Genomic DNA, 49,914 nt, shown 5'->3' with positions numbered 1-49,914 from the left:
AGTATTTAGAACATCATCGACATGATAAGAATGATAATTCTAATTTTATATTAGAATAGGCTTAGGGACTTTAGTCCCTAGTAAAACAAACCCCTGCACTTCCAGTGCAGGGTGGTTTAGTTGGTATTAGATGGTAACTTTTTACAGGTTCGTGACATGTACTAGTATAGTGAATGTTTTCACTATTTAATAGTAACTTAAAATTTTTAATACATGAACACACCTTATTTAAACCGTTATCGTAACGGAGAGTATTTACAGTACATGACAGATTTCCTAGAGTTGTTAAAGAAACAAGATGTAGAAGCGTTACAGCTTACAGAACCAAAGGCATTGTTAACTCCTATTGTAGATAACATAGATGCGGCTTTTAAGCAAAGTCAAAGAAGCGAATTGACACAAGAAGTAATAGCATTAGACGAACGTAGAGATCGTGCCATAGTGGGATTAAAAGCAGTTACAAGTAGCTATCAATACCATTATAATAAAAATGTGGTAGATGCTGCTACTGCTCTAAATGATAATATTGTATCGCATGGAGATACTATCCAACGATTAAGCTATCAGGAAGAAACGGCTGTTATTAATAGTATTGTAAAAGATTGGGAGACAGAAACAGTATTACAGGCTGCAGTCACGAAATTAAGTTTGGGTAATTGGTTATCAGAGCTTAAAGAGAGTAATGAACGGTTTTCTGCCAGGTATCTTGATCGGGTAGGGGAAACAGCAATAAGCCCATCGATAGATATCCATACCCTAAGAACCCAGGCAACCGAGGCTTACCGTATAGTAATAAGTCATATCCAGGCCCATGCTACACTTAGTGGTTTAGCAGCGTATACTACGATACTTAATCAGGTTGATATTCTTGCCAGACAGTATAATCAGGTAGTTGATAATCGTTCGAATACGAATAAAGAACTAAAAGAGACGGACTAAGTTTTGGGTAACCATTTTTATATCAGAAATGGTTGTTTGATTAGTTTTAAACAGAACTCTGTAGCATTACTGCTATAGAGTTCTGTTTTTATTAGTGAAACTCTGTTTTAAAAATTTGCGTAGCAATGCTTTAAAAATAGATAGTCAAACTCATCTTGCATTTTCTCTTAAGGACTGCCACTAAGCCTTGCTTAGTGTGTTACACAAAGTTATGCCAACTCCTTAAAAATACAACAAACCAATTTCAAAAAATGAAACTGGTTTGTTTTTTGTTTATTACCCTACCTGCCAATCTTTGATCCACGCCTTAGTGTGGCGGTAGCAATCACTCTAGCCGAAGGAGCTAGAATCGTTCGGTTTAACAATTAACTCGCCATAATCTAGGCCAAACAATAGTTTAGACATGGTAGTCTTAAAATTTCCACCTATATACATATTGTTTGTTATTTCAATATATATAAACATAACCCCTTCATTATTCATAAAAAGAATTATATTTCCATGATGGGCTAAACCAACTTGTACCACTTCTCCAATTAAAACTTTCCAATAATCATCTAAATCTGATTTAAGAGGCTTTTTTAAAAAAGTTACATTTGATTTTGCTTGTTCTTTACCTTCTCCAATTTCTCCAAATTCCTTACCTCCATATAGTTCTAACAATAAATCTGGTAACTCAACATTATTATAATCGATTAGATTTTTTACATTGAATCCTTTTTTCTTAAAAAGATTACACAACTTCCAACTATAGAAATCATCAATGTCTATGTAACTATTTAACAATTGCTTTATCTCAAAAAATTGTGACTCATCTTTATAATTATAGCTAAGTAAATCGATATATGAATCTCGACCTAATGAATTTTCTAAATTTGGTAATTTATAGATCTCTTTTTCTAAATCGATTAAATTATATTTATTATCAAGAAATCGATAAAAAACGATTTTCCAATCTGCAAACTCTTTACAAATCAAAAGTTGATTTTGTTTATTCATGGACTAAGTTATTTTAAAGTTGATATATATTCAATAACATCATTACAACCCTTACATATTTCTTTGGCTGAACCCGTTACTTTACCAAATTTACCTCCAACATTATATGCTTTGAAAGTACCCTGCGAAATTTGTTCCCATGAATAACCTGCTGCCCTAGCTTTCTGAATATTTGCAATTTCTCCACAAGCACCTAGCCAATCTACTCTATTATTTTTTCCTACACCCATTAATATTCCTAACATTTCATCTGACAATTTAGGTGCATTCGAACTAAGTGACACAAAAGTTTTTCCATTTGGTAAAATCAATTCTACTGCAGCCCCTCCTCTTTTTCCTGCTTTAAAAGCTTTAAAAGCTGCTCTATAACCTGAGTTAGTAGACTTTAAGAATGCAGCACCAACTAATCTTATTGACGCGAGCATAAACACAGGAGAATCTACTCCCATTTCATTTACATTTCCTCTAGCTAAAGGAACTTCGCCTCCATAATAATCGTACGCTTGAATTGCCCAACCTAACATGGCTGCTAAAACATCATCTGTAAACCCATACTTATGAAGTGACTCTATAGAAGCTTGCCCTTGGCCAATTTTTCTTATCTGAGTTCTAAAGAGCTCAAAATATATTTCTTGGTCATACCAACCAGCTTTAGATCCATTAACACCTCCTGCATGATAATACTGTTTTCTGGTTTTAGACTTGACAACATGTCTTCCTCTATCTTCTAATGCATGTTTTGATTCTCCTTCTTGTGGACAGTCATCACAAAAACCACCGTTACCATCAGAATTCCAAACCGTAGTTCCGCTCCCTGATTTATTAAAAGCTTCCATTATAGAACTTACTGTAGTAGTTCCTGAAGGGTCTGCAAAATACACTGGGTTATTATCAAAAGCAGTATAAGTAGACATATTAAAATGCGTAACGGGGTCGATTGTTGTCCATCTTGCAATTGAAGGATCATAATTCCTTGCTCCAAAATCCATCCACTCTAAACCAAGTTCACTTTGTTGCTCTTTTCCTCCATAACCAATTAGTTGAGCTGTACTATTACCATGAGAACTCACGATTTCATTATACCCTCTCATTTTTAACCCAAAGGGATAGTAGTTAGATTCCTCAATAATCTCAGATTGTTCTACAGTCCCGTTATTATCAGCATCTGTGTAGGATAGTCTAACGTTCCCTAAATGATCTTTGTACTGGTATACATATTTATATCTTGTATCTTCTGGCGTTACATAACCCTCAGGGGTCCTAATATACTGGAGTTGGTCATTTTTATAAACATACCCGCCTGCATATACTGTTGTTGTTAAAGAACTTCCCTCTGGAACTATCTTTTTTAATTTCGTTCCATTGGCATCGTAAATATAGTTAATATTTCCAGTTCCCTGAGTATTGTTGATAGTAACTGTTTTAGGTAAATTTAAATGATTATAGGTAATTTGATCAATGCCTTTGTTACGGTCTTTGACCATATTACCATTGGCATCATACTCAAAGTCATCGCCTGTTTTGTTACCATCTTTAAAACCAAAAGTATTAGTAGTATGATCGGTTACTGTTAGGAGTTTATTACTAACCTCATTATGACTATAGTTATACACCAGTTTGTCCATATCCCCAAAGGCACTGGCAGCATTATTAAGATGTCCCTTTCTGTCTAATGACAGGATATTTCCAGCTTTGTCATAAGTCACATTACTCAGGTTGTAGTTGCCATTGTTACTGGTAGCACTTAAAATCCGATTGAGAGCATCATACGAATATGCATAATGACGATTTACATGGTCATTAGCAGTTTGCCAAGAGGTTTTAGCGATATTTCCGTTGTATAGTGGGTTTTCTGTGGTATTGTAATGAATCTTAAAGGCAAAGAGGTTACTGCCCATAGTATTGGCATCATTAATTCCTGTTAACCACCCTCTAATGTTATAATCATAGTTTACGGTTTGTAGGCCCCCTCCGCCTACGGCACCTCCCCCAGAAGGGGAGGAACTACCTCCAACTCTTTTTTGATGTAATTGCCCAAGTCGATCATAGGTATTAGATACAATCAACTCTTCGTGATTTCCTATTTTCTGGGTTTGGGTCAATAACCTACCTATATGATCATAGGTAAATCTATCGATGGTTACTATCGCTGCATTGCTATCTTTGGTATGTGTGGTTGTGGTTTCTACCACTCTACCCGTAAAATCAAGTTGACTCTCTATAATATCTTTGGTGCCTAGATACTCATTTTTTATAACTCTATATATCGGTCTTGCTTTTTTATCGTAATAAGTTACCATTATAATCCAATCATTGGTACCTAATACGCGTACTTTGCCTCCGGTTTCCAGAGATTGGGTACGATTAGAGACTGACTCATTATATACAGTTATTGGGTTGGTATGTGTTGCATCTGGCGTAGCTCCTAAAAACCTGTAATCATCATAGTAATTAATTGTATAGATTTCTGATACTCCGGTAGGCAATGCATCATTGGTATAATACAGTTGTGTACCTGCTATGGTATTTACTGTAGTCGTTTTGGTTACCCATTGATCGGTTCTGCCATCTGCATAGCCCTGCATCGTGATTCTGTTAATCTCACTAGGGTGAATATGTACTCCTGTAAATGCAACCCTACCAAAAGCATCATATTTGGTAAATAGCCATTCTTTTTTGACTCTTTGATTGGCATCCTGTGTCATGATAGGTTGATCCAGTTTATTGTAGATAATAAACTCCCATCCTTTACCTGGGATTTTCTTTTCTACCAGACGGTTTCTATAATCATATTTGTATTGGTAACATAGTTCGACAAGCTCGGTGTTAGAAATCCCGTCTTCAGTATCTACTTTGGGTGGGATGACAAAAGTAAGATTACCATGATCATCATATACATAATACGTATCATGAGGTACTGATGTTGCTGAGCTTGTCGAAGCATAGGTACGTTTTAAAATAACCTGTCCTTGTTTATTTTTAAACTCTTCGGTACTGTGATCTTTACCATTGGTATGATTTTCGTCATAAGTAATGGCTTTATAGAGTTCTCCTACGTCATAAAAACCTGTACCTCCTGTAAGGGTTGGGTTTTCTGTATCCCCATCGGTAAAACTTACCTCAAATTGTCGTACTTCGTTTGCAATATTACTGGTATAGTCAAACTCGATTTCATGACCACTACCTAGTTTCCAATCTTTACCGGGTGCTGCTTGTTTCAATACTCTGTTAAGCGGCGAAGTCTCGTAATCACTTTCTGAGTAGGCATTGACTTGTGCAAGTTCTACTCCTGTAAAATCATCGGGATAGGTGTTTTTATAATAGGTATTAATGTCGTTATTGATATTTACCATTTTATAACTCCCTGGTGTTGTACTAGATTCGTAAGGAAGGTAGTTTTTGGCTTTTCGACCAAAATTATCATATACAATAGGGGTAACAATATCCTTTCTATAAGGAGAAGTTTTGATCCCTGTTTGTTGTATAGGTCTTCCTAGCCCATCAAAATAGGTGATGCTTTCCATCACCTCTTCATTATACCTGATTTGAGTGGGAGAGGTCATGGCTTTTTGATACGTTCTGGTAAAAACATAGTTTTTATTTGTAGACAAATTCAATTCATATGAACTTTTAGCACACCCTATATATGCATCGTACTGATTGGGACATTGATCAGTATTATCAGCCACATATCCTGTGGGTTGTGAACACGATTGTTTTTTATCATTAGGATCTCCAAAACCATCCTTATCCGCATCCTTATACCATGTAGTTATATAAATACTATAAGGAACCTCTCTGGCAGGGCTCCAGCATCCTGTGGTATTGTGTTGGGCTCTTAGATAGACCATACTACCATTGGTTTTGGTTATAGTTGCAGCAGCATTCGCTGCTGAAGTACTAATACCAGAAGCTTCATCCTGCCAATAAAGGGTAACATTACTGCCGGCAAGAGGGGCACTTTGAGTAATCACAGTCTCTCCGCATTGTTTAGTTATTGTAGGTTGTCCTGGTTTTTCCGGAAGTCCTAATGGCTTATAGTTTACCGCTCTTGCTGAGCTCCAGCATCCTGTGCGATTGTCCCTAGCCCTTAGGAATACTACACCCTCACCTGTTCTGGTGATCGTTGTAGCAGCATTTGCTGGTGCAGTATAAGTCGTCATAGGTACGTCTTGCCAGTACCAGGTTACATTACCAAACATAGGGGGGGGCGTACCCTTAGTAAGCATGGTTTTGTCACAAGTACTGGTGATACTTGTTGGTGCAAGTGGTGTCCAGGGAAGACTATTGATATTTACATATACAGAGGTTGGAGTACTCCACCTTCCTTGACTATCCCTGCTCCTAAGATAGTATCTTCCAGAACCTTCTCTTGCAGTATAATTACTCCCACTACCTTTGGTGGTACTGGTACCATCACTGTCTTTTCCTTGCCAAAACCATTTAGTCCCATTAGGTGGGCTACCTGTATAAGAAAGCCTAGCCGAACCGCAGTTTATCTGACTAATAACTTTCGGTGTGGGAGGAGTACTAGATCCCTGAGCATGTATGGTAACAGCAAGTTTTTTGTTTTGTCCACCACTCGAACCATAGGTGGTAACTTCTACGCTTCCGCTGCCAAGTGCAGTCCACTTAACTTTTACAGAGGTAGTGGTAGGGCCTGCTGGAGTGGTGATACTACCCCCAACAACTTTCCAGGAAATATAATCGGTACTTGCATTACCACTTACATTATAGGTATAGGTGCTGTATCGATCTACATTTCGGGAACCATATATCCCAATGCTCTGTGCGGTTGCGCTTTCTGTTATTAAAAAGATGAGGGCTGTTATCATATATAACAAGAACCTGTATCTATTTTCTATATTAACTTTTATATTTTTCATCACTGTTCTAGTTGTTTTTGTAGTGGTACTTGTTTTCTGATATCAGGTTTCCATCGGCATCTTTTACAAATTCTAATCGATTAAACCCGTCATATGTATAATACATGGTATAGCCTTTGGGATCCGTCATACTGGTTACTCCTACCAGTGGATCATAAGTATAGGTCGATACCATGGCATTTGGTAATGCCTCTCTTAGTGTTTGTAAAGCATTTCTTAAGATTTGTTCTTTACAACTTGACGTGTTACAATGGTCTGTATCAGCATTAGATTTGTTTTGTAGGTCACTGATATATCCAGAAACCTCACTATAGGTAGCATTTTCAATCTTGGCAATAGGCAATTCTTCTTGATATCCCCAGATATAAACAATTCTTGTACCATCTGCCCTGGAAACCTCTACAGGTTTTCCTGATGTGTTATAACGATGGTAGTGTACCCGATCCTCTAAAATATTGGTTGCAGTAATAGCCCCTTTAGCAGTTTGTATACTTTTTACCCGTGCACTATTCCCTTCTTGTTTATATAAAGTACGTTGTGTAGATAATAGGGCATTATCCCGATAACTTTCTGTTTGTATCGGCGTAGCAATACGATGTTGCTGTTCTAACACCCCATACATATTTTTATCGGTAGTACTTAAACCTGTCAACCCATTACGAGCATTTGGATAATACGTTTTTGTCTTAAAAACCCCTTTCTTACTGTCCTTTGCAGTACTTTCTGTTAAGAAATAATTAGGATGGTTATAGGTATAACTCTTTTCGGTAACTACTGGATTTTCTCCGTTAGTATCATAGGTGGTTTCTTTGGTCGAGGTTAGTAGTTTTTTACCAAAGGAGATAAAACCAGTATTATATATAAAAGAATTATTAGCAGTTTGGTATCCACATCTATTTGTAAAACTGGAAGGGGATACTTGAGGTGTTTGAGAACCAAAAGTAGCTTTAATATAATTGACCGGCATACGTGACTCATCCACACTTTGATATTTACTTTCAATGGTTTTGACTCGAATATATCTTCCATCTGAATGCCTTTTATAATGAGTCTGAGACTTTAGATTGCCACTAGCCCAGCTTTTTACATAGTAATTAGCAAAATTCCCATAGCTAAGTGTTCGTAAAAGCCTTATGTATGGTAATTCATTTTTAATAGTTAAGCCATCAAGGGTACACGGATAATAGTTAGGGTGTCTAAAAATATTAAAAACAGAACCACTTCCTGCTGTTGTGCTCATTATACGATCTGCGGGTGTAAGTTCATATTCGTATACTGTTTTCCCTAAATCGTTATTTTGATGATCGTGGTTATATTCTGTTACCTTTTTATACTCTACAGAAGGCCCTCCATTAACATTTAATGCGTAGCTAGGATGTGATGAGAATGTATTTAAACAGTCTGGCCAGTTAATTGTTTGATAATCTTGATCAACAATTGGAGATAATATTGTGGGAGAAGAATATTCAAATGTTTTTTTTGTTGCAAAAGAAGAATTAATCCCATCATAGTTAGTGATAGATTTAATACGTATTCCTCCTACTAAGTGTTCAACAACTTTATTAGTATATCCAGTAAACTCTTTCCAACTCACCTGAACAGTAACAAATGGACAACCAGCAGCTCCACTGGTTCCAATTCCTTTTTCAAATGCTTCTAGAATATAGGTAGTGTTTTTATTTAAAGTAATTTTCTCATTATAAGATGTAGAGGGATAGGGCAGGGTATTTGTAAAGGAGCGAACATAACGCTTACCATTAAAAGAGACATAAGATTCATACCCCCCATCTCCTCCTAAAGCGTTTGAAAAGGAGATATTTATCCTTGCGTCAATAGGATCATTGGTTGTAGTAAGTGATTTTGTTTTTTTTCCTGTCGCGGAACAATAAGTTATTCCCTCTCCACCTTTACCTTGAGAATATAAAGAACCACCGAAACTTTTATATGTAGGTACTTTTTCAATGGTAGTATATTTATTGGCTTCATATTCAAAATCTGTGTAACCTCCTGTTGGGTAGTATATACGAGTCAGTATTCCTGCTTGAGTTTTGTCCTCATCTGCACTTCTGTCTCCAGAACCAATCTCTGCAGTTAGTGTATAAGTACTATTAAACTTAGGAGATGTAACTGAAGGGTAGTATAAATTTGCAGTACGTTTATGAACAAAGCTATTCGAATTGTTATTCGCATATCCCCAGAAATCCTGACCAGAAGAATTTCTAGTTGGCAACTGGGTTTGATTATACTCGAATTTGTAGGTTTCTGGTGTATTATTATTAGAGAATATTTCTACCTCAAGAAGCTTTAACGATTTATTGTTTTGGTTAGGGTTGGATAAATAACTAGAATAGGTCTTTCCTCCAAGTCTGTTGTAATATGAATAATTGAGCTTAATTTTTTTAATCAAACTTTCAACTCCGTTATTTTTAGAGTAGATTTCAATATGATCTAATTTAGGAGAATCACTATCTTCTCTTCCAAAACTATATTGAAAGAGTACGTAACCGTTTTTAAAGTTTATCCGTTTTAGGTTTTTTTCGGTTACTACATAAGCGGATGAAACATTTGGAATTGCTTCAGGCGATGTCCAGTTATTTACATTTGTTAACTGACCACATACTGGCACGTAGTCTCCTGTAATTGTTTTACCTTTATTATAGGTATAAGTATCATAATCAAACGTTACATAATCGATTTGATTTGCAGAGGTTACTTTAGTTAGATAAGAAGAAGTTTTGAATTTTTTGTAGTGAGGAGCGGTTGTAGAATTACCATAGCCATCCATCGTTTCATATTCATCAAAATCTAGTTTTAATCCATTTTCTAAGATAGCTTTGAAATTGTAACCATTATATTCTCCATCCCCATTATCAATCGAAAATATCTTTATTGGTTTATAATCACTAAACATAAAATCAGATTTATTTTGATCATAATAAAACTTACCTGAAACACCAGAATAGTTAAAAAGATATTCATCTTGTGCAGTATCGGCAGTTCCTTTATGAACCCCTGTTAAATACATATCATATAATTATTATAGTTATAGTCCAGCGTTGTGCCTAACGTTGGAATATTTCCTATCCCTGGCTGACCTTTAACATTACGAACAATAGCCCCTCCGGCATTTAAGGTCCAACCCAATCCTACCCATGAAGCTTCTTCATTTACTCTTATCCCAGATGTGGCATTATAACTTAGACTTATAGGGATTTCAATATCTCCTTGTTTGATAGTATACAGAGGAATCGAAATATTAGTGGTTCCAAGGTTTTTATTCACAGGAAAAGTCCCGAATTTACCTAAGCTTGCTGCATTGGGTGAAACAGGAGCATAATCTTCTAATTCTGCCTGTCCAAACCCTATTCCTGTATATAACAGCAATAAATAAATGATATGTATTCTCATAAAAACAATTTTTGGTGTATTAATTTTGATTTTTTCATTACTTTTTTAGTTGTTTTTGTAGTGGTATTTGTTTTCTGAGATCAGGTTGCCATCGGCATCTTTTACAAATTGTAAGCGGTTAAACTCATCATATTCATAATACATAGTATACCCTTTGGCATCCGTCATACTGGTTACTCCAATTAATGGATCATAGGTATAAGTTGATACCATCGCATTTGGTAATGCCTCTCTTAGCGTTTGTAATGCATTTCTAAGAATTTGTTCTTTACAACTAGATGTTCTACAATGATCTGTATCGCCATTAGACTTGGTTTGCAGATCACCTATATACCCAGAAACCTCACTATAGGTAACATTTTCGATCTTGGCAATGGGTAATTGTTCGTTATACCCCCAGATATAGACGATATTGGTACCTTCTGCTCTTGACACCTCTACTGGTTTTCCTAATGCGTTATAACGGTGGTAGTGTACTCGATCCTCTAAAATATTGGTAGCGGTAATAGCTCCTTTAGCAGTTTGTATACTTTTTACCTGTGCACTATGTCCACCTTGCTTGTACAAAGTACGTTGTGTAGATAATAGGGTGTTATCCCGATAACTTTCTGTTTGTATAGGCGTAGCAATGCGATGTTGGTTTTCTAATATCTCGTACATATTTTTATCAGCAGTATTAATGCTTGTCAAACTATTTCGAGCATTAGGATAATACGTTTTTGTCTTAAAGACCCCTTTTTTACTGTCCTTTGCAGTACTTTCTGTTAAAAAATAATTAGGATGGTTATAGGTATAACTCTTTTCGGTTACTACAGGGTTTTCTCCCTTAGTATCATAGGTGGTTTCCTGGGTGGCAGTTAGCAATCTTTTGCCTAATGAGATATAACTTCTATTATAGATAAATTCATGATTATATTCTCCACAATTCTCTCTAGTAGATGCCCAATGAACTAATCCATTTGGATCCATTGAATGAAGCAGATTAAAAGGCAACGTAGACTCATCAAAAGTCGAATACGTATTATCTATTGTTTTAAGCAAGGTATATGTATTTCTGTCTTTTTTATACACTTTTTGCGTTTTTAATTTTCCTCCCGCCCAACTTCTCACTTTATAGTTTGCAAAATTACCGTACCCATTTTCTAATATGGTTTGATAATAAAGATCTTTTATCGGGATACGTGGAAAAGGGCTAGCTTCTGTACTGCAACTCTGGTGATCATATTCAGGGTGTTTATAAAATGTAAACGCTGAACCAGAACCGGGGGCGCCCGTATCCATTAAACGAAATACAGGGGTGCGCTCATAGGTAGATACTGTTTTTCCGTTGTTATCACCAGCATTGTCAATATCATATTCAGTAACTTCTGTATATTCTACAGAAGGCCCTCCATTTAGGTTAAGAGAATATGTGGGATATGAAGAAATAATATTGGAAATCGTTGTTGTACCACTTGTTTTGTGCAACAATCGATACCCTTGATTATCTATAGGGATCAATACTCTTGGGGTATTATAGCCATATTCCTTTTTTGATGAAAACGCACTATGAATACCGTCATAGTTGGTAATAGATTTAATACGAAGTCCTCCTACTAATCTTTCTTCTTCTATCGTCTGGTACCCATCTATATATTTCCATGATACAGTTACATTAATCCCGGTACAGGAATAGTTGGGAATAGAGTTTGCAAATTCTTCCAGTTCTAATTGATACGTCTTGTCGCTAAACTGGCTAATGGTTTCAGAATACCCATTGTTATAAGGCTCACTTAAAGGAATTAATGCCCTTTTATACGCTTTACCATTAACCTTGACAAAAGCTTTTCGTGCCTCTTCATTATTGAGACATGGGCGAAAGGAATACCGTAATGTTGGTGAAAGGGCTTCATTTGGGATAGAATAGCTAAATGTCTTTTTATTGGTACCACATCCAGTGTCAGGAGAATCTACAGAAAAGGATAAGGTTTTAGTTTTATATATAGGGACCGTTCCATTTGAAAGGTATTTATTAGCCTCATATTCAAATTCGGTATATCCTCCCGTAGGGTATATTATTTTGGTAAGAATCCCTGCTTTTGATTTTTCTTCGTTTGCACTTCTATCTCCGGTACCTGCCTCTGCAATATGAGGGTAGCCACCATGTTCTTCACCCAACAAGTAAAATATTGCATTGTGTTTATGCATATAACTCTCTGTGTTGTGATTGGCATATCCCCAAAAATCCTGACCCGATGATGTTCGTATAGGTAATGTAGTGTTATTATACTCAAAACGATATTTTTGTGGGTTAGGGGTATTACTATAAAGATGTATCTCGGTTAGTTTTAGAGATTTTCTATATCGATCTGTACTTAAATCACTTTGGTAGACTCTATGATATCCCCCACCACTACGATTGTAATAATCATACACAAAGGAAACCTGTTGTATCATGTTATCAATGCCACCACTAGTACTATAAACTTTAATATGATTTAATTTGGGGGATTGGCTATCGATACGATCCAGGCTATACTCAAAAACAACATAGCCTGTTTTAAAATCAATTCGTTTCAATGTTTTTTCATGACTCAGGTATGATACATCTGAACGAGTTACTTCAGGGGGAGCAGGAGTCCAATTAGGACTAAGAGCATTATGAGGAGAACCTAGGTCCATAGATATTCTATCTCCTGTTTTTTCTTTTCGTTTTGTAAAGGTATGATTGTCATAAGAAAAAGTAACCTGATCGACCTTATTAGAAGAAAGAACTTTGGTTAGATAATAAGTCGCGGTAAAATTTCTAAATACTGGGGCTGTATGATGATCTCTCCAGTTATCAACTCGTTCCTCTGCACCAAAACTTAATAGTGTACCATCTTCCAGAGTAGCATTAAAAGTATTGTTTTCTGAAGGATCACGTTCAACATGTATTGGTTTATAATCATGAAATATATAGTCGTTTTTAGCATGACCATATGTAAATGTTCCTGTATTACCAGTATAATTAAACAAATAGTCATCTGCATTAAGATCTGCTCTTTGTTGAGTAACATCTCTAAAAAAACTTGTAAAGGTATGGTTATACTGCACATTGTTGAAATCAAGGGAAGTACCACCCCCAGGTAAACCATTTATTTTTCTAATTATGGCTCCCCCGGCATTTAAGGTCCACCCCAATCCTACCCATGAAGCTTCTTCATTTACTCTTATTCCCGAAGTGGCATTATAACTTAGGCTTATAGGGATTTCAATATCTCCTTGTTTAATAGTATATAAAGGAATTGAAATATTTGTGGTTCCCAGATTCTTATTTACGGGAAAAGTCCCAAATTTACCTAAGCTTGCTGCATTGGGTGAAACAGGGGCATAACTTTGTAGGTCTTGCCCAAAACCTATTCCTGTAAACAATAGGAATAGATACATGATATATATTCTCATAAAAACAATGTTTAGTTTACTAATCTTGATTTTTTTTGGCCGCAAATGTAAGTCGCATTTATAGATAAATTGTCCTGATTATATAGGGAAAAAGCACCCTTTTTGTTCTAAGGCATTAAATCATCGGTAAACAACTCAAAATGTGACAGTTTTTGTTTAATACTATTTTTTCATAGAGCAAGATTACAAAAAGACAGTATCAAATTCTGACACTCTGATTTTTTTGTAAATAATCTTATCTCATCTTAGGTATTTATGTCACAACTTATTGAGATGTTACCTTTATTGATTATTTTTTTTGTTTTAGGTTCGAAGTCCGAAGCTCGAAGTCCGAAGCTCGAAGTCCGAAGCTCGAAGTCCGAGGTCGGAAGACGGAGGTTGTTCTCGGTATTAGAGGGGGTAGTAATGAAGAGGGTAAGGAGAAGTTTTTGATAAAAATTAAAAAAATAGGATGTAAAGAAGCGTTTAAATATCCTTTTGCAAATTAGCTCGAAGCCTTTTAATGGCTCGATACACTATAGTTCTAACAGTCTCGATAGTATTGTCTGTTAATAAAGCAATTTCTTCATAGCTTTTTTCCATATGATACCTGAAAAAAATAACTTCTCGCTGTTTTACAGGAAGATCATACAGTGCATTTTCTAGTCTAGATGAATACTCAGAAATGATTTCTTCTTTTATGATTACTTGTTCTACAGAGTCCTCTTTTTGTGGGATATTCATGGTGGATACCTCAGAAGATATTATTTTTAATTTTCCAAAATGAGGTTTACTTACTTTTCTTTTAAGTGATCTATACAAATAGTATTCGACATTGGTAACATCAGAAAGTGTTTTTCTGTATTTATAAATGTCTAAAAACAAATCGTGGATACAATCTTTTACACGGTCAGAATCTCGAGTATATTTCATTCCGTATGAATAAAGAGAGTTTATATATAGGTTATATAATTCGCTTAAAGCAACCAGATCATCTTTTCTTATTTGCTGCCATAAAAGAATCCCCTTCTCTGTATTGTTTTGCATAAAGTTAATCTGTGTTCTAAGAACTTAGTAAAAAGTACAATGTTTAAAGATAAAAACTTATTTAAAATACACAAATAATAGGAGTAATCATATATTACATTGTTATTTTTTGTAAGAATTCTTTTTTGAATTAGAAGTTGGTCAATAAAATCGAAATAGGATTCGTATTAAGAAATGTTTTTAGAAAAAAAATACAATTATAACTTCTTAATAATGAGTATTTTGTGTATTTTTTAACAAAAAAACCAAAAAAAATATTAAAAAAAGTGTCTATGCTTTCTCTTTTCTCGCCTTTAGTATAATGAGAACCGAAATAAAATTTAATTAAAAAACAAAGAATACTGTAAATGAATATTAAAAAAATTCATAGAATAAATGAGGATGAAAAAACTCGATTAAGAAATCGAATTCATCATTCTATCAAGAAACATGCTATAGAAAGCAAACGGAAAAGAAAAAAGAGAAGTATTTATTTTTCTGTGGCGGCTTCGGTTCTTTTTATTTTTGGAATTTCATTTTTTCATGAAATGAAGAAATCCAGAAGTTATATTGAACAATATGTGGAGGTAAACCAAACGACAGCTCCAATACATAATGGGGAGGTGAAAATAGTATTAAATAATCAAAAAATTATCAATTTAAAAGAAGAGGCTCCTTCTATAATATATACTAACAACGGAGAAACCATACGAGTAAATGATGAGAATATACAGTATAAAGACACGGTTTCTAAAAAGAAGGTTTTTAATTCGATCATTGTTCCTTATGGTAAACGATCTTTTATTACATTATCAGATGGATCAAAAGTATGGATGAATTCTGGTAGTAAACTTACCTATTTAGCAAATTTTGAAGAAGATAAAAGAGAGGTTTATCTAGAAGGAGAAGCCATTTTTGAAGTAACTCATAACAAAGAAAGACCTTTTTATGTGTATACCAGAGATAATCGTGTAGAAGTATTAGGTACCGTTTTTAACGTGAGTAATTATAGTGACGATGACTTTACAGAAACTACTTTAAAAAGTGGAAGTGTTGAAATTAAATACGCATCAAGCTCATTATTTGGCTCTTCTACTACGAGAATTACACCTGGTACGATGGCAACTTATAATAGAAATACAAAAGCAATTAGTCAGAAAATTGTAAACGTAGATGAGTATATGTCCTGGAGAGATGGAGTTTTTATATTTCATAGTGAGAGTCTGACCAACATACTACGAAAAGTTTCTAGATATTATAATGTTAAAATTACAGTCAACGAAACGGCATTAAAAGAACTTAAGTTCTCTGGTTCTTTAGATCTGAAAGGTAGCATTGAAGAAGTGATGCAACTGCTAAAGGAAAGTACAAAGTTTAACTATCAAAAAATAGACAATCAAATAATTATTAATTAATAAAAATTCATGAATGAGTAATAAATAGCGGAAAACAAAAAAGCCAGAAGATGCGGCAACATCTTCTGACTTATAATAAAGTAAACATTGTAGTAAACAACATTTATAAACAGACAACAAAAATATGAATAAAAAAAATACGAGGGTTCCTTTAATTTCAAAAAAAGGACTTGAAAAACTCATATGGAGTATGATTAAAACTTATGTTTTATGCTTGTGTTTTGGTTTAAGTAGTATTTATGCTAAAAATGCATATGGGCAGAAGAAAATTGATATAGATGTAAATGAGGTAAGTATTGAACGATTTTTTGAAGAAATTCAGAAAAAAAGCAATTTTATTTTCTTTTACAATGATGATGTAGTTGATGAACTCAAGAAAATATCCTTGAAGACCAATAAAGAATCCATAACATCAATACTAAAAAGAGTATTAAGTAATAATAATCTGGCTTTTAAAATTATTGATAGGCAAATTATTATCACCAAAGAAGAGAAGCCAAAAATAACGCAACAAATTGTTTCTGGAAAAATTACTGATAACAAGGGTACACCTCTCCTTGGAGTTACAATTCTTATAGAAGGAGAAAATAAAGGAGTTACAAGTGATTTTGATGGTAATTATGAGATTCCTGCAAACAAAGGCCAGGTGCTGGTTTTTAGTTATATAGGAATGAAAGAGAAAAAAGTACCTGTAGGAGATAGTACCGTAATAGATGTTACTTTAGAAGATGATGTTGAAGGATTAGAAGAAGTTGTTATTACTGGATATCAGAATATTAAGAAAGTATTTTTTACAGGAGCATCTCAGTCCTTAAAAGCGGCAGATATAAAGCTAGAAGGAGTTCCTGATGTATCACGATCTTTAGAGGGAAGAGCAGCAGGAGTATCCATTCAAAATGTTACAGGAACTTTTGGAGCTACCCCCAAGATTACAATTCGAGGATCTTCATCTATTTTGGGAGACACAAAACCGATTTGGATTATCGATGGGGCTATTCAAGAAGAAATTATTAACCTTTCTCTTAATGATTTGGTATCTGGAGATACTAATACACTACTAAGTTCTGCAGTAGCAGGGCTAAATGCAGCAGATATAGAGAATATAGAAATATTAAAGGATGCATCTGCAACCGCATTGTATGGTGCCAGAGCACTTAATGGAGTAGTAGTAATTACCACCAAATCTGGGAAAAGAAATGAAAAAACAACGGTAAACTACTCATCAGAATATGCAGTACGTGCCATCCCGAGATATAATCAGTTTAATTTATTAAATTCTCAGGAAACCGTTTCAATTTACAGAGAATTGGAGAGTAAAGGTTTTCTTAGTCTTCCTAATAGTTTACAAGGAAGATTTGGAGGGATTTACAACCTAATGTATAACAGAATAAATACATTCAACCCAGAAACTAATTCTTTTTTGCTAGCCAATACACCAGAAGCGAAAGCTCGTTTTTTGCAGCAGTATGAATTGGCCAATACAGATTGGTTTAAAACGCTTTTTCGTCCAACACCAACACAAACTCATTCGTTAAGTTTTTCTGGTGGTGGAGAAAACTCTGCGCAATACGCTTCTATAGGCTATTTTACAGATCCGGGATGGACTATTGCAGATAGAGTTAGACGACTTACAGGTAATTTGAGAAACACTTATTTTTTAGGAAAAAAACATAAAGTTACGGTCCTTATACAAGGATCTTATAGAGATCAAAATGCACCAGGTTCTTTTGACAGGCAAACCGATGTCGTTAATGGAAGTTTCAACAGGGATTTTGATATCAACCCTTTTAGTTATGCTTTAAATACAAGCCGTGCTATTCGTCCCAGGGATAATCAAGGTAATCTTGAATATACAAGGTATAATTGGGCGCCATTTAATATTTTAAATGAACTGAAAACCAATACAACAGAGTTGAAAGTTCTTGATCTGAAGTTTCAAGGTGAATTCGAAACCAAGTTAACTGAAAATTTAAAATATAATTTTCTTGGAACAGCACGCTATGCAAACTCAACTAATGAGCATAAAGTAAGGGAAGATTCGAATGTTGCTGGTGCATATCGATCTAATGAAACCACCATTGTAGAAGATGCGAATATCTTTTTGTTTTCAGACCCGGATGACCCTAATTCTAGGCCGCAAGTAGTATTACCATCGGGAGGGATTTATACCAGAAGAGAAAACAGAATTGTTACCTATAATTTTAGAAATACATTAGACTTTACTAAAGAACTAGGGGATAAAAGTGATTTAAGGGTATATCTGGGGCAAGAGTTTAGATTCGTTGATAGAGAACAAAGCTTTAACAGAGGTTTTGGATATCAGTTTTCTAGAGGAGGTGTACCATTTACCGATCCAGATATTATTAACAAACTTATTTTAGATGGTGGCAACTATTTTGGATTAACACAAAGTAGAGAAAGGGGAATGACATTTTTTACCACGGCTACCTATGCATTTGATAAAAAATATATTCTTAATGTTACCGGAAATTATGAAGGATCTAACAGAGCAGGAAAATCTTCTAGTACAAGATGGTTACCCACCTATAATATAGGAGCCAAATGGAATATTGATCAGGAACCATTTATTCAGGACGTAAGTTGGATATCTAAGTTAGCATTTCGTCCAAGTTATGGATTAGTAGGATTGTTAGCCGATAATGTAAGTAATAACCTTGCTGTGTTTAGAAATGTATTGACCGATAGATTTAATCCTAATACTAGGGAGAATGCTATTAATATTGATGAACTTCAGAATACAGAACTTACCTGGGAGAAAACGTTAGAATTGAACCTGGGATTAGAAGCAGGATTCTTAGATAATAGAATTTCGTTTGTTGCAGATGTATATTTCAGAAAAGGGAAAGACTTAATAGACCAGTTAAGAACCTCTGGAGTTGGTGGACAGGCTATAAAATTAGCAAATAATGCTAATATGACCACGAATGGTGTTGAACTTCAGCTGAATACTAACAATATTGTTACTCCGAACTTTACATGGAATACTACAATAAATTTCTCTTATTTTGATCAGGAAATTACAGAATTACAGCAAAGGCCTAATGTTTTTGATTTAGTATCTCAAACAGGAGGAAATGCGATAGGTTTTCCTAGGGGATCCTTGTTTTCTTTTCAATTTGATAAATTAGATGAAAGGGGAGTGCCAACCTTTGTGTTTAATGACGATAGAGACCCCATTACCGGTGTTGATTTTCAGGAAATAGAAAATATCCTGGATTATCTAAAGTATGAAGGCCCTATAGAGCCTAATTATTCGGGAGGTATTTCTAATAATTTTACATATAAAAATTGGGGGCTTAGCTTTTTTGCGACGTTCTCGGCAGGTAATAAGATACGATTAGATCCATATTATTCATCTAGGTATAGTGATCTTTCGGTATTCCCAAAAGAGTTTACAGACAGGTGGATTTCTCCTGGTGATGAAAATATTACCAACGTACCAGTTATTCCTTCAAGAAGACTTATTAATGAAGTCGGTACGAATGAAATAGCGAGGGCCTATAATGCCTATAATTTTTCTTCAGAAAGAATTGCAGACGGAAGTTTTATTAGAATGAAAAACATTTCATTATCTTATGCTTTCAATAAAGAAATGTTAGACGCGATAAAACTTTCTAGTGTAAGACTAACATTTCAGTCTACAAATCCATTCTTAATTTATTCTGATAAAAAATTAAAAGGACAGGATCCCGAGTTTTTTAGAACCGGTGGGGTTGCATACCCTATTGCTAAGCAATATACGCTTTCACTTAATGTAGGATTTTAAAAAATAAGATTATGAATAGTATAAAAAAGAACATACTAAGCTTATTAGTAGTAAGCACCGTGCTATTTTCTTGTGATAGCTTTTTGGATGAAGTCCCAGATGAAAGAACACAAATTGATAATGCAGAAAAAATAGGAGAGCTAATCACAAAAGCTTACCCAGAAGCAGGGTACACTCCGTTTTTAGAACCCAGAACCGATAATGCAGGAGATAAAGGAGCTTCGGCATCAGAGAATAGGTACAATACAGAAATGTTTTTCTGGCGGGATGTAGATGATATCGATGAAGATTTTCCTGTAAATTACTGGAACGAAGCGTATGAAGCCATTGCTCAGGCAAATCACGCATTACAGGCATTAGAAGAGTTAGGCGGGGGTAGTGAGTTTAGTCATTTAAAAGGAGAAGCGCTGTTGGCCAGGGGCTATGCACATTTTATGCTGGTAAATATTTGGGCAAAGACTTATGACCCGGCTACAGCTGGATCTGATTTAGGTATTCCGTATGTAGATGAACCAGAAAATGTAGTGATTAAAGAGTATAAGAGAAATACAGTAAAAGAGGTTTATGACAGGATAGAAGCTGATCTTTTAGAAGGGTTGCCTTTAATAACAAATGAATATGATGTTCCTAAATTTCATTTTAATGTTAAAGCGGCCAATGCATTTGCTTCGAGGTTTTATACCTTTAAAGGTGAGTGGCAAAAAGTAATTGATTATAGTTCTGAAGTATTAGATGCAGATCCTGCTACTTTAATTAGAGATTGGGCAGGACTTTACCGTACCTTAACTTATAGCGAAAATCTAGCCAGGCATACCTCTACAGATGATCCGGCAAATCTTTTGCTAGTATCTGGAAGTTCGTTGTTTGGTAGGTTTTATGGGTCGGCAAGATATCAGTTAACTTCTGATGTAAGAAATGAACTTTTTAATGCAAACTCTCACCCAATTCCAACGCCTCCAAACACTAATGTAAGAAGCTGGGCGTATAGAGTTTTTGGAGTTGATTTGGCTCTTAATCTACCAAAGTATGATGAGTATTTTAGATTTACTAATGCTTCTGCAGGTATTGGAATTCCTTTTATTACCTATGTGTTGTTTTCTACAGACGAGGTGTTATTAAATAGAGCAGAAGCCTATGCGATGCTTAACCAAACTGATAAGGCATTGACAGATATTAATTCTTTTTTATCTGTAAAAACAAATAATTATGATGCGACTACAGATATTCTTGCTTTGGATGCAATCACTTCGTTTTATGCTATAGATTCTGGAATATACACTCCTTTTTATGAGATAAGTGCAAATCAATTACCATTAATACATTGTGTAACAGAATTTAGAAAAAGAGAATTCTATAATGAAGGATTACGTTGGTTTGATATTAGACGATTTAACCTGGAAGTTGAGCATGAAGACTTTGTAGGTAATAAAACGGTATTGGAAAAAGAAGATAACAGGAAGCAACTACAATTGCCACCAGATGCTATTTCTTTTGGATTAGAACCAAATGCCAGATAATACATAATTAAGAGATGTTACAATGAAACGAGATGATACAAGCTTTTTGATGAACTTAAATGTTTGGTTAGCGAGTTGATATAACATCTAAAAACAATAGTATAAACACATGAAAAGAATAATTCATTTAATTACCGTACTTAGCTGTTTTTTGATAGTAGTGCTATCATGTAAAAGCGATGAAGGTGTTGGCCCTAGTCAAATTAATACAGATACTCCTCTGTTATCTGAGTTAGATATTTGGCTAAGAGAGAACTTTATTGAGCCTTATAATATAGAAATACAATATAAATGGAATGAGAACGAAGTTGACCTTAATAGATATTTATACCCTCCTACAGAAGCAAATGTAAAACCTTTGATGGAGGTAGTGCTTGCTGTTTGGGTAGAACCTTATATACAATTAGGAGGTGAAGATTTCATAAAAACAATTGCTCCCAGACAATTTACACTAGTAGGAGGATTCAATTTTAATCCGTCTGGTACCATAACCCTTGGATTAGCAGAGGCAGGGACCAAAATAACGCTTTTTAATGTAGATCAGTTAGATCTGACGGATCTGGCATTAACTAAGCAATATTTTCAAACGATTCAGCATGAATACGGTCATATTTTGAATCAAGCAAAACCTTATGACCCTGCTTATGGTGAAATTAATCCAGAAGATTATACAGCACAATGGTTTAATAGATCTGATGCTACCGCTAGAGAATTAGGATATATCACAGCATATGCCTCTAGTAGCGAATCTGAAGATTTTGTAGAGATGATTGCAACCATGCTAACCAATTCTAAAGCAGAATTTGATGCTATTGTGAATGGGATAACCAGTACTGAAGCTCAGGGTGTTATAAGACAAAAAGAACAAATAGTGGTCAGTTACTTTAGTACCGAATTTGGAATTGATCTATATGAACTTCAGGAAGTAGTAAATCAAAACACATTAAATGTCATTAATTAATAACAAAATATTATGAATACGAATATATTAACAAAAATATCATTTTACTTGTTAATGATACTTATGGTAGTATCATGTACTAATGACGATGATGAAACTATTTTTGATGAAACCCCAAGTAAGAGAATAGACTCAAGAATTTCTGAATTAAGAGAATTGTTATTGGGGTCACCAGAAGGGTTTAAGACGGTATATTTTCCGAACAATACAAAGTACGGTGGTTTTACATTTTTTATGAAGTTTAATGTAGATGGAACTGTAGAAATGAGATCTGATGTTGATGCAGAAACTGGAGTTACAACAGGTTCGTATGAAGTTGATTTAGGGAGTGCCGTAGAGCTTATATTTTCTACACGTAACCAAATTCATAAGCTTTCTGATAGTAATATTCCTGGCCTTATTGGTAGTGGGTATGAAGGAAACTCTAATTTTCAATACATCAGTAATGAAAATGGAAAAATAACCTTCAAGGAACCCAGGCATGATGCCATTTTGGTTTTTGAGCCTGTTGCCAATAATGCTGATTGGATGCAGGTAGATGAATCATTGGCGATGAGAGAAAACCTAGTTCCAACAGCAACAACTTCAGTTTTTCAGCAGTTTATTGTAAAAACTCCTTCTGGACAGCAGAATTATAATCTAAACTATGATGGGCTACGTTATTTTGCAGGGCCAAGAAATCAGGCTCTAAATGGTGTAGTGTCCGAAATTAATTTTGGAATAGCATATACTCCTGAAGGATTAATAGTTAATCCACCGATAGAGCTAGATGGAGTTACCCATGAAACATTTGTATATGATACTACTCAAAATGTTTTTGTATCAACAGTAGGAGACCACGAAGCAAGTATTGGATTTAATGAAGAACCAGCTTTTATTACCGATGATTATTTGGATTTAGGAAATGGTTTTGATGGTTTTGTTTATCGTATTTCAGAAGGAGTAAATGTATTGACCTCTGCTGGATTTGACGCTATAGTAGCAAATGTGGATAATAATCTTTCTGGATTTGGATTGACTGTTCAACTTTTTGCGATCCTTTTAACCCCAGATGACAGTAATCAGATTTCAGTTATTATAGATGTTGCAGATGCTACCGATAGTTTTAGATCTGCATTCACTTTTAAACAGGAAATTAAAGAAGAGAAAATGTTTTTGACGTATTTGGAACCAGGAAATGAAGCTGCTGCTTTTTTCGAAACTCAACTTCAGCCTCTAATTGATTTTTGTAATAGTACAGAAGGGCTTTATTTTGAGACCAAAGGTTCTTTTCAAACTTCAACCACAGCTTTTTCTAATACATCAGGAACTTTTACAAGTGCTCAAACTCCTTCTCAAAGAGTATATGGATGGTTATTCTAGTGAAAAATTGACTGACTTTATGGATAAATACTAAATTTCATTGAACAAAAAGTTTTGAATCCAATGGATATAGAAAATACCCTAAGCATTTTTGTTTAGGGTATTTTCATTTTTAAGGTGTAGGAATTGGATGATATTTATAACTAAAGTTTATGTGTTAAAAGTTAGGTTGTTTGGATAGAATTAATCGATAAATTAATAAAAATAATGAGAAGAATGGATAGAGTAAGAATTGATTGGAGAAGTATTTCCTACATAATAATTTTCGTTTCGAAGGTGATATGATGGCTTTTGTGTGTTAAATTATGTCATTCGTATATTTTTTTTCTAAAATGTACGTTAATACAGTATTTTAGACTGTTTTTTAACTAAAAGCATAACTCAAATCATTAATAATGATGCTACACAAACTCACTGCCATAAAAGGCTCATGGCTTTTTATAGAAAGGTCATGTTATCTATTTATGACCTTATTCCTTTTAGGAATTCAATCCTCTTTCTCAAAAACCAATATTGAAGATGCTTCTGATCCCGGTACTACAACCAATTATGTAAAAATAGAAGAGGATAGTGCCAGATTAAATGTTAACGATTTGATCAATGAAGAAATGTGGAATACCTTATTTCCATATAGATTTGGCGCAAAAGATACTGGCGGGGGCGTATGGGTGTTAGATCCAAAAGATGATTTTTATACGTTTACTTCTTTTGTAGAAGCGATAAATAGAATGAGTACAATAACAGCAACTTTCGAAAGAAGATGTGGTACCAATGCTTATAGAGTTACTCGAACAGACGAAATTACTGGTGTATCTAAAATAATTCGTACCGATGCAGATTTTGATGCGCCAAGAAATACTGATAAAGAAATTGTTTCAGAGGTAGTAGATTATGGTTCTTTTTTAGAAGAAGGCGACCTCGAAACCAGAAAAAGAGAGATTGCTGCATTTTTCGCGAATATTTCGCATGAAACAACAGGAGGGTGGGCAACCGCACCAGGAGGAAGATTTTCTTGGGGATTACATTTCAGAGAAGAACCAACAACATCGCTGTATGCTTCTCCAGATCCAAACTACCCTCCAACACCAGGAAAATCGTATAAAGGAAGAGGTCCTATGCAATTATCGTATAATTATAATTATGGGCCAGCTAGCGAATTTATATTTGGAGATAAAAAAATACTATTAGATAATCCCGAAAAGGTTATAGAAGATGCAGCATTAGCGTTTCAAACCGCTATTTGGTTCTGGATGACACCGCAATATCCTAAGCCTTCTGCACATGATGTTATGGTTCGTAACTGGACTCCAAGAGAACGAGATCTTGCAAAGAATAGATTGCAAGGCCTTGGAATGACGGTAAATATTATTAATGGAGGGGTAGAATGTGGTACAGGAACAGAAAAGCCACAAGTAGTAGATCGAATAGGATATTATGAAAGATTTGCAGGTATTTATGGTATAGGAACCGATATGGATGGAGTTCATGATCTTTCTGATTGTGGATGTAAAGATATGACACCTTATGGGGGAGATGCAACGGATCTTACAGATGAGCCTTGTGCCAATAAACCTAAGGTTACTTTTGCTAGTCCAAGAAATAATCAAATAATAGAACAAACTACGTTTTCTGCCGTACAAGTTAGTTTGTCTGTAGACAAAAAAAATACTGAATTATCAAGCATTACTACAACGATTGAGGGACAAAATTTTATAGGCGAATCGTTTACTTGGAAACCTACCAGATACGGAACGCATGAGTTAACTACCAATGTATCTTTTGTAAATGGGGCTACAGCATCATCTACCATTACAGTATTAATATGGGATGGAGGATTACTTAACTGCGGATTGGTTCAGGAATGGAGTGCTACGGTCATTTATAGAGATAAAGACAGTTATGTAAAATACAATAATAAAGTATATAAAAATAGATGGTATGCAGATAGTAGTAATATTCCTGGAAATGATGAGGTATGGACATTTGTAGCAGATTGTGGTACAGATTCTAATATTGCTCCAACAGTAAGTTGGGAGGCTCCGTCTGCAGGACAAACCATCGAACAGACACGGCTTTCTGCAATAGCACTTCGCGCCAGGGCTACCGATACAGATGGAAACGTTCAATCTTTTGTGTTTAAGCATAATAATGAAAATATTAATGCTGCAGCAAATGGGAGTACGTATACTGCTAATTTCACACCTTCTTCATTTGGAACGTATTCGCTCATTGCCGCAGCAACAGATGATAAAGGAGCTACTACAGAGAGAACAATTACTTTTATTGTTAAAGAGAAAACAGTAGTGATAAATACACCACCATCTATAAGTGATATCGATCCTCAAAATGCAAGTACTATCGAGCAAACAACCCTTACACCTATAACTTTAAAGGCAATTGTTACAGATGATAAAGCGGTAAACTCGGTAACCTTCACGGTGGACAATAGTACAATTTCTACTTCTAAAAATGGAAACCAATATACAGCAAGCTGGATTCCTGTAACATTTGGTTCTGTTGTATTTAAGGTAGTGGCAACCGATAATGAAAATTCTTCTTCAGAAACTTCGATAAATTTTACGATAAAAGAAAAAGTAATAGTAACAAATACACCACCAACCATAAGTGGTATTAATCCACAAAATACAGCTATTATAGAACAAGAAAATTTAACAACTATTGTATTGTCTGCACTAGTAACAGATGATAAAAGTGTGGATAACGTAACTTTTACGGTTAATAACACTACTGTTTCAGCTTCTAAAAACGGAAATCAATATTCGGCTAATTGGACTCCTACAGTATTCGGTGATGTCACTTTTAAAGTAATGGCAACCGATAATGAAAATGCTTCTTCAGAAACTTCTGTAACCTTTACTATAAAAGAAAAAGTAACAGGCGGAAATTGTGATGGTATTAATGGATGGAGTGCAGATCAAATATATACTACCAAAGGAACTAAGGTTAGCTATAACGGAAAAATATATGCAAACGAATGGTGGACACAAGGTGATATTCCAGGTACCAGTTCTGTATGGAAATTTGTATCAAATTGCGATGGAAACGTATCTACAGATTTTTGTGGATTTACTCCTTGGGCTTCGGCAATCGCATATGATGGAGGAGATCAGGTATATTATGAACAAAAAATATACAAAGCCAAGTGGTGGACACAAAATAATACACCAGGGACTTCTAATGTATGGGATTTTGTCTCAGACTGTACTTCAGATCTAAGTAGTAAATCAACAAAAGCTTATACACTATTTCCTACAGTAGCCCGTAATTATGTGAATTTTAAAATTCATAGTAATACAACTTCAGAAATTCAAGTGTTTTTATACAATTTTGCTGGTAAACAGGTGAGCTCTAAATCCTATAAAAGAAATCAAAAAGGGAATTCTTCTTTAAGAAGATACGATATATCCAACCTTAAACAAGGAGTATATATTTTCAAAATTATAGTTGACAGAAAACGATATATCGATAAAATAATAAAACAATAACTCTAAATACTCAATTATCACCTCATCAAAATAGGTGAGATGATAAAAAACTAAAATTAAAACACGTAATATACACAAACCATGAGAAATTTATATGCTTTTTTAGTGATGCTATTCTGTACGTTTATGATGCAGGCTCAGTATACCTTTCCAGATTGTTATGCAGATTGGGATGCCAATACGGCACCTTATGACAAAGGGGATGAGGTATCAGTTAATAGCAAAAACTACCGATGCAAATACAATACAAATAATCCACCACCATCAGATGGATGGGAACAGGTGTCATCGTGCGGTGATGGAGGATTAGGAGGCAACTATACAGGTAACCAGAGAATTATTGGATATTTACCGACTTGGGTAGAAGATTATGATATCAAGAATAATTTTAACCCAGAAATAGTTACGAATTTGAATATCGCATTCTTAACATTTAAGCAAAATAATAACAATTATAACAGCGCTAATTTTGCATCAATAGATTTTGAAGAAAAAACAGAAAGAGACGTAGATTCTGTTTTAGTTGATTTAGGAGTTTTACAAAAGGCAAAAGCCAAAAATGTAAAGGTGTCTATTGCAATTGGGGGTGCAGAAGATTATGCATTTTTATGGCTAATGACGAAGTATCATAATAATGATGCCAAATTGGACGAGATAGCAACATTAATTACAAATTATGTTCAAGCAAATAATTTAGATGGTGTTGATCTGGATATGGAATGTTGGTGGGCAGACCCATCTATAGAAGGAACTACAGAACAAGCAGGTCGTGTTCGTGGTGATAAATGGGGAGGACAAGATGTAGGACCTCATCCGGCAGCTGTAGGCTTAACGCTTTTGAGTAAAAAACTGAAAGAAAAAATGCCTAATAAGTTATTGTCAGGTGCCGTATTCGGGACTTCTTGGTTTGGAAATAATTATGATGATAGAATTGCAGAATATTGGGATTGGATTGGACTTATGTCTTATGATTTTACAGGATCATGGAATCAGTCTCCTACGGGACCACATTCATCTCTTTATAAAACACCTTTAAATACATATCCCGGACAATCTGTAAATACTCCTATTTATTCTGTACAAGATGCTTTAGAGTATTGGATGGGGATCGCTACTCCAGAATGGAATCACGATGGAGGTTTTAACGTTCCTAAATCTAAATTAACCTTTGGTGTACCCGTATATGGTTATAACTTTGCTAAAAGAAAGCCTAATAACGGAAATGGTTTCGAATTTGTACCTTATAGAAAGATTATAGAAGAATACCCAAATGCGGCTACTAGTTATGATCCTCTTGATTCTAGACAATTAAATGGATATATAGGCGAAGACGGAAAAAAATTATATTATGATACTCCTAAACAAGCAGGAGCAAAACTAAATTATTCTAGAGATAATGGACACCAGGGAGTTATTGTTTGGGAGCTTACTCAGGACACCAATTATAACAACCCAGCGAGTATATTAAAAGCTATTAACGAGGCAGCAGGAAATACAACTCCAATTAATACTGCGCCAGTTGTAACATGGACTTCCCCATCAAATAATCAAGTAATAGAGCAAGAAACACTTTCTGCTATCACTCTGCAGGCAACTGCAATAGATGCTGATGGATCTATTCAGTCATTTTCTTTTAAACATAATAATACAACTATTAATGCTACCAATAATGGTAGTACTTATACTGCGAGCTTTACTCCTTCGGCATTTGGAGAATATACCATCGTTGCATCTGCTGCAGATAATAAAGGAGCGACTTCTCAAAAAACAATTAAGTTTACAGTAAGAGAAAAGACAGTTGTGGTAAATACACCACCTGTAATTAGCAGTATAGCCCCTCAGAACGGGAGTACAATAGAACAAACATCGTTGTCTGCTATAGCCCTAAATACTACTGTTACCGATGATAAAGAAGTAAGTACAGTAACTTTTATGGTTAATAATACTGCTGTTACAGCTTCTAAAAATGGAAATCAATATACAGCAAATTGGACACCAACCACTTTTGGGGCTGTTACATTTAAGGTGACAGCAACAGATAATGAAAATGCATCATCAGATAGTTCTGTAACATTTACTGTAAAAGAAAAAGTGGTAGGAGAAAATAGACCACCTGAAATTAGTGGAGTAACGCCACAAAATGGAGCTACAATAGAACAAACATCTTTGTCTGCCATAGCGATAAGTGCAACTGTAACCGATGATAATGCTGTGAGTTCAGTAACTTTTATAGTAAATAATACTACGGTTACTGCATCTCAGAACGGAAACCAATATACAGCAAGTTGGATACCAACTGCTTTTGGATCAGTTACTTTTAAAGTAATGGCGACCGATAATGAAAATGAGTCTTCAGATACTACAGTAACCTTTACAGTAAAAGAAAAAGTAACTGGAGGTGATTGTAATGGAGTAGAAGCATGGGATGCAGGCAAAATATATCCTACTAAAGGAGTTAAGGTAAGTTATAATGGTAAAGTATATATCAATGAATGGTGGACACAAGGAGATAAGCCAGGAACTAGTTCTGTATGGAGATTTGATGCTAACTGTGATGGATCAGGAAATGATTTCTGTGGATTTGCAGAATGGGTAGCTGCAATTGCATATAACGGAGGAGATCAAGTGTACTATAACCAAAAAATTTATAGAGCACAATGGTGGACTCAAAATAATACTCCAGATACTAATAATGTATGGCAAGTTGTTTCTGACTGTGCACAAAAAGGAGGATTATCTTCTAACGGTGTTTCTTTTTCTACGTATGTAGAAAATAGTATTACCTATCAGATTACTTCTGTTAATAATGAACTGGTAAATGTAAAACTATATGATTTATCAGGTAAGTTACTTAGTTCAGAATCTATATTAGATAACAATGGAACTAAGGCATATACTAGAGATTTATCACATTTAAGATCAGGTATTTATATTTATACTATAAGTATAGGTCAGGACAGGTTTAGTCAAAAAATCATTAGAAATTAAAGAATGTTTTTAATCCCTCTATAACTAAATAGTTGTAGAGGGGTTAAATGTTAATGTAAACAGCCAAATTGAGGTTTTTATGTTCATCTGAATATTACCAAAACACACAAACTCAACTTAATTCAGGGATTAATTACCTCTTTTTGGCATATCAAAATAAACTACCCCTTAGGTTTATAATACGTAAATTAAATATTAGAATTTATGTGTCAATAATTTGGTTAGATAAACGTTAGTAAGTGCAACTATGAGTTCTCATACGGAATGTATGAAGAATATACTAAATATGTTTAACACAAAAACCACTATATTATGAAACAAACTTTTAACTTTTTTGGATTTTTTATTTTCTTGTTGTGTATGACTCAACAAGTATTCCCGCATGGGACCGTTATTTACCCCGCAAGTAGGGTTTATAATTGTTACACTAATTCTACTTCTATTTGCAAACCTTGTGGCGAAGCAATTTATAACTGGATGGGGGTCTTACAGCCCGATACTAATTATGGAAACCATCAAACTTTCGTTCCAGATGGTCAAATAGCCAGTGGTGGTAACGGTAGTGCAGTAGATTTTAGCTGCCTTGATGCTTTAACCACCGATTGGCCAACCACAAAGGTAAATCATGGGTATATTGATGTGAAATGGAAAAATACAGCACCTCATACTACAGAATATTATAAAGTATATCTCACTCCATTAAACTGGAATCCGACCAAACCTTTACGATGGAATGAATTGATAGAGATTGGACATAAGGGTAAAGGACCTGCAGAATCAACTACTACCATCAGATCTTTTATTCCAGATTCTTATGCCGGAAAAAGAGCTGCTTTAGTAAGTGTATGGCAAAGAGATTACAGACATAGCCATGAGGCATTTTATTCGGTAAGTGATATAATGGTCGAAGGTAACGGTGGTGGTGACTGTACTACCGGTGACATTGTTGGAGTTACTTTTGCCAATAATACAGATTGTAACTTACGATATTATCAGAATAATGCGTTACAAGGATCTGCTAATTCTGGAGGTACTTATGCCGCAAATACTACGATAGGTAGTCGATGGGAGACTCGAGATGCCTCTGGGAATCCAGTAGGTACTTTTACCATTGCTTGTGATCAAACCGTTTATACCTCTGCGGGTGTATGCAATGGAGGAGGAGATTGTAATGTAGGTGATCGAGTAAGTATTACTTTTACTAATGCTACCGATTGTACCTTGCAATATTATCAGAATAATGCGTTACAAGGATCTGCAAATGCTGGAGGGTTTTATGCTACCAGTACTACAGTAGGAAGTCAATGGTCAGCTCGAGAAGCTTCGGGTGAACAGGTAAGTAGTTTTACGATAGCTTGTGATCAGAATACCTACAACTCTACAGGAAACTGTAATGACAACGGTGGTGGAGGTTGCGATGGCTTAGCAGCTTGGTCTTCTAGTTCAATCTATGTAAATGGTGATAAAATCGAGTATAATGGTGTAAAATATCAAGCCAAATGGTGGACTAGAGGTAATAGCCCCGAAAAACATTCTGGCCCATGGGATATCTGGAAAAATATTGGATCGTGTACATCAAGTAAAGCAGGAGAAGCAGAAAAGTTAAACTTTATTGTTTATCCTAACCCTGCACAAGATATTATTACGTTGGCAATAAACAATCTTCAAACTTCATCTTCTCAGATTAGTATTAAGGATATGAATGGAAGAACTTTGGATACTATGACATTAAGTATTCCTAATGGGATAACTAAAGTTAACCAAACGATAAGATTGAACAATTTATCAACAGGTGTTTATTTTATGCATGTTGCTACAGGCAAAGAAACATTCACTCAAAAGTTTTTTGTACAATAATTAACCGATAGTAAAAAATAGATAAGTTAATGAAATGGCTGTCAAAATCTTGACAGCCATTTTTTACTTTAATTTTGCGAATGTCCAACATGGCAACCGCATCCTGCATGCATAAAGCCTTGGGAAGCTTCATGCCAGGGAAATGCATGATTAGACTTATTATTTTCCCACCAGAATTTGGTTCTTTTTTTAGGATTGTTACCAATTTCGTCCATGGTATCAGTATCATATAATCGGCCATTAACCATTACATATTTTACACTTTCAGTATTTCGAATGTTTTCTAATGGATTTTTGTCCAGAACAATTAAATCTGCCAGTTTTCCTTCTTTTAAAGAACCAATATCATTACCAGCGCCTATATACTTTGCACCATTAATGGTAGCTGCTTGTAATGTCTGTAAGTTGGTCATACCTCCTTGATGAAGCAACCATAACTCCCAATGAGTTCCCAGACCATTTAGTTGACCATGACCACCTAAATTAACTTGTACTCCAGCATTGGCCAATGAAGTTACGGTTTTAGAAACTAGTATATGACCATTTTCATACTCTTCATCGGGTGCCATGGTTCTATGTCTGGAGCGTGCATCCAAAATAGATCTAGGCGTATATTTAAGCAGCTTTTCATTTTCCCAAACATTATCCTTTTGATAGAAATAATATTCTCCTCCTAATCCTCCAAAATTTACAATAAGCGTAGGAGTATAACCGACTTCACTTGTTTTCCAAAGCTCATGAACATCTTTGTAAACAGGAGCAACAGGAATATTGTGTTCTATACCTGTGTGTCCATCCATAATCATTGTCATATTATGATGAAAGGTAGAACCTCCTTCAGGAACCACATTAATTCCTAATTCTCTAGCTGCTTGCATCACTTGCTGTCGTTGATCTCTTCTAGGCTGATTATAGCTTTTGACAGAAGTTGCACCAAAAGCTTTTGTTCTTCGTATTGCTGATCTGGCATCTTCAAGATTGTTAATTACGGCCTTAAAGTCTGAATCTCCGCCATATAATATAAAACCAGTAGAATAAACACGAGGTCCAACCATTTCACCGCTTTTAATCAACTCTGACATAGAGAAGATGGTTTCAGTATTCGCAGAAGGGTCATGAATGGTGGTCACACCAAATGCAAGATTTGCATACAACTGCCAATGTTTTTGGGTAGTTAAATTGTACCCTTGTGCATCAATATGCGCATGTACGTCTACAATACCGGGCATAATAGTTTTCTGACTTGCATCAATCACTTTGGTATTTATAGGTATTTTTATTTCTGAAGATTTACCAATTTTTTCAATGGTGTTTTTATGGATAATAATAGTACCATTTTCAATGACTTCATCTCCTTCCATGGTGATGATTCTGGTGTTGGTAAAAGCAATTCTACCAGAAGGAGTATCTGTAGAAACATCTAAACCAATTTGATTTCCTTTCGTAGTTATTTCAGTAGTATTCTTAGTAGATTCAGGAAGAAATGTGTACTTGTCTTTAATCTTATTAGAGAAATATTCATCTCCCAAAGTCCAAAATATTTCTTTACTGTCTTTTGACCAGTGCAGGTTGATACCAGCATCTTTGGTAATTTGAACTACAGGTACATGTTTAGAATTATTATCAAGATTTATTTCTTTACCACTTAGCTTTAAAGGCGCTATATAACCTTTATGCAAATTAGTAAAGGCAATCCATCTGTTATCTGGACTGGGGACTAAGCGGTTTGCATATTTTGATTTGATATGAGTTTTAACATCATTACCATTAAGATTTACAGATTTTAAGGTTTTGGTTAGGTTACCAAAATAAGTACCTCCTGTTTGGTAGAAAACACGTTTTCCGTCTACGGTAAACATAGGGTATGAGCCTTCTTCAGAAATCAATTTTACATCGGTCCCTGTTTTAGTCATGGTATAGATACCTGCATTTTTACTAAAACTTCTTCCCAAATTACTATTACCTCCCTCCTTTTTATAGGTAATCAAACTATTTGAAGGATTGTAAGAAGGTGTTCTGTATATTCCTTTTTCTGAAGTAAGTTTTACAGGAGTTCCTCCTGTAATTGGTATTTTATAGATAGCACCTAGATTTTCATCATTCCATGTAACATATATAATAGATTTGCCATCAGGAGAAAAACTAGGTTCTGACTCGAAGTTAGAAGATTGTGTTGTGAGTCGTTTAGGTTTTCCATTGGGTAGTTTTTTACTCCATAGATATCCCAAAGCACTAAAAACAAGTGTTTTTTTATCGGTAGAAGTTATCGCATGTCGAATTACTTTGGTGGTAAACTCCTTTGGGGCAACAGGAGTATTAAAATGAACAATTTCGGCAATCTTGATGTTAGCGTCAACAGTAAAAGGAATAGTAACTACTTTTTGATCATAGATATTAATTCTATGAATTTTTCCTGAAGACCAAAACACAATTTCTGAGTGATTAGGCATCCAGCTATAGTTAGGGTAGACTCCAAAAATTGCCCAGGCCTCTTGTTGATCTTTGTTTAGTTGGTCATAAATTGGCCATTCTTCTCCTGTTTCAAGGTCATGAATATATAAAACCGTTTTGGTACGAACTCTTTTTACAAATGCCATTTTTTTACCGTCTCTGGATACTTGCGGTCTTGCAGCACCTCCCGGTCCACCGGTAATTGTGCTAGTTTTACCAGTTTTGAAGTCATATCTTTTGATGACATAGATTTGTTTATTAGGATCTTTATTGTACTTAAAATAACCACCAGGATATACATCTTCACAATAATACAAATATCTTCCATCGGGCGATATCGAAGGCTCATTTACATCCTGTTGATTGTTTTTTCTTTTGGTAAGCTGTAATCCGGATCCACCAGTAATATGATATTGCCACATTTCTCCAGCTCCCAAAGAACGTCTTGAGGTAAAATGCTTTCTGGCAATAAGGTAATCTCCAGCTGGCACCCATATGGCATTATTAAGTAATCTAAATTTTTCTTTAGTGATCTGTTGTGGGTTACTACCATCAGCATTCATGATCCAGATGTTATCACCACCTCCTGCATCACTTGTAAATGATATTTTTGTTCCATCAGGACTAAAACGCGGTTGGATTTCGTAAGGTATTCCAGAGCGAAGTACGTTTGCTTTTCCTCCTTCTATAGGAATACTGTATATATCTCCTAAAAGATCAAAAACAATGGTTTTGCCATCAGGACTTATATCTAGGTTCATCCAAGTACCTTCGTTAGTAGTAAAAGAATGATTTTGATAATTAAATGCTCCCGTAGGATTAGAAACATCCCATTTTTCGTTTTTTTCTTTTTGAGCATAGGTATTAAAAAGAATAAAAAAACCAACAACCAAGGTGGTAAAATTATATGTATGCATAATGAGTAATTTACAAAAAACTCAAAATACTCATTTATTGCATAAACTATCTTAAAGTGATGTTAATGCAGAATAAATGGTTAACATGCCATTAAATAAGGTGTACAATAGATATGTTAAGAAAAATTACACAATTCCTATAGTTGTTATTTAACCAGAGGAATTGTGCAAAACTTATTGATTTTAATCTATGACACCATTTAAAATTTGATGCTTTACTTTTTTAATGTAATTTCTTCCCATTGGAATTAGTTTACCGTTAATTTCTAAGCTGTTTTTATCAATTGCCTTGATTTTGTTTAAAGCAATGGTGTAGGATCGGTGGATTCTTATAAATTGATAATCAGGAAGCAATTTGGTGATTGCCGTTAAATTGTAATGTGTAACATAATCTTTATAAGGTGTTTTGATAATTACATAATCTTTTAAACTCTCTATAAATAGAATGTCATCAAAAGGAATTTTAACCATTTTTTTGTCTACTTTGACAAATATGTGATCGTCAAACTCTAATGAGAGATTACCAGATAATTTACTAGAGAGTTGCAATATCCTGGATACTTTGTTCAAAGTTTTCATTAACCGTTGTAAAGAAACAGGCTTAAGAATGTAATCAACAACATCTAATTCAAATCCTTCTACCGCATAGCTATTATCAGAAGAAATGATTATAATTAAAGGAGGAGTATGTAAACTTTTGATAAAATCAATGCCATTAACCATTGGCATATTAATATCAACAAAAATAAGATCGACTTGATTTTGGTGAACAAATTCAAAAGCATCGACCGCATTATTACAGCTATAAATTATTTCAAAATTATCAAAGTACTCCAAGTTTTTTCTTAACACTTGAACAGATAGAGGATCATCTTCAAGTATTACGCATTTTGTTTTCATTAGCAAAGTTGTGTTTTGAGTTCATGTTTTAATGTTTTTGGAAGTACTATAAGAAACCGGTTTTATTGGCTTTTATTGTTTTTTTAAGTTTTTTATAACACTTAATTCCTTAGACACTTTTTAATGAAAAGGTTAGCAAATACCGGTAATTTTAAAAAAATTAACAATTTTCCTACAAATATGATAGAATAAGTTCATGTCAAGAATTGCATATTATTGCATTTTATACTCCGAAAATCTACATTTTTAAGTCATTCAGCTAATTAGTTTCATAGCACCCCAAGTAATTCATACTTTTCCATTGAAACTATAACGTTTTCGATAAATATTAATACACAAACGCTTTAATTTAGGTAAAGAACTATGAAAAATTTTAACAAAACTATTAAGGCTTGGTGTTTTCGAAAATCATCTTTGAAAACATTCTCGCTTTTAATTTTAATGTGTGTAACCGCTATTGGATATGCACAGGTAAACACAGGTGGAAGTGCGACAACCTCTAACCATCAAAAACAAGTAATTGGTTATATTACCAATTGGGACGCATGGAAAACAACGAGTGCCGGAGTACCTGGCCAAGGAGCATTAACACATCTTAATATTGATTATTCTAAGTATACAATTTTAAACTATTCATTTTTTGGAGTAGCCAAAGACGGTTCATTGCATAGTGGTGATCATAGAAACAAACAAATCTATGCTCAGGGATCTGTACAGGAACCAAATGATATTTTCTTTACAAATATCTACAGTAGTTGGGATATGCATATTCTTTTTGGAGAGATAGATCCTATTCAGTTTGTAAACGAAGATGCCAAAGCCAGGGCAGAGGCTCAGGGGTTTCAGGTAGAATTAAATGGAAATACCTGGACACATCCTACATGGGGATTAAGCGGTCCATTACCTATACCTCTTCATAAAGAAGGAGGAGCTCCTGGATTATTAGAATTAGCACACCAAAAAGGAGTAAAAGTAATGGCATCTCTAGGGGGATGGAGTATGTGTAAGCATTTTCCAGAAATGGCTGCAGATCCTGTGAAAAAAGCAAGATTCTTAGAAGATTGTAAAAAATTAATTGCTGTAGGATTTGATGGTATTGATTTAGATTGGGAATATCCTGGTCCATATGCCGGAATGAACTTCACTGGTTCTAATGCAGATTTTGCAAATTTTGCAACCTTGGTACAAGATATTAGAAATGCAATCGGTCCTGATAAATTAATTACTTCGGCAATGTCTGCAGATCCTAGAAAATTAGAAGGACATGACTGGTCTAGCTTATCTCAAAACATGGATTATTTTAATATGATGACTTATGACTATAATGGTGGATGGTCTAATAAAGCAAGCCATAACGCACCAGTATATCCTTATACAGATGCAGAGGTTTCTTTTTTTAGCTGGCAGTCTACTTTGGATAAGTTAGTAGAACTGAATGTTCCTAAAAATAAAATTTGTTTTGGAGCACCTTTCTATGGTAGAGGTGTTATTACAGATGGTACTGCAGATCTTAATGTAGCCACTGTAAAAAGAGCAGAGAATATCCAACCAGATGGTCCTATTCAAACTGCTGCAGATTATACCAATTGGAAAAAAGGAGTATATGATGGTACACCCAATCATTTCTTTATTAAGCAACAAACAAGTAATGGATGGACAAGAAAATGGGATGATGAAGCAAAAGTTCCTTATCTGGTAAAAGACAACTTTTTCTTGAGTTATGATGATGAGGAGTCTATAGGTATCAAAGCACAGTTTATTAACGATAATCAACTGGCAGGAACTATTATATGGACTGTATTTGGTGACTTAGAATTTGGAGGAACAGTAACTTCTTTTGGAGCAAAACTTAAAAGATGGTCGAATGTAAAATCACCTTTGATTAATAAAATGAATGAAGTTTTTGCTGGCGGAGGAACTGGAGGAAATCTAGCTCCTGTGGTAAGCATTACTTCACCTGCTAATAATTCTACATTTGCACAAGGAGATCCTATTACGATTACTGCAAATGCATCTGATCCTGATGGTTCTGTAACCAAAGTAGAATTTTATGATGGCAATACAAAACTAGGAGAAGATACTACCGCTCCTTACCAATATGTATTTCAAAATGCGGCTACCGGAAGCCATTCTTTTAAGGCAAAAGCAACTGATAATGAAGGGAAATCAGCAACTTCTGTTGCAGTTTCGATTACAGTTGAGGTAGATGATAATAATATTGCTCCAACGGTGAGTATTACTTCACCTGCAAATAATGCTACTTTTGATGAGGGAGCGTCTATTGTTGTAAATGCTAACGCATCTGATAGTGATGGAACAATAGCAAAAGTAGAGTTCTTTAATGGTACTACCAAGTTAGGAGAAGATACGACAAGCCCATATAGTTTTACGATTGCTAATGCAGCTGTAGGAACATATAGTTTAACAGCAACTGCAACCGATGATAAAGGAGCTAATACGGTTTCTTCTGCGGTTTCTGTTACTGTAAATGGTGATACGACTGGAGGTGAATGTGATGGTATTGCTGCATGGTCTGCTTCGACAACTTATTTTGGCGGAGATAATGTACAGTATAGTGGTGTACACTATAGAGCAAAGTGGTGGACACTTAATCAAACGCCTAATACGCATACCGGTGATGGTCAGCCATGGGAAAAAATAGCTGATTGTGGTGGTACCGGAGGTGGTAATACTGCACCAACAGTAAGTATTACATCTCCAAGTAATGGAACATCTGTTAATGAAGGAACTTCAATTGCAATCGCAGCAAGTGCTTCTGATTCAGATGGAACAGTAACCAAAGTAGAGTTTTTTAATGGTTCTACAAAGTTAGGAGAAGACACTACAAGTCCTTATAACTATACAATAGCAAATGCTGCTGCCGGAAGTTATACGCTTACAGCAAAAGCAACCGATGATAAAAATGCAAGTACTACTTCTGCTAGTGTAACGATTACGGTTACAGGTGATACAACCGGTGGTGGTTGTGACGGAATTGTACAGTATGTTGCAGGTACTTCTTATAGTCTAAATCAGGAAGTACAAAATGCAGGAGGAAAATATACTTGTAATATCCCAGGATGGTGTTCTTCTACTGCAGCTTGGGCATATGCGCCTGGTACAGGAGCACATTGGCAAACAGCTTGGTCTAAAACAGGAGATTGTTCAGCAGCTAAGAGCTCATTAACAGATGTAGTAAGAGTATTCCCTAATCCTGCTACCAGTGAGATAAATGTTAGTGTTAATGCAGCTAATACGAATTTTAGACTTCAGGTATATACTATTAGCGGAGCTAAAGTGTTAGATTTTAAAGATAGTCAACTAAATGGAAGTTTTAGAAAAACATTTGATATCAGTAATTTAAAATCAGGCCTTTATATGTATACTGTTTCTTTAGGAAACGAAAACGTACAAGGTAAACTGGTTGTAAATAACTAAATCAACTTATATAACTATAGAAAGAGGTTTCCCTCTTTCTATAGTTATTTTTTTTGTTTACAGCTTATCTGACTGGTCTAGTGTACCATTACTTCTCATATAAAGATAGAATAGCATAGTATTTAAATTGTAAATAGTATGCTGTTATGTGATAGCCCCCACAAGTAATTATTCTATACAGTTTTCCTTTTCTGAAATGTTTAAAATTCAGAAACCTACCTATTAAAGAGCATCTCTGTCATTAAGATATGAGAGGCATTTAATAAGGAATTAAAAAGAGGCTATTTCAGGCTTCTTCTGTAGTATAAATTTCTTAATCATTCATTTTATATTATACATTAAGCAAAGTCTTCATGGCTTTTAGTTACCAATAATTCGTGCTTATGTATATGTAAATGAGCTAAATAAAACGTAAAGATAATTGATATGAAAAAAATAATATTTGTTTTCTTGGTATGTATACTATGTATAAATAATGTATCGGCCTATGAGACAACTGCAACGATACAGGTGGATAACTGTGCAAATTTTTCGACATGGTCGGCTTCTGCTACTTATGTTGCAGGAGATAATGTTAAATATAATAATGTGCACTATCGGGCCAAATGGTGGACACGTAATAATATTCCTGAAAATAATATAGGGGATGGGTTACCTTGGGAAAGAATAGGTCCATGTACTGATACCGGGGGAGGTAACGTTTCACCAACCGTTAGTATTACATCACCAACCAACGGAATTTCTTTTAATGAGGGAACTGCTATTGCAATTGCTGCTAATGCAGCAGATAGTGATGGTACAGTTACCAGAGTAGAGTTTTTTAATGGTTCAACCAAATTAGGAGAAGATACAAGTAGTCCATATAATTATACAATAAGTAATGCTGCGGTAGGAAGTTATACTCTTACAGCTAAGGCAACAGATAATGAAGGTGCAATGACTACTTCTTCTTCTGTTGCAGTGACCGTCGTTGGAGATAATCCAGGAGGTGGTTGCGATGGTATAGTGCAATATGTTGCCGGTACATCATATGCTCAGAACCAAGAAGTGCAGAATGACAATCAAAAATTTAAGTGTAATATTCCAGGATGGTGTTCTTCTAGTGCAGCTTGGGCATACGCACCTGGTACTGGGGCTCACTGGCAAAGTGCATGGACAAAAACTGGAGATTGTAATGGAGACATTGGCACTCCACCAAGTGTAAGTATCACATCACCAGCCAACGGGTCTACGTATACACCGGGTGGTGGTATAACTATTAACGCCACGGCATCAGATGATGGAGCAGTAACTAAGGTTGAGTTTTTTGATGGTACAACCAAATTAGGAGAAGATACTTCTAATCCATATTCTTTTACTATCACCAATGCCAGGTCAGGTAAATATATCTTAACAGCTATAGCCACAGATGATCAAGGCAATTCGACCACTTCTAGTGCAGTTGTAATTACAGATGGAGTTGTAACACCAATTTCTGGAAAAATTCTGGTTGGGTACTGGCATAACTTTGATAATGGATCGACCACTCCCAAATTAAGAGATGTTTCAAGAGATTGGGATGTAATCTGTATAGCATTTGCAGAGCCAAGAGCAGGTAGTGGTTCTGATATGCTGTTTAGCCCATATGGTATATATGGAGGAAATACACAGGAATTTATTGATGACGTAGCTGTATTGCAAAGTAGAGGCCAAAAGGTCTTAATTTCTATTGGAGGAGCAAATGCGAGAGTAGAGTTAACCAATACGACCGAAAGAGATGAATTTATCACTTCTATGACCGATATTATAAATACTTATGGTTTTGATGGCCTAGATATTGACCTTGAAGGAAGTTCGGTTTCATTAAGTAGTGGAGATAACGATTTTAGAAATCCAACAACTCCTAAAATCATAAACTTGATCAATGCAACAAAGACTATTAGAAATAATATTGGACCCAACCGTTTTACATTAAGCATGGCACCAGAGACTGCTTTTGTTCAAGGAGGGTATTCGAATTATACGGGTATTTTTGGAGCATACCTGCCAGTAATACATAACCTAAGAAATGAGATGGATTATATTCATGTACAACATTATAATACAGGGTCAATGTTTGGTAGAGATGGAGTAGTATATCAACCAGCTACTGCAGATTTTCATGTGGCAATGGCAGAAATGTTGATTACAGGCTTTAAAGTTGCTCAAACGGGATTAAATTTCCCAGGTTTAAGAGCCGATCAGGTTGCTATAGGTTTGCCAGCAGAGCAAAGAGCTGCAGGTAGTGGATATACTTCAGAGGCAGTTGTGCAACAAGCATTAGATTATTTGATTAAAGGAATATCGTATCCAGGGAGAAGCTATACAACAGACGCTACTTATCCAAATTTTAGAGGATTAATGACCTGGTCAATCAATTGGGATTTGGCAAACAATTCTCAGTTCTCAAGTAGTCATAGAGCGTATCTGGATGGAATAGCAAGCAAATCTGTTTCGGCCAAAACCATAGGTGACTTTTCGATTTCGCCTAACCCAGCACAAGAAACCATACGTGTACATCTCAATTCGTCTAAACCCAACTTATCCTATCGTATGGAAATTTATAATATGAGCGGTATGAGGGTATTAGATTTCAAAGATAACACAATACGTCAAGGAAATAACAGTAAAGACTTTACTCTTACTAACCTTAGAACCGGTATTTATTTTTATAAAGTGTCAATACCTAATGAAGGAATTACTGCGAAAGGTAAACTCGTTATAGAATAGTTCCTTTAATAGAATGGATTAGTAGAAAAGGGGCATTTTGCCCCTTTTTTTTATCTATAAAACATGACTATTTACTACTTAATTTCGAAAATAATTGGTAGCGAATAGTTTACCGAAACATTAACTCCATCTTGTACTCCAGGTTTCATTTGCGGTAAATTATTGATAACACGAATTGCTTCAGTTTCTAATTCTTTAACTGGTCCTTTTGCATGAATATCAATAATATTTCCAGTTCTATCAATTTTAAATTTCACAAGAATTTTTTGAATACCTGATAGTTTTAGCTCATCGCTAATTTTTGTATTAAATTGTAAAACGACAAATTCTTTGATTTTTGTACTAAAACATTTTTTAGCTTCTTCTTTAGAAAGACCTTCACAACCTGGAAATACAGGTATTTTTTCTATACTACCAAAAGGAATTTCAACATGTTCATGTGCTTCTTTGTGTATAGGGTTCGAAAAATCATCACTAACTAGTGCAGTCAGAACTTTTAATGCTTTTTCTTCTTCCTTACTTACATTACCCTGTACTTCTATTTGATTTTTTACAGCTTCAATTTTTTCTAGTAAGGTACTTTGCGAGTTTGTATCACTTTGTGTAATGGTATCTTGTGTGCATGAAGTATAAATAAGCATACCACACACTACTGGGATTAGTAATAAGTATTTAAGCTGGAAAATTTTCTTTGATTTGGATTTTTGTAACATAACTATTCGATTTTTAATTAATGAATGATTGAAAAATGTATTGATGAATGATATTCTTTCGGTTTGAAAAATCTGAGACAATAGCCCCTGATAATATTCTCTTTTATTGGTTTTTGCTATGGCTTTTGCATCAGCAATATATTCCTGAAGTGTGGCAATTCTGTTTTGATAGATATAGATTAATGGATTGAACCATAGTAGAATTCTTAAGACCTCAAAAAAAATAAGATCCATAGAGTGATATTCCTTAACATGAATTTTTTCATGTAATACGATATTGGCTTTTTTTGATTCTGCAAGTGCAGATCCCAGATAAATTGTATTTAAAAAAGAAAAAGCAATGGTCGTATTGGGTACAGAAATAAGAGTAAAACCATTTACTTTACTTTTAACCCCTCGTTGTCTTATTTTAATGATCTTGTATATTTTGAAAGCTAATAAAAGAGTACTAATCACCATGCCGAAATACCATAGATATCTGAAAATAGAGATTAATAAAAAGTAATTTGTAAAGGTATCAGAACCATGAATAACGACTTCTGGTAAAACAATTTCTTTGGTGGTATTATAGCTTATTAATACATCAGGTAATTGTATAATATATTCTGGTGGGACATTTTGTTTGATTGCATTAATTTTAACCAACGGAAGTATAAAACTTAATAATGGAGTAAGAATAAGGTATACCCTGTTCCAATTAAAAAAGGTTTCTTTTTTAAGGAATAAATCATAAATCGCTAGAAACAGTAGTTGAAAAGCTAGTGTTTGTGTAAGCGTTCGGCAAACCACATCTTGTGTAACTTAAGTTTAGGTTTTAATTTTGTGATATGCAAAAAGAAGAAACAAAGAGAAGGCAGGAGATGTATACTATTCTAAGGAACTGGAAGAAAAGCACATTAAGTTTAAAAGATTATGGTAATAAGCATGGTATCAATTATGGTATAATGAAATACTGGCATAGGAAATTTAGAGTTGAATTTCCTGAGCCCAAGAAAACAGCTCCTAAAAGAGAGCCTTCTTTTATTCCTGTAGAAGTTTCTGCTCCGCTGCAGGTTTCTAAAACAGTACCTATTGAGATCCATTATCCCAACGGAGTATTTTTACAATGCCCTTCTGATCTCTGTAAAAAAGAATTGAAAAACCTAATCACCCTTTTCTAATGTTTGGACTCACTACTATCCACAAGTTTCATTTGTATAGCAAACCAACAGATATGCGAAAAGGCTTTAATGGGCTCTGTGGCCTGATACAAAATGATCTTTCTACATCTGTTACCAATGGTTCAGTATACATCTTTATCAATAAAACCCATGATAAAGTAAAATTATTACATTGGAGCGGCAGTAGTTTCATACTCTACTATAAGCGCTTAGAATCAGGTACTTTTGAGATTCCTTATTATGATCAAGAAGTGGGAAGTATTTCTCTAACCTATTCACAATTGGTATTGCTCATAGATGGTATTTCTATCACCAATATCAGTAGAAGAAAACGGTATAAATCGGAAGTTGAAAAAGCCTAATTCGATTGTATAACAAATGGGTTTTTAGTATCTTTATATTGTGGAAATCATACCTCATATTCCTTTAATAGATCAGCGCTCCCCTCTGCAAGAATCCTATGATATTCTTTTAAAAGAGCATCAAAAACTACAATTTGATTATCAGTACTTACAGCAGCAATTATCGGAACTCAAACGTTTGATTTTTGGTAGTAAAAGTGAGCGTTTCATATCTTTAGATACTGGGCAGTTAGATTTATTTGTAGAGCAGCCAGATGTTTCAGGAATTTCTAATGCTGAACTTGACCTCATTGAAGTTAGTTATAAAAGGAATAAGCAAGTAACAGAGAAACAACAACCGGTTCGTAGTGCACTTCCAGCTCATTTACCACGAATAGAAGAAACCATTGAACCAGATGAAATTATATCAGGAGCAACAAAGATTGGAGAAGAGATCACTGAAATATTAGAATATAATCCCTCCAGTATCTTTGTTAGAAAGATCATACGTCCTAAATATATTCTAGCTGAGCAAGAAAAAATAGTAGTTGCTTCCTTACCATCACTTCCCATTCCTAAAGGAAATGCAGGAGCAGGATTGTTGTCTCATATTATGGTTAGTAAATTTGTACATCACTTACCTTTTTACAGACAGCAACAAATATTTAGAAGTCAAGGTTTGGATATTAGCAAAAGTACGCTTAGTAACTGGTTTAATGCAACCACTACCTTATTAGAGCCCTTATATGCTACTTTACAAAAGGAGCTTTTACAAAGTAACTACCTCCAAATAGATGAGTCACCAATAGGGGTTCAGGATACTGCTAAAAAAGGAAAGCTTCATATGGGATATCATTGGGTACACCATGCTCCAATAGAGGGGTTAGTTTTATTTAGATACGATCCTAGTCGATCAAAAAAGGTTCCTGAAAAACTATTACAAAACTATGGTGGTACCATTCAAACCGATGGATATTCAGGATATCTAAATCTTACTACTAAAAGAGATATTACCTTATTGGCTTGTATGGCGCATGCAAGAAGGTATTTTGAAAAAGCACTGGATAATGATGCCTTCAGAGCTCATTACGTATTGGAGCAAATTCAACGTTTATATTCTATAGAGAGAAAAACCAGAGAACGGAAAAGTTCTTTTGCACTAAGAAAAAGGTATCGTAAGTTGTGTGCAGTTCCTATGCTAGAGGCATTAGGAAACTGGCTTAAAGAACAAGTTCTTCTAGTGCTTCCTAAAAGTGCGATCGGAAAAGCAATTGGAAAAGCAATTGGAAAAGCAATTGGAAAAGCAATTGGAAAAGCAATTGGATATACTCTCAAATTATGGGATAAACTAAAAAGGTATACTACTGATGGTCGCTACGAGATTGATAATAATCTAATAGAAAATACTATTAGACCACTAGCACTTGGAAGAAAAAATTATTTGTTTTCAGGATCTCACAAAGCCGCACAGAGAGCAGCTATTTTATATTCCTTTTTTGCAAGTTGTAAAATCAATAACATCAATCCGTATAGCTGGCTTAAAGATGTACTAGAAAACATACAAGAATGTAAAGCCAACCAATTAAGGACATTATTGCCTAATAATTGGAAGCATCATTATTAAATTTCCTTTCTGTTTATACATTGAAACATCCTTTTTATACGCTGAGAGTTACCGTTAATACAATTACCAAAAAAAGAAATTAATAATTTTTTAGTTTTGGGAAATTTTAAAACCTAAAAATTATGAATATGAAAATTTCCAGTAATTTTAAAAAGTATTTAGTAGTAACAGCACTAGCATTATTTATTGCATCGTGTGAAAAATCCGAATTAAATGAACAAGCTTCTGTTTCTGAAGATAAAACAGAAAAGCTTAATGATGAAAACTCCATAATATTTCATAAGAGTTATAGTGGGGATCTTTCTGAAAAAGAAGCTAATGCTAAATTTGAGGTAGATCTAAAAATCTTTAACGAAAACCGAAAAATAAGCGAAAAAAAATCATTCGTATGGCAATGGTATTCTAAATTATCCGTTAAAACTGGGACCTTATCAAATAGTCAAACTAATGGTACAGTAAAAATGAAAGCTCTTTATAATAGAGGGCCAAATTCAGCTGAGCCGGGTCTTCGAGGTACTCTATTGGTTAATAGAAGAACATTGGACAATCCTGAAAATGGACAATGGGATTTTTACATATTTAGACACATTGAGCATGTTGTAGGGTGGGTAAAAATTGAAAATGTTGAATTTATACTAGACGAAAATAGTAATGATGGATGGTTTTTAGAACGGTTCCAGCTTGAAATTACACCTTCACTTCAACAAAATTCTTCAAGTGGATCTTCTATATTGGTAGATGTTCCAAAAGAATGGTTAGATAATGATGAAGTGGGTTATAAAAATACTTATAAGGTTTCTAATGATAGTGAAGAAATGCTACTTTTTAACTAGAGAAATTTCACTAAACAACATCATAAGACTGTCTGAAAAGGCAGTTTTTTTTACACCTTTTCTTATGACTATCAGATATTTAGTCGTCCCTGAAAAAGCCTTAAATGATTTTATCTATCACGTATTTATTTTGAGGATTGGCATTTAGATTCCTATGGATTATTTTCATTAGTTTATAAATTAAGTGTAAGCGTTCGGTAAACTACATAGAGTGTAATTTACCGAACGCTTACGTATTTGTAATATATAATGAATCATTTTATTCTTCTTCTTTATTAATTTCTTTCATTACCTTTTCCATCTCTTCGATATTGATATCATTTTTCTTTATAAAAAAGGAAACCATACTTTTAAAAGAGCCTTGAAAATAGCCGTCTATTAGTTTTGTAATGCTTTGATTGCTATAATCGTTTTTATGTACAAGAGGAAAATAAATATGTATTCTACCTTCTTTACGATAGTTTACAAAACCTTTATCTTCTAATATTCTTACAATTGTAGAAACGGTGTTGTAAGCAGGTTTTGGTTCCTGAAATTGTTCTAGAATAGATAGCACACTGCCTTCATTCAAATCCCATAGGATTTTCATAATATCTTCTTCTGCCTTGGTAAGTTGTTTCATAAATCATTAATTTTTCAAACTAAATTTTTAGTTTCACGTTGCTAATATAAACTATTTTATTAGTTTGAACTAATATTTTAGTTTGAAAATTTGTAAATAATGTTACCAGTAAAGAAGGGTAGAAGGAGAAGTAGCCTATATTTAAAGGGCTTTTGAAGAAAATAAGGGGTATAAATAACTAAGGTGATTCATTATGAATCACCTTAGAAAATTTGTATTAGAAAAGTGTTTTATTCTTTAGTAGCGTTTTTCATCTGTTCTTTTACCAAACCATAAAACTCATCAAATTTAGGATCAATAATAATTCTGGTACTTGTTTCGATACTATCAGACCCATATTCGCTTTTGGCAAGAACTTCGACTCTTTTTGGGTCTACTTCAAAATCTTTTTGCAATATTCTTACTATAGATGCAGCTTGTTTTGCACTTAAATCCCAATTATCGGCAATGCTCTTGTCTTTAAAATTTAGGGCATTACTATTACCTTCTACCGTAATCTTCAAATTAGGTTTTGCTTTAAGAGCTGTAGCTATTTTTCCTAAAATACCTTTTGCTTTATCTTGCACAGTATAACTTTTATCATTATCACCAAATATGGTAGTATTTGGTAATACTATAAGTACCGCTCCATTCTTAACGCCAATATTCCCTTCACCACCTAACGCATTTTTAAAAACTGTTAAGGTTGCTAATTTTACAGAGTCGTTTTTACTAATAGCATCGTTAATAGTTTTGATCTGTTTATCTTTTTCCTGAAGACTTTTAAGAGAGGTTTCTAAATTTTTGGCCTTTTGGTTTGATAATTCTGTGAAACTGCTCATATTGTTTAAAAGAGACGCATTGGTTTCTTTAAGGTCTTTAACTTGTGCTTCTATTGTTGCAACCTGCGTTTGTGTAGCTTTCTCTTTCTTGCGAGAATCGTTTAATTCTTCCTTTGTTGTTTTTAGCTCTTGTCTTAGTTTATTAACCTCATCGATAAGATCTTTCTTTTTTTGTGCATGTATCGCCCCTATAGACATTAACAGTACACAACTACCTAAAATAAATTTTTTCATTGATTTTTATATGATTTGTTGCATTTGCTAAAATAAAACATTTTTTTATAAACAAAATGATCTTGATTTTTTGAGTAACATCAAAAGATCAAGATCATTTTATATTGAAGTATATAGCAAATACAAGGATTAAGGTTTCTTTAATGCCTCTTTTGCAATTTTTATACTCGAATTAATTTGCTCCTTTAATTGATCTACTTTTACTTTTTCTTCCTTAAGTAATTTCATTTGTATTGCTAACTTTTCGGGATTGATCTTATTGCCTCCTTCTTCATGTGGAAACTTGGTACTAAAATCACTCATCCAGGTCATCATAAAATCATAAGCATCTTTTACTCCTTGTTGCGCTTTTGCATAGGTTTGTCCTTGAGCAGTTGTATCAATTTTAACCTCAAGGTCTTTGATCAAGGTACTCATTTCTCCCATTTTTGGCATCACCTCATCATGGACATCAATTACTTTTTGCATTAATGCATCAAACTCTTGTTCTTCTTTAGATAGTTGATTACAAGAAATTGAAACCAAAAGAATAGTTAGCAGAGGGTATAAAAAAGTTTTTTTCATGTTGTTTTTGTTTAGAATGGTTAGAAAATGAATGAATTAAAGGGGGAAAATCATTTTCAATAAATCATTTCAAATATATTATTTTTTTACGTTTAATTGTGGTTTCGATCTTTTGTATTGAAGACCTACCTTATTCATTTTGTATTGTTGTCTTATGATATAAAAAAAACAAAATGAAATTGCTGCAATTAGAATATAGACGAACATTGTTTTTGTTATTTATGAAGTTTTTGATTTTTTACTTAGTAATTCAAAACCGATGATTATAAGAAGACTTATTCCGAATAAAGGAAATACTAAACCAAGGATTCCTATTAAGGTCATGATACCGTATCCAACTTTAAATTGTAAGGGGACTTTTGGGGTTCCCCAACTTCCTTTTCGTTTTCTTAAGACATACGAAATTAAAGCAGAAAGACTCATCATGGTTAACCCTATTGCAATTATAAGCATGAGCCACCAGTTCCAGAGACCAAATTCTCCTTGATGAAATGC

Annotated in this window: 28 protein-coding genes (1 of these 28 cut by a window edge); 15 read left to right on the top strand and 13 right to left on the bottom strand. The window is 34.4% G+C overall.

Annotated elements, in window-relative coordinates; all coding sequences use genetic code 11:
- Positions 1–213: 213 nt before the first annotated feature.
- The gene (locus tag ABW636_RS07655) at positions 214–939 is read left to right on the top strand and encodes a DUF6261 family protein (protein ID WP_367589376.1); all 726 of its coding nucleotides are present in this window, start codon (positions 214–216) and stop codon (positions 937–939) included.
- A 330-nt stretch (positions 940–1,269) separates the two neighbouring features.
- Here the strand turns inward: ABW636_RS07655 and ABW636_RS07650 are convergent, their stop codons facing one another.
- From ABW636_RS07650 to ABW636_RS07625, 6 genes are all read right to left on the bottom strand, one after another.
- Entirely contained in the window at positions 1,270–1,938 is a 669-nt protein-coding gene (locus ABW636_RS07650) for an SUKH-3 domain-containing protein (RefSeq protein WP_367589375.1), read from the bottom strand.
- An 8-nt stretch (positions 1,939–1,946) separates the two neighbouring features.
- Entirely contained in the window at positions 1,947–6,824 is a 4,878-nt protein-coding gene (locus ABW636_RS07645) for a DUF6443 domain-containing protein (RefSeq protein WP_367589374.1), read from the bottom strand.
- A gap of 7 nt (positions 6,825–6,831) precedes the next feature.
- Positions 6,832–9,849 (bottom strand): RHS repeat domain-containing protein, encoded by a 3,018-nt coding sequence (locus tag ABW636_RS07640; protein WP_367589373.1) that lies wholly within the window; start codon positions 9,847–9,849, stop codon positions 6,832–6,834.
- The gene (locus tag ABW636_RS07635; protein ID WP_367589372.1) at positions 9,840–10,232 is read right to left on the bottom strand and encodes a hypothetical protein; all 393 of its coding nucleotides are present in this window, start codon (positions 10,230–10,232) and stop codon (positions 9,840–9,842) included. Before ABW636_RS07635 ends, ABW636_RS07640 begins: the two co-directional genes overlap by 10 nt.
- A gap of 45 nt (positions 10,233–10,277) precedes the next feature.
- On the bottom strand, positions 10,278–13,655 hold the full coding sequence (locus ABW636_RS07630; protein ID WP_367589371.1) for an RHS repeat domain-containing protein: 3,378 nt from the start codon (positions 13,653–13,655) through the stop codon (positions 10,278–10,280).
- Between the two features lie 465 nt (positions 13,656–14,120).
- Complete coding sequence (locus ABW636_RS07625) at positions 14,121–14,681, bottom strand: RNA polymerase sigma factor (protein WP_367589370.1); 561 nt, start codon at positions 14,679–14,681, stop codon at positions 14,121–14,123.
- 347 nt (positions 14,682–15,028) lie between these two features.
- Here ABW636_RS07625 and ABW636_RS07620 point away from each other — a divergent pair, with 347 nt between their 5' ends.
- The 8 genes from ABW636_RS07620 to ABW636_RS07585 all read left to right on the top strand — a co-directional run bounded on the left by ABW636_RS07620 (position 15,029) and on the right by ABW636_RS07585 (position 32,053).
- On the top strand, positions 15,029–16,075 hold the full coding sequence (locus ABW636_RS07620) for a FecR family protein (protein WP_367589369.1): 1,047 nt from the start codon (positions 15,029–15,031) through the stop codon (positions 16,073–16,075).
- A gap of 124 nt (positions 16,076–16,199) precedes the next feature.
- Positions 16,200–19,862: a SusC/RagA family TonB-linked outer membrane protein gene (locus tag ABW636_RS07615; protein WP_367589368.1), complete on the top strand. Its 3,663-nt coding sequence runs from the start codon at positions 16,200–16,202 to the stop codon at positions 19,860–19,862.
- A gap of 11 nt (positions 19,863–19,873) precedes the next feature.
- Positions 19,874–21,379 (top strand): RagB/SusD family nutrient uptake outer membrane protein, encoded by a 1,506-nt coding sequence (locus ABW636_RS07610; RefSeq protein ID WP_367589367.1) that lies wholly within the window; start codon positions 19,874–19,876, stop codon positions 21,377–21,379.
- Positions 21,380–21,488: 109 nt separating this feature from the next.
- On the top strand, positions 21,489–22,340 hold the full coding sequence (locus tag ABW636_RS07605) for a zinc-binding metallopeptidase (RefSeq protein WP_367589366.1): 852 nt from the start codon (positions 21,489–21,491) through the stop codon (positions 22,338–22,340).
- Positions 22,341–22,352: 12 nt separating this feature from the next.
- Entirely contained in the window at positions 22,353–23,702 is a 1,350-nt protein-coding gene (locus ABW636_RS07600) for a DUF4302 domain-containing protein (RefSeq protein WP_367589365.1), read from the top strand.
- A gap of 395 nt (positions 23,703–24,097) precedes the next feature.
- Positions 24,098–27,208 carry a glycoside hydrolase family 19 protein gene (locus ABW636_RS07595; RefSeq protein WP_367589364.1) on the top strand — a complete coding sequence of 1,037 codons (3,111 nt, stop codon included), beginning with the start codon at positions 24,098–24,100 and terminating at the stop codon, positions 27,206–27,208.
- An 81-nt stretch (positions 27,209–27,289) separates the two neighbouring features.
- Entirely contained in the window at positions 27,290–30,196 is a 2,907-nt protein-coding gene (locus ABW636_RS07590) for a glycosyl hydrolase family 18 protein (RefSeq protein WP_367589363.1), read from the top strand.
- 312 nt (positions 30,197–30,508) lie between these two features.
- Positions 30,509–32,053: a lytic polysaccharide monooxygenase gene (locus tag ABW636_RS07585; RefSeq protein ID WP_367589362.1), complete on the top strand. Its 1,545-nt coding sequence runs from the start codon at positions 30,509–30,511 to the stop codon at positions 32,051–32,053.
- 68 nt (positions 32,054–32,121) lie between these two features.
- Here ABW636_RS07585 and ABW636_RS07580 read toward each other — a convergent pair whose 3' ends face one another.
- Positions 32,122–35,421 carry an amidohydrolase family protein gene (locus tag ABW636_RS07580; RefSeq protein ID WP_367589361.1) on the bottom strand — a complete coding sequence of 1,100 codons (3,300 nt, stop codon included), beginning with the start codon at positions 35,419–35,421 and terminating at the stop codon, positions 32,122–32,124.
- 183 nt (positions 35,422–35,604) lie between these two features.
- Positions 35,605–36,321 carry a LytR/AlgR family response regulator transcription factor gene (locus tag ABW636_RS07575; protein WP_367589360.1) on the bottom strand — a complete coding sequence of 239 codons (717 nt, stop codon included), beginning with the start codon at positions 36,319–36,321 and terminating at the stop codon, positions 35,605–35,607.
- A 363-nt stretch (positions 36,322–36,684) separates the two neighbouring features.
- Here ABW636_RS07575 and ABW636_RS07570 point away from each other — a divergent pair, with 363 nt between their 5' ends.
- Positions 36,685–39,759: a glycosyl hydrolase family 18 protein gene (locus ABW636_RS07570; protein WP_367589359.1), complete on the top strand. Its 3,075-nt coding sequence runs from the start codon at positions 36,685–36,687 to the stop codon at positions 39,757–39,759.
- Positions 39,760–40,185: 426 nt separating this feature from the next.
- On the top strand, positions 40,186–42,507 hold the full coding sequence (locus ABW636_RS07565; protein ID WP_367589358.1) for an Ig-like domain-containing protein: 2,322 nt from the start codon (positions 40,186–40,188) through the stop codon (positions 42,505–42,507).
- Positions 42,508–42,581: 74 nt separating this feature from the next.
- On the opposite strand, the gene ABW636_RS07560 is transcribed toward ABW636_RS07565, so the two are convergent.
- On the bottom strand, positions 42,582–44,009 hold the full coding sequence (locus ABW636_RS07560) for a M56 family metallopeptidase (protein WP_367589357.1): 1,428 nt from the start codon (positions 44,007–44,009) through the stop codon (positions 42,582–42,584).
- Positions 44,010–44,047: 38 nt separating this feature from the next.
- Here ABW636_RS07560 and tnpA point away from each other — a divergent pair, with 38 nt between their 5' ends.
- The 4 genes from tnpA (at position 44,048) to ABW636_RS07540 (ending at position 47,178) form a co-directional block, all read left to right on the top strand.
- Entirely contained in the window at positions 44,048–44,380 is a 333-nt protein-coding gene (gene tnpA / locus ABW636_RS07555) for an IS66 family insertion sequence element accessory protein TnpA (RefSeq protein ID WP_367589356.1), read from the top strand.
- Positions 44,380–44,742 (top strand): IS66 family insertion sequence element accessory protein TnpB, encoded by a 363-nt coding sequence (gene tnpB / locus ABW636_RS07550; RefSeq protein WP_367589355.1) that lies wholly within the window; start codon positions 44,380–44,382, stop codon positions 44,740–44,742. The genes tnpA and tnpB overlap by 1 nt, the downstream gene beginning before the upstream one ends.
- A gap of 40 nt (positions 44,743–44,782) precedes the next feature.
- Positions 44,783–46,345 carry an IS66 family transposase gene (gene tnpC / locus ABW636_RS07545; RefSeq protein ID WP_367589354.1) on the top strand — a complete coding sequence of 521 codons (1,563 nt, stop codon included), beginning with the start codon at positions 44,783–44,785 and terminating at the stop codon, positions 46,343–46,345.
- Between the two features lie 122 nt (positions 46,346–46,467).
- Positions 46,468–47,178, top strand: a complete 711-nt coding sequence (locus ABW636_RS07540; protein WP_367589353.1) for a hypothetical protein — start codon at positions 46,468–46,470, stop codon at positions 47,176–47,178.
- A gap of 259 nt (positions 47,179–47,437) precedes the next feature.
- Here ABW636_RS07540 and ABW636_RS07535 read toward each other — a convergent pair whose 3' ends face one another.
- The 4 genes from ABW636_RS07535 to ABW636_RS07520 all read right to left on the bottom strand — a co-directional run.
- The gene (locus tag ABW636_RS07535) at positions 47,438–47,800 is read right to left on the bottom strand and encodes a BlaI/MecI/CopY family transcriptional regulator (RefSeq protein WP_367589352.1); all 363 of its coding nucleotides are present in this window, start codon (positions 47,798–47,800) and stop codon (positions 47,438–47,440) included.
- Between the two features lie 230 nt (positions 47,801–48,030).
- A complete protein-coding gene (locus ABW636_RS07530) occupies positions 48,031–48,855 on the bottom strand; it encodes an OmpA family protein (protein ID WP_367589351.1) in 825 nt (274 codons plus the stop codon).
- Between the two features lie 129 nt (positions 48,856–48,984).
- Entirely contained in the window at positions 48,985–49,419 is a 435-nt protein-coding gene (locus ABW636_RS07525; protein ID WP_367589350.1) for a hypothetical protein, read from the bottom strand.
- Positions 49,420–49,638: 219 nt separating this feature from the next.
- Positions 49,639–49,914, bottom strand: the 3' end of a protein-coding gene (locus ABW636_RS07520) for a PepSY-associated TM helix domain-containing protein (RefSeq protein ID WP_367589349.1). The gene runs 966 nt beyond the window's last position; the window shows 276 of its 1,242 coding nt (coding positions 967–1,242); the start codon falls outside the window, past its right edge; its stop codon occupies positions 49,639–49,641.

This window comes from Aquimarina discodermiae, assembly GCF_040786235.1.
Taxonomy (GTDB): domain Bacteria; phylum Bacteroidota; class Bacteroidia; order Flavobacteriales; family Flavobacteriaceae; genus Aquimarina.
The sequence above is the reverse complement of the archived record's forward strand: the minus strand, read 5'-3'. Positions and strand labels throughout refer to the sequence as shown.

Excerpts from the sequence above, each read along its gene's own strand:
- ABW636_RS07655 (WP_367589376.1), top strand. The coding sequence starts at position 214 with ATGAACACACCTTATTTAAACCGTTATCGTAACGGAGAGTATTTACAG.
- ABW636_RS07650 (WP_367589375.1), bottom strand. The coding sequence starts at position 1,938 with ATGAATAAACAAAATCAACTTTTGATTTGTAAAGAGTTTGCAGATTGG.
- ABW636_RS07645 (WP_367589374.1), bottom strand. The coding sequence starts at position 6,824 with ATGAAAAATATAAAAGTTAATATAGAAAATAGATACAGGTTCTTGTTA.
- ABW636_RS07640 (WP_367589373.1), bottom strand. The coding sequence starts at position 9,849 with ATGTATTTAACAGGGGTTCATAAAGGAACTGCCGATACTGCACAAGAT.
- ABW636_RS07635 (WP_367589372.1), bottom strand. The coding sequence starts at position 10,232 with ATGAGAATACATATCATTTATTTATTGCTGTTATATACAGGAATAGGG.
- ABW636_RS07630 (WP_367589371.1), bottom strand. The coding sequence starts at position 13,655 with ATGAGAATATATATCATGTATCTATTCCTATTGTTTACAGGAATAGGT.
- ABW636_RS07625 (WP_367589370.1), bottom strand. The coding sequence starts at position 14,681 with ATGCAAAACAATACAGAGAAGGGGATTCTTTTATGGCAGCAAATAAGA.
- ABW636_RS07620 (WP_367589369.1), top strand. The coding sequence starts at position 15,029 with ATGAATATTAAAAAAATTCATAGAATAAATGAGGATGAAAAAACTCGA.
- ABW636_RS07615 (WP_367589368.1), top strand. The coding sequence starts at position 16,200 with ATGAATAAAAAAAATACGAGGGTTCCTTTAATTTCAAAAAAAGGACTT.
- ABW636_RS07610 (WP_367589367.1), top strand. The coding sequence starts at position 19,874 with ATGAATAGTATAAAAAAGAACATACTAAGCTTATTAGTAGTAAGCACC.
- ABW636_RS07605 (WP_367589366.1), top strand. The coding sequence starts at position 21,489 with ATGAAAAGAATAATTCATTTAATTACCGTACTTAGCTGTTTTTTGATA.
- ABW636_RS07600 (WP_367589365.1), top strand. The coding sequence starts at position 22,353 with ATGAATACGAATATATTAACAAAAATATCATTTTACTTGTTAATGATA.
- ABW636_RS07595 (WP_367589364.1), top strand. The coding sequence starts at position 24,098 with ATGATGCTACACAAACTCACTGCCATAAAAGGCTCATGGCTTTTTATA.
- ABW636_RS07590 (WP_367589363.1), top strand. The coding sequence starts at position 27,290 with ATGAGAAATTTATATGCTTTTTTAGTGATGCTATTCTGTACGTTTATG.
- ABW636_RS07585 (WP_367589362.1), top strand. The coding sequence starts at position 30,509 with ATGAAACAAACTTTTAACTTTTTTGGATTTTTTATTTTCTTGTTGTGT.
- ABW636_RS07580 (WP_367589361.1), bottom strand. The coding sequence starts at position 35,421 with ATGCATACATATAATTTTACCACCTTGGTTGTTGGTTTTTTTATTCTT.
- ABW636_RS07575 (WP_367589360.1), bottom strand. The coding sequence starts at position 36,321 with ATGAAAACAAAATGCGTAATACTTGAAGATGATCCTCTATCTGTTCAA.
- ABW636_RS07570 (WP_367589359.1), top strand. The coding sequence starts at position 36,685 with ATGAAAAATTTTAACAAAACTATTAAGGCTTGGTGTTTTCGAAAATCA.
- ABW636_RS07565 (WP_367589358.1), top strand. The coding sequence starts at position 40,186 with ATGAAAAAAATAATATTTGTTTTCTTGGTATGTATACTATGTATAAAT.
- tnpA (WP_367589356.1), top strand. The coding sequence starts at position 44,048 with ATGCAAAAAGAAGAAACAAAGAGAAGGCAGGAGATGTATACTATTCTA.
- tnpB (WP_367589355.1), top strand. The coding sequence starts at position 44,380 with ATGTTTGGACTCACTACTATCCACAAGTTTCATTTGTATAGCAAACCA.
- ABW636_RS07540 (WP_367589353.1), top strand. The coding sequence starts at position 46,468 with ATGAATATGAAAATTTCCAGTAATTTTAAAAAGTATTTAGTAGTAACA.
- ABW636_RS07535 (WP_367589352.1), bottom strand. The coding sequence starts at position 47,800 with ATGAAACAACTTACCAAGGCAGAAGAAGATATTATGAAAATCCTATGG.
- ABW636_RS07530 (WP_367589351.1), bottom strand. The coding sequence starts at position 48,855 with ATGAAAAAATTTATTTTAGGTAGTTGTGTACTGTTAATGTCTATAGGG.
- ABW636_RS07525 (WP_367589350.1), bottom strand. The coding sequence starts at position 49,419 with ATGAAAAAAACTTTTTTATACCCTCTGCTAACTATTCTTTTGGTTTCA.